The organism is uncultured Draconibacterium sp., from assembly GCF_913063105.1.
Taxonomy (GTDB): Bacteria; Bacteroidota; Bacteroidia; order Bacteroidales; family Prolixibacteraceae; genus Draconibacterium.
In genome coordinates this window covers 1-53,416 of record NZ_CAJXYQ010000024.1, presented here as the reverse complement: position 1 = coordinate 53,416, position 53,416 = coordinate 1, and the positions used below count along the sequence as shown (strand labels likewise).

Below are 53,416 nucleotides of genomic sequence, written 5' to 3'. Positions count from 1 at the left end.
ATATTTATCAATTAAACATATTAATATTTTGCCGAATCCTCAAATTTAGAGATGTCCAGTTTTTCGGGGGGACGTCATTTTAAAACAGGAATTTATGCTTGAAGATTACCGGGTAAAATTGCAGGTGATGAAAGACTTAGTGAAAAACAGCATTGAAATTTACAATACAAAACGACCTCATTGGTCTTGTCAAATGCTTACTCCAGATCAAATGCATAGACAAAATACTGTTAAAATTAAAAGCTATAAAAGAACAAACCGTTTCAAAACTAGTTTTGAAACGGTTTGTGAATCTATTAAATTAGCCCAATAATCTGTAACGCTTATTTAGGACTAGTAAACTTCAAATTCTTATTCTTTCTTTTTTTCAGTTATTGGCACAAAATCACCATGGTACGAAATGTGTTGCCGGTTGGTACTGTTAACACTTAGCGAAGCCGATCCGGTTGAACCTATTTGAAAGGTATAAGTCACGCGGTCGTTTTTATTCTTGGCTGAGAACTTAACAACAAATCCACCTTTTTTCCCGTCTTCAACACTGTAGTCCTCAATCGGTGCCTTAAAAATCATCGGCGATTCTGTTGACCCGTAATCGGCAGAATAGGCGCGGCCAAAATAGGGGAGATAGGAATCCACTTCATTGTCTTTTAAAACCACATTATACGATGTAGTGAGGCTTCTGCTTTTGCCACTTGAAGGAAGCATTTGCGAGGCGTTAAATTGCCAGGCCTTATCCTCTATAAGCTTTTTAGTTTGCTCCGTTAGCTTCGCTTCGCGTTCTGCTTTTCGTTCTTTACGACTTAGTTTTTTATCCTGCGCAGAAACGGCAATTACCGAAAAAATTAAAAACCCAATAAAAATTGCTTTTTTCATTTTATTAAATTATTTGTTTTGAAAGAAATAATACAAAACCCGCATAAATACAAAACAGCTATTATGCTCATTTCTTTAATTAGTGTTATTGCTTAACAATTTACAAAAATAATTTGGCAGGCAACACCTCGCAGATAAGAATTTTTGTTTGCAGAACATGGGATTTGATTGTGAAAATATTTTGTTTTACTGCCCCAAAATTTCGTGCAATTTGGTTTTGCACCAGCAGGAATTTAATAAACAGTTGTTATCAAAAACAAAAGTTCCTTTCTTTGCATTCCTTTCTGTTAGTTGAAGAGCAAGCAGTAAGAAAAGATTTGAAAAACAAAACTGTTGTGATTTTATGCATAAGATTAGTATTGGTAAAGAGCTGGCCGAGAAAATTCCACAATTAACGTTGTCGTGTATTGAATGCGATATCGACTACCAAGCTAAAAACAACTCACTTTGGCTACACATTGAAAAAAAAATTAAAGATCTGAATCGAAGCCTAAAGGTGGAGGAGATTAGTAAACTTCCGGCGATAGCTGCCTCGCGAAGGGCCTATAAATTATGCGGAAAAGATCCCGCTCGCTACCGTTTGTCGGCAGAGGCACTTTTACGAAGGGTGTTAAAGCGCGGCGAGATTTACCAGGTAAACAACGTGGTTGATCAGCTAAACCTCGTTTCCATATCTACCGGTTTTTCAATTGGTGGTTATGATACCAATGCTATTGATGGTGCCATTACCTTTGGTATTGGGGAACCGAATGAACCCTACGAAGGTATTGGAAAAGGCAAGCTTAATATTGAATTTATGCCGGTTTTTAGAGATGAAAAAGGTGCCTTTGGTACGCCAACAAGCGACTCGGTAAGAACCTGTGTTACCCCGGATACCAAACGATTTTTAATGATAATAATTGCCTACGAAACCACAAACGTGCTCGGAAAAGCGACAGAAATGGCAATAGAGTTATTGACCAACTATGCTGGTGCAACAAATTTTGAGCTGCACGAAATAAGCACAACAAAGCAGAAATAGAAAGTATAACAGAACAATAAATAAAACCAATTCAAGTGAAAGGAATAAGTATATTTTTATTAAAATTAATGGGGTGGAAAACAGTTGGTGAAAAAGCTCCTGACAACAAATGTATAATTATTGGGGCGCCACATACCAGTGCATGGGATTTTGTTATTTCGTGGTTATTCTACACCTCGAAGGGTGCAGTGGCCAACGTTTTAATTAAAAAAGAATTTTTCTTTTGGCCCTTGGGTTATTTTATAAAAAAAATGGGCGGTTTACCCATCGACCGTTCAAAAGGTGCCAATGTTATACGACAAACCATAAATCTAATTAATACGAACGAGTATGTACACCTGGCATTAACTCCTGAAGGAACAAGGAGTTTAAATAAAAGGTGGAAAGCCGGATTTCATATAATAGCTAAAGAAACAGGAATACCCGTGTACCTGGGATATTTTGATTGGGGCCGAAAAGAAATTTCGATTGGTGAGAAATTTGAACTCTCGGATGATGCCCGGCAAGATATTAGAAGAATGAAGGATTTTTACCGGGAGAAAGGAATTAAAGGTAAATTTCCTGAACTATTTTCAACTGAATATTAGTACCATTTATACAAGGCAATGCTGAATATCCGGAAGATGCTTGCTTTCAGCTTTGCTTTTTATTCAAAAGCCGAGATACTCAGTTTTACTTGTAATGATTCGAATCGATCAGACTTAAAACCGGCGAAAATACCAATGTTTGTGGCAAAAAACAAGCTGTTTAAACTGTAACCTGCTTCCCAGTAATTAGTAAAATCAGAGCTTGATACATAGTTCAGATGGAGGCTTTCACTCCAGGTTCGTTTGTTAAAAACCGACAAGTACCGAAGTAGAAGGTACTCTGTTCTAAATTCGCTCATTACATTAAGGTAGCTATTGTTGCTGCTGAGTACATAATCGTTAAGCAATTGAAACCGATGGGTAAAAGGTTTTAGCATCACAGGTATTTCTGCAGAACTAAAATGTTTGTATTGCGAAAAATGCAGCTGTTTGGCATGGAAATAATGGCCGGCATTTAGCTGCCAGTCGAGTCCGGAGCTGGGCGATAAATTAGCCTGGTGGCGAACTGAAAAATCGATTCGGCTGAAATCTGCATCAGATTCAAGAATATCGCGAATACCTTGTTGGTAGGAAAGTTTGAATTCATAAAAATCATCGATAAACAGAAAGGGTGATTCCTCAAGCCACGGTTTTCGTTGTGATTTACGATAAGCTAAACCAAAACCATAGTTAAAGCTTTTTTGCTCTGCCAGGGCCGGGCTGTTGGCAGGCATGTTGCCAGGCAGGTTGGGCGAAAACGATTTATTATCAGACAAAGGGAATGTTGTATTGTTTTCAAGCGGATTAAAGTGATGATAGTCAACAGAGCCAAATAATCTAAAATTCTTTTTGAAGCGTTGCGATAGCGCCAGCCTAACAAAAGCATCTTCATAAAATTTCATATAGTTCTCGGCAAAAAACCACGAACTTAAAGCATTAACAGCGGGTGAAATCCCCGGCAAACTGCCTTTAAAATCTTTACTTTCTTTACCCGCAAATATGCTGAGTTGGTTGCCCGGTGCCACAAAATTAACCAATTGCGCAGTAAAGCTGCCAAACAAAGCTTTTCGGTTAAAAGCGTAGCCAAGTTTTGGTGTAAGGTAAATACGTTTTGTAGAATCCACCAAAAAACGAATTCGAAATTCCTGACGATATTTATAGCCATCCACTGCATTAAAATCGAAATTTACAGGAGACAATAATCCATCGTAACTCACCCGAATAGTCGAGTCTGTGGCCAGGTCGTATGCCCCGGCCAGAATTTTGCCTATGTTTTTCTTCGCGGTCTGGCTGTTGCTGCTGGTATCATTCTTTTCCGGTTGCTCCAAAAGTTTTAACGAGTCAGCCATTCGGTAACTTTCAATTTCAGCCTGTGTAAGTGGGATGCTTCTGATAGTGTCCCAGGCAATATTGTTTATTAATGAATCTTTATCCTCAGCAATTTGGTAGCTTCCGTGTTCTGTAGCAACAATGGTAGAGTCCTTGTATTGTTCCTTTAATATTTTTCGATTTAACCGGGCTGCTTTTTTTACATCGGCATTGCTTAATTCTTCTTTGTTTGTTATGCTTTCTAGTTCATTCGCCAGTTCTTTTTCTTTCGCGCCAACCTGTCGGGTATTAAGTTGCTCCTGTTCTTTAGAAAGAACTTCCGTTTTCGTAATGCTGTTCTCAATGTTATTATTTACAATTGAATCGTATTTTACCGATGCTCCGTAATAAAAATTTCCTTTTAAACCCAGCATCCCAAAATCGCCGCTGATGTTATGCGAAACAGGCATCCAGTTTTCATTTCCAAGATTTTCGAACTGTTGTTTTATACGGTAATTAAAAAACTCAAAACTCGAGCTAAAGTCGAGGTTGTAAATACACCACAGCTTGTCAACAATGTAAATAAAACCTTCTACAAGTTCATCGCTTTTACGCTTGGGAGTTACTCCAATTTTAAAAACATCAAAATTGCCAACTGTAATAAAGCCCTCGTACTGAAAGTTATAATGTTTGAGTGCAAGTGCCGATAATGGAGAAACTACCTGGTTGGGACGTTCATCGTAAAAACTGGCTGTCATTAATCCCATTACCGGAGGTTCGTCAAAACCGGTTAACGAGCTTTTTTTACTAATAACCTGTTGTTTGTACTGGTTGGGGTATTCAAAGGTGATTTTATTGTGCGACTCAATTACATAGGTCACATTTTCTTTAAAATAGTCTTTAAACTTTTTACCATCTTCAAGTTCTTGTTTTTTTATGAGGTTAGGAATATTGTTAAAAGCGAAATTGCTTTTTATGTATAAATCAGCACTGTAATGTTTTATTATTCCCCTGTAATACGGAGCTATGGCAATGGCCTTCCGCATTATAAAATAAGCAGGATCTTCTTCTCCCGGAAAAACTTTAATCTCTTGTAGCTCAAAACGCTGAACTTTTAAAGCTATGGGCAAAAACAAGCTGTCGGTGTTTAAAACAACCCGTTTTTCCTGCTTCTCATAGCCCATTGAACGAATCGTAAGGTTATAAGTGCCCAGCTGAAGGTTAAAAGAGAAATCACCATTAATATTTGATGTGGTTCCCTGGCGAGTTTCAGCAATATAAATGGTAGCATAAGGAACTGCCTGGTTATTTTCATCGCGAATTTTTCCGGTAAGCAACTGAGCATTAAGCTGTAAACTGTTCACCACAAATAGTAAAATAAACGCAATAGAACACAAGGTTTGGCAGTGCAGGGTTATTCTATTGTTTGTACGCATGGCTTATTCTGTTTTCTATTGCAAGAAAAGGAAAAAATCAATCCTTCGGAAAGATTTATTGTTAAAAAGCAATGGCTAATGCATTACAATCCCAATTGCTCGCTTACCGATTGCATTGCAGTAAGAGCCAGTTCAGCAAACTCATTCAGAGGAATTCCAAGTTTATCACATTCCATAATATTTTCTCTTTTTACCGATGCAGCAAATGCTTTCTGTTTCATTCTTTTTGTTACCGATTTCGTTTTAACACTTGCCAGTTTTTTATCCGGATAAACCAAAGTAGTTGCAGTAATTAAGCCGGTAATGGTCTCTCCGGCTGCCAAAGCATGTTGTAGTTTGGTGTGTCGTTCTTTATCCGTTGCCTGTTCGTTATGCATAACAATGGCATCTAGCATTTCATCGCTGATTTTTCCTCGTAGCAGGTTTTCCGCATAAGGTCCGTGTGTTTTTGGGTTGGCGTTGGTTATTTCTACATCAATATCATGTAACAGACCTGTAATTCCCCATTCTTCAATATTTTCATTTAAATGTTGAGCCAGGGCACGTAAAACAGCTTCCGATGCCAAACTGTGCTTTATCATGTTTTCTGCCTTAACATGTTGTTGAAGTAAGTTAAATGCTTCGTCGCGCGTAATCATATTCGTTTGGTTTTTAATCGTTGCATTAAAAATAGTGATAAATTTGCGAGATATTTTTAATCGAAACAACTAAACTATTTCTGATGATAGAGATTGAACGAAAATTTCTAATAGACACCAGTATATGGAAACCTACGTACGGAGGTGTGAAAATTATTCAAGGTTATTTGTCGACGGATAAAGAAAGGGTAGTGCGGGTTCGGATTAAAGGAGAAAGTGCCTGGTTAACTATAAAAGGCAAGTCTGAAGGCATTTCCCGAATTGAAATGGAATATGAAATCCCTATTCAGGATGCTGAGGTTTTGCTCGGTTTGTGTAAGGATTATCCCGTAAGTAAAATTAGGTACGTTGAAAAGATTAAAGGGAAAACATGGGAAATAGATGTTTTTGAAGGAAGTAACCAGGGATTGGTTTTGGCAGAAGTGGAATTGTTAGCTGAAAATGAGGAGTTTGAATTGCCACCATGGGTAACAAAAGAGGTAAGTGCCGATTATCGTTATTTTAATGCATGGTTGTCAGCTCATCCATATTCCGAGTGGTAAGAAACCAAAATTTTGTGCATCAAGATATTAAAAGCCAACTGTTAATTGTTAGGCAATTTAAAGTACAAGCAGATATAACAATGGTATTATTTTTGCGTTCTATTCGAAAGCTAAAAAACAAGTTTATGTTCTCAGGAAAAGGGAAATTCATTTTATTCATACTATTTTTTATTGGATCTTCAAATCTAAGCTGGGCACAGGACAATCCCGGAAAAGATGAACTGTTGCTACACAATATTAAAATGCTGCGGAGTTATTTTCTTGAAGATAAAAACTGGCATATTGTGAAATCCGAAGTAGGCACTGATGTGGAAGCGCTCTTACATTTCGTAGAAGATCAGCCCATTAACGCAATTATAAAAAACCTGAATGATACCCAGCGTGTTGATGGTTATTATGTAACACGTTTGCCAGAGAATGTTGACGATAGCCTGAGTGTGCCTGGATATATATCGAACGATGCCTTAAACCAGGAAATTAAGATTATTAAATCGGTTTATGAAGCCAGTGTTAAACCCGAAGAAATTAGTGTTCCGGCCGATGTTATTATTGCAGCTGAACAAGAAATAGTGCAAATACCTGAAGGAAAAGGGATGAAACTTTTCGCTGATTCAGTGTATACTTTCCCCGATTCGCTTGATATACCGGAAGTAATACCTGATTCGGTGTTAAATTCGACGGATTTATTTAATAAGCTGGTAAAAACCGATAGTTTGCGCCGAGTTTATGTGGAGCAAAAACGATTGTTTTATAACGATTCGGTAAAAGCCGATCATATTAACAAGGTTGTAAGCAATTACAGAATTCAGAAATATAAAGAAGACCTGCAGTACCGTATAAAAACATACACCGACGAAGTACGCCTGAATAATTACCACGTATTAAAAGAATATAATGATAGTGTTGTGGCCCAGGTAAACGATTCGATAAAAGCAGTATTAAATGTACTAATGGATTATGCCGACTTTATCGATACAACCCAACTGACACTAACAAATTTGAAAGGTGAAAAAGAGCAGTTGCTTTTGCAAAACGGTACTGAACGGTATTCGAGAATTTGGCTTAAAAATCAGCAGAACGATTCGTTGGCGGTAATGATAAAAAATACCGACAAACGAACCGTACAGATGCTGATTGATGATGGTGTAACTTTTTCGCGATTTAAAGAAAAACAAACCAAAGATTTTGATTTTGAGAGCTTAAAACCGAACTATAACAAATTTACAACGGTTGGGAAAAGCTACGAACTTGAAACCCCCTGGAATATTGGCGGCGATGGGAATATTGGTTTAACACAAACATATACTGACAATTGGAAAAAGGGAGGAAAAAGTTCTCTTTCGACCCTGATGGTTTTAAAAGGCTTTGCCAACTATTCGCGAAAAGACGGTAAAGTGAAATGGGAAAATTCAGCAGAGTTTAGAAACGGTTGGATTAAACCGGGTGGCGAAGATTCGGAATTGCAAAAGAATGATGATAAATTTGAAATTACATCGCGTTACGGAGTAAGTGCCTTTAAAAAATGGTATTACAGTGCCGAGCTTAACTTTAATACTCAGCTGTTTAGGGGCTACGATTATCCAAAATCTGATAACCCCGATCCACTTTCAGCCTTTATGGCGCCATCAAAAACCTACGTAAAACTGGGGTTAGATTATAAACCGCATAAAAGGTTGTCGGTATTTTTATCGCCGCTAACCCTAAAAAATATTTATGTGCGCGATACTTCCCTGATTGATCCTGTAGATTATGGTATTAACGAAGGACGAAAAGCATTTTGGGAACCGGGGTTAAATGCAGAAATTAGTTATAAAACCACTATTGCCGAAAACATTTCGTATGAAACAAAATACAAGATGTTTATAAACTATAAAGATCCTTTGCAAAAATTCGACCTGAACTGGGAAAACAATTTCAAAATGCAGCTTAATTCATATATCGATTTACGTCTGATGTTTCATTTTATATACGACGACGATGTTACTTTCCCGGTATATGATAACGATGGCAACCCAACAGGTGAAAAAGAGCCTAAACTACAGGTAAAAGAGTTTTTTACCATTGGATTTTCATACAAAATAAACAAGAAGGTAATGCGCACCCACCGCATTCGGTAAAAAATTGGAGCGAAGTTGAGGCCGTTTTTCTTACTTGTAAAAAGAAAAACCTATTTTTGATAAAAAACATTTTACAGATGAAACAACTTAAACGCTATTACACAATAAAAGCCGACCCGAAGGACGTATACAATGCCCTCACAAACCAAAAAATGCTTGAAATATGGACCGGCGAAACAGCTCTTATGTCGCTCGAACCAAATAGCGATTTTTCGCTTTGGGGAGGAAGTATTTCGGGCAAGAATATTGAATTTGAACCCAATAAAAAAATTGTTCAGCACTGGTATTTTGGTGAAGAAGAGGATTCGGTTGTAACCATAAAATTGCACGAACATAAGAAAGGAACAAGTGTTGAGTTGCATCAGACGAATATTCCGGAAGAAGCATTTGACAACATTTCGGAAGGTTGGGATGAAGATTATTTTGGTGCATTAAACGAATTGTTTATTTAAAATCGGAGTAATGGGGAGGGGCTGGTTGGCTTGTTTAGCAATTATATTCTATTTATACGAACACAAATTAGCCGCTTTTGCTGATGTTTTCAAGCTGTGAAAAATCACGAATGATTACTTTTTTACCATCAAGAGTAAGCAGCTTTTCCTTTTCAAACTCTTTTAAAAATTTAATAGCGCTTTCGGTTGAAATCGCGGCAAAATCGGCAATGTCTTGCCGGGTAAGAAAATCGAAAATGTTTTGTTGCAAAAAATCTGGCTGGCACAAATAAATTAGTGCAGATGCCAATTTTCCGCGCATTTGCTTATACGAAAGATTTCTAATTATCTCCAGTAAATGTTTTTCGGTTCGGTAATTCTGCGAAGTTATATTCAGTGCAAATTCAGGATTGTTTAAAAGAATTCTTTGAAAGCTTTCTTTCTCAATCATGCATATTTTTGAATTTGTAATTGCCTGGGCAGAATAGGTATGCACCGGTTCGCCAAACACTGATGAGAATGCCAAAAATTCGCCTTTTGATACAACGCTGATGTTGATGTTCTTATCAATTCCGGTTTGCAGAAAAACCTTTGCCAAACCCTCAACAACATAAAGCACATAGGGCGCAAAAGCTCCCTGTTTAAATATGGTTTCTCCTTTTAAATATTCAACGCGGGTTTTGTAGGCATCAGTGTTGATTATATTTTTAAATTCTTCGCTCAAATTATCTTTTACTAAAATGTATTTCAAATTTACATAAGAATTATAAAAATTCAATCTTTATGCCCGTTTTCATCATTAAATACTATTAAATCATTGCTAAAAAACTGTCAAAATTCAGACCGAATCTTGGCATAGTTAAACCGTAAAAATTTGTTGTTTTTCGTATTCCCGAATAACTTTGAAGTATTGATTTTAAAGTGATTTAGATTGAGATTAATTGAAGAGAAAGGGGAATAAATTTCAGGGTAACAATATTTTTTGTTACTCTGTTTTTTTCAATAAAAAAGATGAGAAACATTGCAATACCAATCGCGAACAACGAAATAACGCCGCAGCTGTGTCGGTGTTCGCACATGCTTGTTTGCAATATTGAAAATTCTCCGCAAGACTTTAAAATTGTTGAAGCGCCGGATTTTAATAATAAGGAAAAAATGCTGGTTTGGGTAAAACAAACAAAAATAACCGACCTGATTATTCACCGGACAACCAGGGATTTGGTTCATTTTTTTGCATCAATAAAATTGAACCTTTTTATTGGAGTGCCTCTTCAAAAACCAACTGAAATAATTGAGGCTTACCGCTGCGGGAAGCTGGAATCTGATAAAAATATTATTAAACAAATAACAGAATAAATAGTACAAAAATGAAATTATTAAGAACAGGTTTACCTGAAATTGAATCGGCAAGTGAGCTGGAAAAAGTATTGGCAGAGAATGAAAACGTAATGGTATGCTGTGGACGTATGGGACCCATGTGTTTTCCGGTTTATAATATTATGGAACGTTTGGAGCGCGAACGAAGTAATGTAAAATTTATGGTTATGGCTTTTGATAACCCTGAAGCTGCTCCAATTAGAAATGCCCCTGAATGCGCAGGTTTTATGGGTTTACCTTTCACCATGTATTATAAAAAAGGACAAGTGGCGAAAGCTACAACAAGTATTCAAACCATGGAACAGGTTACCGAAATACTTGATGAGCAATTTGGAAAGTAAAACAGCACAATTTGTACAAAAACAATAATAAAGTAATGGCAACAAACGAAATAAAAGTTAGCTGGAAAGAGAACATGGCTTTTGAGGCCGAAGTAAACGGGCACAAACTTATGCTTGATGCGACCGAAGAAGTTGGAGGAGAGAACCGGGGACCCCGACCTAAGCCGTTAATGCTCACCGCCTTGGCCGGATGCACTGGCATGGATGTAATATCCATTTTACGAAAAATGCGTGTTGAAGTGGACGATTTTAATGTTATTGTAAGTGGCGATTTAACAGACGAACATCCAAAGCAATACTTTAAAATGAATGTTATTTATGAATTTAAAGGTAGTGACCTTCCATTGGAGAAACTGAAAAAAGCCGTTAGTTTGTCGGAAGAAAGGTATTGTGGGGTAAGTGCTATGTATAAAAAAGTAATTGAGCTTACTTCTGAAATTAAAATTTTGGATTAAAAACTATGTCTACAACGTTAATTGTAATTGTTGCTGTTGTTGCTGTATTGATTGGATTAATTACGGTAAATTATTTCCGTATGAAAAATGCCAAACCGGTGGCCAACAGCAAAAGAATTAAAGTACTAAACAACAAAAATTTTAAAGCCGCTACAAAAAGGGGAGTGGTGCTGGTTGATTTTTGGGCCCCCTGGTGTGGCCCATGTAAAATAGTTGCTCCAACTTTAAATGATATCGCTGATAGCCAAACCAATTTTATGGTAGCAAAGATTAATGTTGATCACAATCAGCAACTGGCACAAAAATTTAAGGTACGCAATATTCCAACCATGTTGATTTTGAAAGATGGAAAAGAAGCCGGCAGAATTGTTGGGGTTAAAACAAAACGTGCAATCCTAAAGCAGGTTGAGACGGTGATGGCTGGTTAGTTCTTGTGGGAGATTTAAGTATTTTTCTTAGGTTTTTGCCGAAGTTGCTTAGCACGTTTCAGTATTTCAGACTAAATCTTCCAACTTTTTAAACGCCTTGTTTAGGCCACAGAATTTACCCGGCTATCTATAATTCTTCTACTTTTGAAATAGAGTTAGAACACAAAATCAAAATCATATAGAGTCGCTTTCAATGACTGTATTTACAAGCCTGATTTTTTCAGGCTTTTTTTATGCCGCTTTTCAATATTATTTACTTTCCGATACAGAAATTCTTAAAAATGTGCCCCAAAACTTCTTCTGTGCCAACTTCTCCGGTAATTTCTGATAAGTAGTGCAAACACTCCCGAATGTCTTGCGCCAAAAAGTCACCGGTAATTTGCATATCGAGCCCGTTTAGTACGCGCAAGATTGCTTCATGGGCATTTTTTAGTATTTCGTAGTGGCGGGCATTGGTAACAATAACATCTTGCTGGTCGGCTGCCTCAATGTTTATTGAATGAATCATAAAGTCAATTAATTCATCCATATTTTCTTTTTGCCTGGCAGCAATAAACACCATTTTTTCGTTGTCGGTTAATTCTAAAACCTCCAGTTGTTGAATGGTTTCAGGCAATCCGTTATCTATTTTGTTGGCAACAATAATTAGTGTTTGACTTGGCTCAATACGTTTTCTAATTTTCTGAATCCGGCTTTCAACAAGCAAATAAGGATTGTGGGTGTCAACCACCAACAAAACAACGGAAGCTTGTTCAAGCTTGCTGTAGCTTCGTTCAATGCCAAGTGTTTCAATATGATCAGTGGTTTCGCGAATACCTGCAGTGTCGAAAAAACGAAATGCAGTTCCGTGAATATTTACCACGTCTTCAATTACATCTCGGGTAGTACCATGAATATCGGAAACAATCGCTTTGTCTTCGTTTAAAAGCGCATTTAGCAGCGTAGATTTACCCACATTGGTTTCACCAACAATGGCCACCGGAATACCATTTTTTATGGCATTTCCCAACTGAAACGAATCTTTTAGTTTTTTTAATAAGCTTTCAATTCTTTCTGTAAGGTTACGCAATTCGGTTCGGTCGGCAAATTCCACATCTTCTTCACTAAAATCCAATTCCAGTTCCACCATCGCAGTAAAATGCAAAAGTTGGTCGCGCAAAGCACCAATTTCTTTCGAAAAACCACCACGCATCTGGTTAATGGCCAGTTTGTGTGCAGCGGCACTCGACGAAGCAATTAAATCGGCAACAGCTTCTGCTTGCGATAAATCCATTTTACCGTTTAAAAAAGCGCGTTGCGTAAACTCTCCAGGCAATGCTAATCTGGCACCGTTTTCAACAAGCACTTCCAGTATTTTTTGTTGAATATAAGTTGAGCCGTGACAAGAAATTTCAACAATATCTTCGCCGGTAAACGAGTGAGGTGCTTTAAATAAGGCAACAACAACCTCGTCAATAATTTCGTTTTTATAAATAATTTTGCCAAAGTGTATCGAATTGGCAGACTGGTTGCTAAGTTTTTTTCCTTCTACCGGACTTTGAAAGACCTTGTCGGCAATAGAAATCGCCTCATTTCCCGACAGTCGAATTACTGCAATGGCTCCAACGCCGGGAGAGGTTGATATAGCGCAAATTGTTGATTGATCATGCATCTGAAATAATTTGTGTGGACAAAGATAATTCATTAATTTAATTCCATCTAAAAACATAAAATGGAACTTTTGATAAAAGAAGCAGCCCGTATTATTAAAGAATCGAAATCAACAATCGCTTTTACTGGAGCCGGAATTTCTGTTGAAAGTGGAATTCCACCCTTCAGAGGCGAGCATGGTTTATGGAATAAATATAACCCTGAGGTGCTGGATTTGGGTTATTTTCTGACTAATGCAGAAGAATGCTGGATTTATATTCGAGAGATATTTTATGATTTTTTTGCAGAAGCAAAACCAAATGAAGCGCATCTTACGCTTGCAAAAATGGAATCATCAGGTATTATGAATGCGGTTGTTACTCAAAACATCGATAACCTTCACTATCAGGCCGGAAGTAAAACCGTTTATGAATTTCATGGTAATTCGAAAAAGCTAAAATGTTTGAAGTGTGGCAAAGTTTACCACGCTGCCGAAATTGATTTTACACAAATTCCTCCTACCTGTGTGAACGATGGGGAAGTGTTAAAACCTGATTTTATTTTCTTTGGCGAAGGCATTCCTTCCGAAGCTTATTCCAGCTCCTTCGCTGCTGCCGAAAAAGCAGAAGTATGCCTAATTATTGGCTCAACCGGAGAAGTAACACCGGCATCATACGTCCCGCGTACCGCCAAACAGGCCGGGGCAACAATAATTGAAATCAATCCCGAAGAAACTATTTTTACATCAGCTATCACCGATATACATTTAAAAGGGAAAGCATCCGAAATTTTAACACTGCTTGGCAAGCAACTCTTTTGAACTTTTCAACCAAATGTTTGAAGTTTATTATTTCGGAGCCCATACTTTTACTTAATAACTATTTATACCGCGTTGGTTTTTCTTATAATTTCAAGAAAATTTATATTTGCGCAACAAAAATAAACTTGGTAGCTACAGTTTTAGTCAATTTAAAATCTTTTTACCTGCTAAAACCTACCTAAATTAAAATCATAAAAGAATGAAATTACTTGAAGGAAAAACAGCCATTGTAACAGGAGCTTCTCGTGGCATTGGTAAAGCCATAGCCGTAAAATATGCCCAGGAAGGGTGCGACGTAGCTTTTACCGACCTTTTTGAAGACGACAACATGAAAGCCACGGAAGAAGAATTGAAGTCGTATGGTGTAAAAGCCAAAGGATATGCTTCTGATGCAAGTAATTTTGAAGATACCGACCGCGTTGTTAGCGAAATTGTAAAAGAATTTGGACGTATTGATGTGCTGGTAAATAATGCCGGCATAACAAAAGATACGCTACTTATGCGAATGACTGAAGACCAGTGGGATGCAGTTATTAATGTAAACCTAAAATCGGTATTTAACTTTACAAAAGCTGCGCAACGTACCATGTTAAAACAACGTTCGGGCTCAATTATCAACCTAAGTTCTGTTGTTGGTGTAAGTGGCAATGCCGGTCAGGCAAATTACTCTGCTTCAAAAGCCGGTATTAACGGTTTTACCAAATCGGTTGCTCGCGAGCTAGGGTCAAGAGGAATTCGCTCGAATGCCATTGCCCCGGGATTCATTATTACCGAAATGACCGGCAAAATTCCGGAAGATGCACGTAAAGCCTGGGAAGCTTCAATCCCTTTAAAAAGGGGCGGGACACCGGAAGAAGTTGCGGGAGTTGCCACGTTCCTGGCATCTGATTTATCGTCGTATGTAAGCGGACAGGTGATAACTGTTTGTGGTGCAATGAACACTTAAAAATATTAATATTCAGAAAAAAGCTGTCTGCAAAGGCAGCTTTTTTTGTTTATTTGTGTTAATGAAACACAAAGCCTTATTTGTTGGTTTAACCACCATCGATATTCAATATTTTATTAAAGAACTGCCGGAGTCGAATACAAAACTAAAAACAACAGCTCCTGAAATACTGGTGGGAGGACCGGCAACCAATGCAGCCGTTGCTTTTGCTTATCTTAACAAATCCGCAATATTGGCCAGTCCAACCGGCTACAATGCCTTTGAAAAACTGGTGCACAACGATTTTAAATCTGTTGGTATTACCCATTTTGATTTGGCCAATAAACAATTGTTTAGTCCGGTTTATGCCACAGTATTAACTTCTGAAAATGGCGACCGGACAATTATTACACATAATCCTAATGATACGGAAAGTGTAGTTTCTGCCAACGAACTAATTGAAAAAGTAAATCCGGAGATTTTACTTATTGATGGCTTTTACCCCGAATTTAGCAGTATGTGCGCCCGTATTTGTGCGCAAAAAGGCATACCTGTTGTAGCCGACTGCGGAAGCTGGAAACCTCAATTCTTTGATTTGCTTGATTCTGTTGAAATTGCCATTTGCTCGGCCGATTTCATGCCTCCGGAATGTAATACTAAAAGCGACCTGTTTAATTTTATGAAAAATAAAGGCGTACAAAAAATAGCAATTTCAAATGGGGGAGAACAACTTGTTTTTCAGAATGGTACGGAAGGAGCGATAAATATTAATCCAATACAGGTGAAAGATACCCTTGGTGCAGGAGACTTCCTACACGGGGCTTTTTGTTACTACTACCTTTTATACAATGATTTTACCATTGCATTAAAAAAAGCATCGGGTTTGGCAACATTTACCTGTAGCTTTTATGGAACTCGTGAATGGTTAAAATTTAAACATGATGCATAATTAATTGAAAATTATCCGTAAATTGAAAATATTGGCTTAAATAAAAGTAAGTATGTTAAACAAGTCTATTGCGTACCAGTTAAGCATTTATATCTCGCTCGCAGTAATAGGTGTATTCATTGCATTTATCGGAATATTCTTTCTTTTTAATCAAACCCTAATTAAAGAAAGTGTTCAGAACAAAGCCATAACGCAAAGCTCAGAAGTAACAGCCAGTGTAAGGCGGCATGTAGTTACCACGGTTGAAATTTCTCAAAATATTTCAAACCAGGTTATTTTTTACGGACAAATGGGATATGCTGATAATTTTATTCATAGCATAGTCAGAAAATATCCATTTATTAATGCCATTAATGTATCTGTTGATTCAACAGTTGCCAATATTAACGAGCGTTTTCTTCATATATTAAACGAGAAAGATTCAGTATTTACATTTAAAGGAAAAAAGAATACTACCTTATGCCCAAAGGAAGAGTTATACTTCGGGCAATTACGACAACAAGAAACTGAAGGATGGTCGGAGCCCTACCTGTGCGAAAGGAATAATATTGTTGTTGCAGCTTATTGTGCACCAATTTTTGTTGAAAATAATGGAACTAAAAAGCGTGTTGGCGAAGTCATTTGCGAACTTTCTCTCGATGAGTTAAACAAGCAGGTAAATGAAATTAAAATAGGAAAAGGAGGTTTCGCATTTTTATTGTCGAAAAGTGGAATCTATATTACACATCCCGTAAAAGAGTGGGTATTAAATAAAAGTATTTTTGATTTATCAGAGAAAGTTTACAAAGGGAACTTAACAAGTACCCAAAGCGTTTTAAACGATCAGAAACCCGGAACATTAATTGCTTATCCTGAATTATTTAATTACGAAAAGGCCTTGGTTTATTACATCCCGATTGAACAAAACGGCTGGGTTTTAGTTTCGGTTTTGCCTTACAAAGAACTATTTGAACCACTCTATCTTCCGGTTCTGCAAATGCTGTTTTTTTCGGTTTTAGGTATCCTGATAATTTATTTAACCGTAACCTACATAATTAACCGTCAGATTCGGCCGCTTAGTGCGGTTACAAAACAACTGAAACGATTTAGTAATTTAACCGGACCTTATACTGATGTTCCTGAGAACGAGGTTTTACAAGTTTCGGAGAGTTTGAACTACATGCGAGCCTGGTACGAGAAATATGAGCAAACACAATCGGTTGAGAAGAAAAAACAAGAACGACGTCGTGAGGATTTACAACAAGCCTCTGAGATTCAACAAAGTTTTATAAAAACCAACTATCCAGCTTTCCCAGGAAGAAAAGACATTGATTTATTTTCAACATATATTCCGGCCCGGGGGGTAAGCGGAGACTTATTTGATTATTTTTTTTTAGACAAAGACCATTTGGTATTAACCATGGGTGATGTTTCGGGAAAAGGAGTGCCGGCGGCTTTTTTTATGAGTATAGCACAAACAACCATAAAAACCAATGCTCTGCTGCCTCAAGCAAATGTTATTGTTGAAAACTCAAACAAGGAATTGTGCACCAGCAACCAGCACCAGTTCTTTTTAACCCTGTTTTTAGGAGTACTAAATATAAAAACAGGGATTATGGAATACTGTAATGCCGCACATACCCCTGGTTATATTTTAAAACAAAACGGAGATTTGATAACCCTGGATCAATCTCATGGGTTGCCGTTGGGTTTATACCCCGACAAATCGTATGGAGTCGCCGAAATTCTAATGGATAAAAATGATACCTTGATTTTATATTCTGATGGAGTAACGGAACTGTTAAATGAAGAACAGAAACAGTATGGAAAAGAAAAGCTGGAGGAAAACCTTCAATCCTTAGCGGGGAAGTCACCTAAAGAAATGGTTGAACGGCTGGAGAAAAGCCTGCACGTATATATGGGTAGTGCAAAACAAACTGATGATATTACCATGCTCATTTTTAATTACAAGGCATAAAAAAAGAAGGTGAAAACCTTCTTTTTTATTATCAATTATTTAGTTGAGTGCCTTTTTCTTCGACAAAATTCTCATTTGCAATTTGTCGTTTTTCTTATCAAAACCTACTGATATTGTATCTCCTTCAGTAATCGATGCTTTAATTATAATCTCGGCCATTTCGTCTTCCAGGTATTTCTGAATAGCTCTTTTAAGAGGTCGTGCACCAAATTGAGGATCGTATCCTTTTTCAGCAATAAAATCTTTTGCTGCCGGCGATATTTTTAATTTATAATTTAGTGCTTCAACGCGCTTGTATAAATCTTCAATCTCAATATCAATAATACTGTGGATGTGTTTCTTTTCCAGTTGGTTAAACATTACCACATCATCAATTCTGTTTAAGAATTCTGGTGCAAAAGCCTTTTTTAGTGCTTTTTGAATAATATATTTGGCATGTTCGTTTTCTTCTTCGGGTGTTTTAGCCGTAGAAAAACCAACTCCTCTGCCAAAGTCTTTTAACTGACGCGAACCAATGTTAGAAGTCATAATAACAATGGTATTTCTAAAATCAACATTTCTGCCTAAACTGTCAGTTAGCCGTCCTTCGTCCATTAACTGCAGTAAAATGTTGAATACATCGGGGTGTGCTTTTTCAATTTCATCCAATAATACAACCGAGTAAGGTTTTCTTCTTACTTTTTCTGTTAATTGCCCGCCTTCTTCGTAGCCAACATATCCCGGAGGCGCTCCAACCAAACGCGACACTGCAAATTTCTCCATGTATTCGCTCATATCTATTCGAATCAACGAATCGAGGTTGTCGAACAAATATTTTGTTAACACTTTGGCAAGTTGGGTTTTTCCAACACCCGTTGGTCCAAGAAAGATAAAAGTTCCAATTGGTCGGTTCGGATCTTTTAGTCCGGCCCGGTTACGCTGTATGGCTTTAACAATCTTTGCTATCGCTTCTTCCTGGCCAACAACTTTTCCTTTAAGGTCGGTACCCATGTTCATTAAACGCTTGCCTTCTGCCTGGGCAATTCGTTGAACGGGAATGCCAGACATCATTGCTACAACTTCGGCAACTTTGTGTTCGTCAACAGTTTCACGATGGTTTAGCAGATCTTTTTCCCATTGTTCCTTTGCATCTTCCAGCAAGGTGAGCAGATTTTTTTCCTTATCCCGGTAGTTTGCAGCCAATTCAAAATTTTGGCTTTTTACTGCCGTAATTTTCTCTTCCTTTGTTTTTTCTATCTTCTCCTCCAGCTTTACAATATTGTCCGGAACATTAATATTTGAAATATGAACACGGGAACCAGCTTCATCAAGAGCATCGATAGCTTTGTCTGGTAAATACCTGTCGGTAATATACCGGGCAGTTAGTTTAACACAGCTTTCAATTGCTTCCGGTGTAAAAGTTACGTTATGATGTTCTTCATATCGTTCCTTAATATTGTGCAAAATTTCAATGGTTTCGTCAATAGAAGTTGGGTCAACCATAACTTTCTGAAAACGACGTTCCAAAGCGCCGTCTTTCTCTATCTGCTGACGGTACTCATCCAGGGTAGTTGCACCAATGCATTGAATATCGCCTCTGGCCAAGGCAGGTTTTAACATGTTGGCAGCATCAAGCGAACCTGTAGCTCCACCAGCTCCAACAATAGTATGAATTTCGTCGATAAAGAGAATGACATTATTAACTTTTGAAAGCTCGTTTAATATGGCTTTCATTCGTTCTTCAAATTGTCCGCGGTATTTTGTGCCTGCCACGATTGAAGCAATGTCGAGGCTTACTACACGTTTATCAAAAAGAATACGCGATACTTTCTTGCTAACAATGCGCAATGCAAGTCCTTCAGCTATTGCTGATTTTCCAACACCGGGTTCGCCGATTAAGATTGGATTATTCTTTTTTCTTCTACTTAGAATCTGAGCCAGGCGTTCAATTTCTTTTTCTCTTCCTACAATCGGATCAAGACTATTCTCTTCTGCCAGTTTGGTAATATCAATTCCAAAATTATCGAGCACAGGTGTATCTGATTTTGCACCGGCTCCTTTTTTTGCTCCCTGACTGCCCGATGGTCCTTTACCAAAACCTTCTGCCGGTTCATCATCTTCGCTCTCCGGAAAATCAGATTTTGCCTCTGGTTGTTTGTAGTCTTGCAGTTGCGATTTAACCATGTAGTAATTGATGCCCATTTCAACCAGTAACTGGGTAACAAGGCTATCATTATCTTTTAAAATGGCCAACAGTAAATGTCCGCTATTTGCCGTTGCACTTTTAAACGAACGGGCTTCAAGATAAATCAGTTTCAAGGTTTTCTCCGTTGATTTAAGCATAATTAAATCTGCTTTCTGATTAATATCTTTATCCGTGCGAACTTTGTTTTCGATCAGTTTTTTAACTTCTACCAGGTCAATCCCGAGGTTCTCCAGAATGTCTGTAGCGGTACCTTCTCCTTCTCTTAAAATTCCTAAAAAGAGGTGTTCCTGGCCAATGTAATCATTTCCTAAACGAATGGCCTCTTCCCGGCTGTACCCAATAATGTCTTTTATTCTTGGTGAAAATTGTGAATCCATATATACATTTCCTTTTTACTCGTTTCAACAAATACTATTCCTAAAAGGTTGAAACACTAAATTAAATAAAAATAGCAGCGAGGATATACAGAAATGACAGAAGTTATCAAATGTAACGAAAACATCATGAATTTTTGACAGTTGAATTGTTAATATCTTCTTATCAAAAGATTGTAAAACGCTAACAAATATGCGCTTTACAAGAATGATTTTACTATTTTTGTGGGTCTTTTTTAGTGATAATTTATTTTGAAAGGAGATATAATGACAGAAGGTGAAAAGATTATCAGAATAAACATTGAGGAGCAGATGAAATCTGCCTATATTGATTATTCAATGTCGGTAATTGTTTCGCGTGCACTACCTGATGTACGCGATGGATTTAAACCGGTACACCGCCGGGTTTTGTTTGGTATGCACGAATTAGGAATTTTGTCTAATCGTCCATATAAAAAATCAGCCAGGATAGTTGGAGAGGTACTGGGTAAGTATCACCCCCATGGCGATTCATCAGTTTATTTTACAATGGTGCGTATGGCACAGGATTGGTCGTTGCGTTATCCAATGGTCGACGGACAGGGAAACTTTGGGTCTGTTGATGGTGACAGTCCGGCAGCAATGCGTTACACCGAGGCCAGAATGTCGAAAATTTCGGAAGAAACACTCGCAGATCTAGATAAGAATACTGTTGATTTTCAGCCCAACTTCGATGAGTCTTTAAGTGAACCCACCGTATTACCAACAAAAATTCCGCAGTTGCTCATTAATGGTGCATCAGGAATTGCAGTAGGAATGGCTACAAATATGCCGCCTCATAATTTAAGTGACACAATTGACGCTACCATCGCTTATATCGACAACAACGATATTGAAATGGAAGAGTTGATTGAAATCATTAAAGCTCCTGATTTTCCAACAGGAGGTATAATTTATGGTTATCAGGGAGTTAAAGATGCCTACGAGACAGGTAAAGGACGTGTTGTTATAAGAGGTAAAGCGCATATCGAAAATGAAGGCGGTCGTGAGAAGATTGTTGTAACCGAAATTCCATACATGGTTAACCGTGCAGAAATGATTCAAAAAACTGCCGATCTGGTTAACGAAAAAAAGATTGAGGGAATTTCAAACGTAAACGATGAGTCAGACCGCGAAGGAATGCGTGTAGTGTACGATTTAAAACGCGATGCCATGAGCAATGTAGTTTTAAATAAGTTGTACAAATATACCCAACTTCAAACCTCTTTTAGTGTAAACAACATCGCATTAGTACATGGTCGTCCGAAAATATTGAACCTGAAAGACCTGATCAAGCACTTTGTTGAGCACAGACACGAGGTGGTAACACGTCGAACTCAGTACGAGTTGGAGCAAGCTGAGAAGCGTGCACACATACTTGAAGGTTTAATTATTGCAAGTGATAACATTGATGAAGTTATTGCAATTATTCGCGCATCTTCTACTCCTGAAGAAGCACGTAATAAACTGATTGAGCGCTTCGAACTTAGCGATATTCAGGCACGTGCCATTGTGGAAATGCGCTTGCGCCAGCTAACCGGACTGGAACAAGACAAGCTTCGTAAAGAATACGATGAAATAATGGCTCAGATTGAACACCTGAAAGCAATTCTTGAAAGCTTTGAAATGCGAATGAATATTGTTAAACAGGAATTGCAGGAAATTAAGGATAAATATGGTGATGAGCGCAGAACAGAGGTAGTTCCTAATGCCGAAGAATTCAATCCTGAGGATTTTTATGCCGATGAAGAAATGGTTATCACGATTTCTCATCTCGGTTATATAAAACGTACCCCATTAGCAGAGTTCCGTACACAGGGAAGGGGAGGAGTAGGATCAAAAGGTAGTACCACCCGCGATGAAGACTTCCTCGAACACATCATTATTGCATCAATGCATAATACATTGTTATTATTTACTGAAAAAGGTAAATGTTTCTGGTTAAAAGTGTACGAAATACCGGAAGGAACACGCGCATCAAAAGGCAGGGCAATTCAGAATATACTTAATATTGAATCTGATGATAAGGTGTTGGCTTTTATTAAAGTTCGAACATTGGCAGATCTGGAATTTATCAATAATAACTATATCATACTTGCCACCAAAAAAGGAATCATCAAAAAAACAACTCTTGAAGCTTATTCCCGTCCGCGACAAAATGGTGTTAATGCCATTACAATTAAAGAAGGTGACCAGTTACTTGAAGCTCGACTTACAAATGGTAGCAGCGAAGTCATGCTCGCTGTGCGGTCAGGAAAGGCTATTCGTTTCAACGAAAGTATTGTTCGTGCAATTGGAAGAACAGCTTCCGGAGTACGAGGAATTACTCTTGGCCACGAGAATGATGAAGTAATTGGTATGGTTTGTGTAATGGATGAGAATGAAGATATCCTGGTAGTTGCTGAAAAAGGATATGGAAAACGCTCTAAAATTGATGATTACCGTGTTACCAATCGGGGAGGAAAAGGTGTAAAAACAATGAATGTAACTGAAAAAACAGGAGAATTGGTTGCCATCAAGAGTGTTTCGGACGATAATGATCTAATGATCATTACTCAAAAAGGAATTACCATACGCCTGGCAGTTAATACCATTTCTGTTCTCGGAAGAGCAACTCAAGGAGTGCGTGTAATTAATTTGAGAGAAGAAGACAGAATTGCTTCAGTAGCCCGAATAGCAGTGGAAGAGGAAACTGCCGAGGATCTTACTGAAGGTGATGCTGAAGATATTGATACTGAAGAAAATAACTTAGAACAAGAATAAATTAAATATTATTATTCACGTTATTTTGATAAAATTTGAAAACATATATTTTTGTGGCCGTAAATACGCTTTATAGTTAAGTTATAAACGATATATTAAAATTTTAAATAAGTATAAAATGAAAAAAACTATTATTCTATTAGTCCTGGTAATTAGCGCTTCTGTGGTATTTGCACAGAAAGGAAAAGTTACCAGTGCTCAGAATTTGAAAGACACCGGAAAGTTGGATAAGGCTTTAGAAGCCATTGAAGAAGCCGTAGATGCTTCAAATGAGAAAGCTGAAAAATCAATTCCTTGGCCAAAAACATGGGAAGTAAGAGGAGAGATCTATCAGGCAGTTTTTGCGAGTCAGGATGCTAAAATTAAAGCATTAAGCAACGATCCGCTATCTGTGGCTTTAGAATCATACAAAAAAGCATTGGAACTTGACGAAAAAGACAAATTCAGCAAAAGTGTAAAAATAAAATTAACACTGTTAACCAACGATTTAACCAATCAGGCTGTTGAAGCTTTTAATGACAATGATTATGAACTGGCATTAAAATCATTTGAGCAGATATTGGATATTCAGGAAATTCCTGTTGTAAAAGAAGATAATCCGAATGCTGTTGACACTGTGATTTTGTTTAACTCAGGACTAGCGGCTTTTAATGCAAAAAATTTCGAAAAAGCTGTACAGTATTATGGTGAAGCTGCAAAACACGGATATAACGGAGCCAGAACGTATGCCTTGATTTCTGAATCATACATACAAATGCAGGATACAGTAAATGCTTTAAAGGCGGTTCAGGAAGGTTTTGAGAAATACCCTGAAGACAATGGTGTTTTGACAAACATGATTGATCTTTACATGAAAATGGGACAAAATGAAGAAGCATTGAAATATTTGGAAATGGCGATTCAACAGGATCCGAACAATGTTACTTATTATTTTGCTAAAGGCGCCTTGTACGAAAAATTTGGTGAAGAAGAGAACGCTGTAGAAGCGTACAAAAAAGCAACTGAGGTTGATCCAACTTTCTTTAATTCATACTATAACTTAGGTGCACTTTATTACAACAAAGGTGTAAAACAGATTGAAGTTGCAAATGCAGTGCCAGCTAACGAAAATGAAAAATACGAAGCTGAATTAAAGAAAGCAGACGTATGGTTTGAAAAGTCGTTGCCATTTATGGAAAAATGTCGTGAACTAAATCCTGATGACGAGATGACTCTTGAATCATTGAAGAATTTGTATTACCGAATGAAAAACATGGATAAGTACAATGAAATTCTTGAAAAGTTAGGACAATAATTAATACTAAAGGAGGGCTCGCTCTCCTTTTTTTACACGAACTCAAATAAACATAATATCAATTATAGGACAAATTGCATATGTTTGATATTTTGGAATTCTAGGGTTAATACGGCTAGCTTTGCTAGTTTGCATAAAATCAGTTGTCGCGGCTGTAAGTCCGATAACCGCAAAGATTTTATGTAAAAGTTTATACAGTGTTCCTTTGAATGGTTTTTCCTATAATTCAATATTATGTCTGCGCTCATTCTTCGCTTACTGCTGCTCAGGTGAATAGCACAACACCTGCCGATGCTTTAGAATGTGCTTCCTGAAATACCTTACAGAAAGTAAAAAAATATGCGATTCTCAGGAAGTTTAATTTATATAATAAATGCCATTAAAAAAGCCGACAAATTGCCGGCTTTATAATTACTTCTATTATAATAATTATTCATCCACTTCATCAATTACACGAATCTTTTCTTTTAGATGTTCAATTTTTTGCTTCGTTATTTCAATTTTCTTTTTCACATCTTCAATCAATGATTCTGCGTTTTTCGATTTTGCAAAGAATCCAATATTATTATCCAGCAAGATTAGGTCGTTTTCAAGTTGTTTCATTTTATTCATATACTTGTCACGTTCCATTCTCATTTTGTTCTGTCCGCGCGAAGATTCAGAGAAAGAAGACATCTTATTCCTGAATTTAAGTAGATTACGTTTTTCATCATCAATCTTTAAATCATCAAATAATTTATTAATTGCATCTCTGAAAGCTACCTTTATATCATCTTTCTTTTTAAATGGCACATGTCCTATTTCACTCCATCTGCGCTGAAAGGCTTTTAATGAATCAAGGTTCTTATCGGTTTCCTCAACAGGTTTAAAGTTCTTTACTTCCTCGATAAGGTCTTCTTTAAGTTTCAGATTATCAATTTGTTCTTTATCGGCATCCGAAAAATGATCCGACTTTTTGTCAAAGAAATAATCACATGCTGCTCTAAAACGTTTCCATAATACGTCAGAATGTTTACGAGGAACCGGTCCAATTTCCTTCCATTTTTTCTGTATATTAATAAAGTCTTGAGTGGTTTTTTTCCAGTCAGTACTGTCTTTTAACGATTCTGCCTGTACACATAAATCTGTTTTTAGTTGCAGGTTGTTTTGCTGGTTTTCTTTGTTTTTAGCGTAAAAAGCACGTTTTGCATTAAAAAACGAATCACATGCTGTACGGAAACGTTCGTAAATTTTGTTATTATCCTTACGGGGAGCAAAACCAATTGTGCGCCAAACTTTTTGAAGTTCAATTAGTTCTTTCGACTTTTCATCCCATTCTTTATGGTTGCCGATTTCTTGTTGAACAATCTCTTCTACTTTTTCGCATAAAGCTGTTTTCGCTTCCAGATTTTTCTTTTGTTCTACTTTACGGTTTTCAAAAAACTCCTGGTGTTTTTTATTTATTTTGGTAGTTGCAGTTTTAAAACGCTCCCATATATCATCTTTTTGCTCTCTGGGCACAGGGCCTATTTCACGCCACTGCTCATGGTATTTTTGCAGGGTGTTAAAAGCTTTTAATATCGACGATTCTTCTAAAAGAAGCTCCTCTGCCCGTTCACAAAGTTTTATTTTGGCTTCCAGGTTTTTCTTTAAATCAAGGTCGCGTAATTCACGGTTAATTTTAATATAGTCGTAAAAGTTCTCAACATGAAAATGATAGGTATCCCATAAGTCTTTCATTTTTGATTGCGGAACGAGGCCAATTTCACGCCATTCACGCTGAAGATCACGGAATTCATTAAAAGTTTTGTTTATCGACTCTTCGTTATTGATCAGGCCTTTTATCTTTTCAATAACTTCATATTTCTTTTCAAGATTTTCTTCTTTCTCTACCTCTAACTTTTTATTATGCTCAATACGAATGTAGCGGTATTTTTTTAGTAAATCTTTAATATCAGGTTCGTAAGGGTCTTCCTCGGCTTTAAAATCTTCTTCAGCCCCACCCGCTTCTACAAACTTTTTACGAGCCTCTTCCAGGTTTTCATTTAGGTTCTTATAAAATACTGCTTTAATGGCTTCAACATCTTCTCTAATGTCAAATTCGCTATCTCCTTCCAGAAGGTCGCGCAGCGCATTTACCAATTCTATTTGAGAGAAATTTGAGTAATCAACCTGTTCGCGTTCGACCTTTTTTTCCTCCTTGCTGTCTTCTTTTTTCTCTTCTTCAGAAGTCGGTTCTTGCTGTTCTTCAACTTTTTCGGTAGTAGTCTCAGTTGATTCCCTGGCATCCGATTCCTCTTCCACCTTCTCTTGACTTACAACCTGACTTTTTTCCTGAACAGGAGCTTCTTTTTCCACTTTTTCTTCACTAACGGGAGATTCCTGTGTTACTTGTGTTACCTCTTGTTTTTCTGCAGCAGCAGCCGTAAGTTCTTCTACCGAACTTACTTCTTTTTGCTCTTCAGTACCTTCGTTGTTTGTGGTGCTTTCACTTTCCACATTTTCAGTCGCTTCTGAGCTCGGTTGAACATCAGAATTTTCAAGTTCAGAATTTTCCGTACGCTTTAACTCTTCTGAGTTTTTTAGATCTTTAGGTTCCATTTACAGTATTTTTTACATCGTTTTTTAACGATTTGTATAATATCATTCACCTACGAAAATAGGGAAAACCATATTAATACTCAATTATTAAGACAAAATAATGATGTCAGATTTTCTTTCTGATTGGCTATCACTATTTTATGTAGTAATTTAACCATAAACTGCAGCTTGTTTTTACTCATTTACAAGTGCTTAACTAATTTATTGCCAGAGAACTCAAATATGTTGTTTAAGTATGTTTCAAAACATTGTAAAAATCTAGATATCAAGACATAAGGCATTTTAATTGTGACTTGATTGTAGTACATTACATCTTCTTAATAAACAAACGACTACAAAATAATTCTTGATGGGATAACTATTTTATTCTTAAGCAACCGAAATTCCTGCCGAAGCCAGATGGCAGAAGCAATACTAAGAAGCTACAATAATGAATTACAAATTTTTTCAGCCGGATTAGAACCTGTTGATCATGTAAGCCAGGTGGCCATTGAAATAATGGCTGAGGTTGGAATTAATCTCGAACAGAGTATTCCGCATAGTTTTACCGAATATGCCAACATGAATTTTGATTACCTGATAACGGTTGGAGAAGGCACTAATGAGGAATTAAAAATTCCGAAAGTGAAGTATAAACGAAAAATGCACCTGGGATTTCGGAGTCCGTATAAAGGCGCAAAATCTCAGGAAGAGATTAAAACCAGGTGCCGCGAAGTTCGGGATGAACTGTTATCGGAAATGGATTATTTTTATCGACGAATACTAAAAAAAGCGGCAACAATTAAATAATCGTTGCCGCTTGCTGATTATCCTTTCTGTACTATTTTTTCAACTTCATCCGGGCTAATCGGCACCCGTTCACCAATAATCTCGGCACCTGTTTCTGTTACCAAAATATCATCTTCCAAGCGGATACCGCCAAAGTCCCGGTATTCATTAACTTTTTCAAAGTTTATAAAATCTCTGTTTATTCCCTCTGCTTTCCATTTATCAATTAAAGCCGGAATAAAATAACAACCCGGTTCATTGGTTACAACAAAACCTGGTTTAAGCCTTTTTCCTAAGCGAAGGTAGGCAGTTCCGAACTGATCAACTGGTTGAATTTCATCATCGTACCCCACGTAAATTTGCCCAAGGTCTTCCATGTCGTGTACATCCAATCCCATCATGTGTCCCAAACCATGTGGGAAAAACATGGCGTGTGCCCCGGCTGCTACTGCCTCCTTAACGTCTCCTTTCATCAGTCCAAGGTCCTTTAAACCTGTAGCAATCACCTCTGCTGCGGCCAAATGAATCGATAAATATGTTACACCAGGTTTGGTAAGTTCTGTTGCTTTGTTGTTGGCCGCAAGTACAATCTCGTATATTTCGCGTTGTTTTGTTGTGAATTTTCCACCAACCGGAGTCGTACGCGTAAAATCAGAAGCATAATGAAGCAACGATTCGGCACCGGCATCGCACAACATCAGTTTTCCCTCTTGGAGCAGTTGCGAATGATCGTGGTTGTGTAAAGTTTCTCCATTTTGTGATAGGATTATCGGGAAAGAGGTCATTCCCCCACCAGCCAATGAAATACCTTCAATGGTACCCGCAATTTTTTGTTCCCAGGTACCCGGCTGTGCCATCCTCATTGCGGCAACATGCATGGCATAGCCTGTTGCACAAGCTTTTTCTATTTCTTTTACTTCCTGGTCTTCTTTTATTTCCCGAATAGAAATAACGGCTTTTATAAGCTCGAGCGAGGCCTTACTTTGTATAACCAGCGAAGATATGCCGGTGAGTTTTTCTAGCAATATTTTATTTTCGCCACGATAAGGAGGTAGAAAATGAATTGTTCTGCCTTCGTCTTGCACTTGCTTAACAAGATCAAAAAGCTTGGCAAAGGGCGCGGTGTTGCTGATGCCTACCTTGGCTCCGTTTTCTTTCAACGAAACCTGTGGCCCCATCCAAATAATGTCTTCTATATCCACATCATTGCCAAAAATATAGTCTTCCCCACTATCAAAATCAATAACTCCAGCCAAGCCTGGAAAATCAAGACCAAAAAAGTACAGGAAAGAACTGTCCTGGCGGTAATGATAGGTATTATCCTTATAATTCATTGGAGATTCGGTGTTACCCAACAATAGAGCAATCCCTTTTAAACTCTTGTTTTTAAGCTGTTTTCTACGGTTAACGAAAGTGTTCTTATCAAACATATAATGCATTTTTTTTAATTCTTACGAAGATAGTATTTCTGTAATTTATTTAGAATGATTAAAAATTTAATAGTAGTTAAAAATAGTTTTTCAAGAACATATTCTAACTGACACTTGTCATTATTCCAATACTACGATGCGTAATCACCACAAAAACAACACATTAAAAAGATTAGTATGTGTAAATAGAAATTATTTTTGAAGGTTGGTAGGCTTTATCGTCTATAAATTATTCATATTCAGCATAACCTGTTTACCATAATCAGCGTAACCCATAATAAACTACTATAATGGGAAATTCATTAATGAACTATTTAAACAGCCGGATGAAAGAAGAGAATTCGCTGCAATCGTCTCATACTGGTCAGGCAGGTCCGGTAATTACCATTTCGCGTGAAGTGGGCTGCAATGGCCTGGTATTGGCAAGAATGATTGCAGAACGCCTGAATAAAAAGTTAAGCAGATGCTCGTGGAATGTACTTAGCAAAGAAATTTTTTATGAGAGTGCCAAAGAACTGGATCTTGATCCGGAGAAAGTACGAAGAACTTTTAAGAAAACCGACAGGTATATATTTGAGGAGATACTGAATGCTTTTAAAGACAAACGCTACAAAAGCGAAGATCGAATCATAAAATCAGTTAAAGAGGTTGTTCGCACATTGGCTGTTGATGGTTATTGTATAATAGTAGGGCGAGCAAGCCATATTATTGCCAGCGACATTAAAAATGCCTTACACCTACGCTTAACGGCTCCTCTCGGCTACCGGATTAATACTATTATGACAAATAATAAGTTGAACAGAAACGAGGCCATTACATTTATTGAAAAAGTGGAGAAAGAACGTGCCGCATTTAGAAAAGCACTAAAAGAGAGTAGTTTACGTGAAGAATTTTTCGATCTTACCATCAACCGAGGATCGTTTTCGAACGAGCAGGCGGTTGAACTGGTTGAGTTTGCAATAGAACAAAAGGGTATTTTAATCGACTATAAACCCAAAATAGAGTTTTATTAGTGATTAGTTTTATTTCCCATATAAACGGGCAAGAGATTTAAAATTCCTTGCCCGTTTTTTCATTTTTTACCCTGTAATTTTATCAGGAAGTCCTTTTACATTTACTGGCTTCTTGTCATCGGTTTTCGGTTCAAACATATCATTTGGTTGCAATCCGCATTCCTGAATCATTTCTAGACAATATTCCAACTGCCCCAGATTTTTAGTTACATTATTGGTACCAAAAGCAAACTTTATTCCCGCTGCTTTGGCCATTTTAATCATTTCGGCACCCGGGGTTTTGTACCGGGCATTAATTTCAAGGGCTACATTATTATCAGCAAGTACTTTTACAACGCGCTGCATTCGTTCTTTGGTCCATAAATCGGTATATTCCGGCATTAACTCAGCAGGTAAAACCGTTGGATTTACATAGATATCAACTGGTTCCTGGGAAAATATAGCTTCTATTTTTTCCACCAGGTCATCCATAAACTGTTGTTTATTATCTACCCACACTTCTTCGGGTATCCAAATTCGGTTTCTCCTTCCTTTTCGGTCGGTAAATGTCATGGCGTCGGTAAATACATAATCGAATTTTGCAATTGCTTCCGGCGAAAACAAAGTAATCCATTCCCGGCCTTCTGCCTGCATTCCTTTATAGGTGGGGCTCCCTTTTACGTCATCCATATAGGCATACAGCGATTCATCATTGGTTACAGGGAAATGGAGTCCACAGTTGGGGGCTACGCCATAATTTATCCCCAGGCGTTGCGAATTGGCTACCACTTCATCAATGGTTAATCCTCCTTTTAAATGCACATGATAATCAACCAGCGGAAAACCAGCACGCATGAGTTTGGTTACAATGGTATCCCAACGTTTATCTTCTACTTCCACTTTTTTATCATCGGCAAGCGGCTTAATTCTTAAGTTTTTATAATAGGTTGTACTTCCTGCATCGTGCGATTGCAAGGCAATAGTGCCACTTCCAAGCACCATCTCTTCTGCCCCCTCCCATCGCCATGCTTTATCAGGCTCGGCATATTCATTTACTTTTACATCGTTTATAAAAACCTGCACGAAATTCTCAACAACGCTAATTCGAATGTTAAACCACTCGTTGTCGCTTACAAAAGGATAATAAATGTTTCGAACGCCTGCTATGCTGCCTGTCATTCTGCGTTCGGGATGCTTGGTTGAAGGGCCTCTATGCGAATTATTTATTTGTACTTCATAGCCTTTTGTGGGATATCCTTTAGCCGTGTAGGCCGTATGGATGTAAATGCCCGAGTTAGCTTGCGGTAAAGTTTTAACCTCGGCTTCAAATTCGAAATTTTTGAAATGGTGTAAATAATACAAGTGAGATCGCTCTCCGGCGCATTTTATAACACCATCTTCAACCGAAAAACTTTCAGAATTCTCTTCAGCTGCTTTCCAACCTTCAAGTGTTTGGCCGTTAAACATACTGTGCCACTCTCCCACCGGCAAATCGTTTTTACAGCTGTTAATTAATACAGTAGCAAAAAGCATTAAGGGAAAAATTAATTTTCTCATTTTTATTGGTTTAGATTCAAATTGGTTTTAAAAGTAACTAAAATATGGTTTAACAATAATTAAAATGCGAAGTACCCATTTTTAAACTGAAAACGTAAAGGCATTGCTTTTCTCACTTACTCATTTGCCAGAGGAATAAAACGTGCTGATAAATCGGGGTCCGCCATATTCTTATCCAGCGGAAACATTGGGCGTTTAATTCGTTTATACCCCAAACGTTCCAGGTTTTGGTCAACCCCACCAGGGGTTAAGGCCATTAGCCAATCGGCACGCATGTTATATAACTCGGGTACCAGGTAGCCAATTTTAACCACCACAATGTCTGTTTCGCGCGGGTATAAACCTAAATCGGTAAAATCTGTTTCATGATGATACGGTTTACGTTTTTTGGTAACAATAACATCAATACTACCGGTACGAATCACAACTTCTGTTTCGGCATGCCTGTCGCCATGTTTGATAGCCTCTACCCTTCCGCTAAGCTTTACGGGGGGTGCATACCTGTTATCAACCACAGCTCCCACCATTCCGCTTACCTTTGCACCAATGCCGGCTTCAATTGCTTTGGTTACCAGGTCGGGGCCGGGTATTGAAGCATAAATTACTGAAGGACCATTCTCCTTTCTAAATGCTTCCCGTTTCAAAATTTCGTTTAATGTCCAGCTTACATCGCCGGCGCCACCTGCTGTTGGGTTGTCGCCCATGTCGCTAATTATAAATGGTTTGTCGTTAAATGCAATGGCTTTATCCAAACATTCGTCAAGCGTGGCCACCGGAGCTACAAATTCGAATTCGTTTCGCACATTCCAGAAACACTCTGCCAGTTCTTCTGCTGCCTGCGCTACGGCTTCTTTATCGTCGCCATAGGCCATTGTTACAGCATGGTTTCGTGGCTCGTCGGCCCATGCGTAGCCCACCCAAATGGCTGCATCAATTACGCCTTCGCGTTCAGCTGCAGGTGCAACCTTGGCGTAAAGGCTTTTCCCGGGCTCTATGCGAGTGCTTGTTTTTTCACCGGGCAGCAATATCGGAACCGGAACCCAGGCTTTAAATTTTGGTTTGCCTTTACCGCTCTCCAAACGATCGAGCAAATTGGTTAAGGCACGTTTTTTCGATTCAACAGCATCTTCGTGCGGTGCCATTCGGTAACAGGTAATCATATCGCTGTAATGTGCCAGCCGCTCGCTTACATTGCCATGTAAATCCATTGATGTTGAAATAAGTACATCGTTTCCAATTACTTCCCTGACTCTTTGAATCAGATCTCCCTCCGGGTCGTCGAGTCCTACCACACTCATTGCGCCGTGAATATCAAAAAACAATCCGTCGTAAGGCAAATTTTCCTTTAACCGGTTCAACGTTTCACCAACCAGTGTTTCGTACGCATCGCGGGTAACAATGCCTCCGGGCAATGCATGTCCACGTAAAGCCGGAAACCACTGGGCACGAGCACGTGTAGCTGCCGTATCGTCCATAAATGGGTAATAGGTAAAAATCTCGTCTCCGCGACGCGCCTGAAACGCTTCAATACCCGACTGTGCAGGCGAAAAAGTACTCGACTCAATGGCCAAACCACAAATGGCCACACGCGGAAGTTTGTTTTCTTTTTTTGTTTTGCAACCTAAGGTGAAGATTAAAGTTGCTGTTAGCAGGCCGAAAAGTATTCGTTTCATAGCTTTCTGAAATTTGAATTAACCGTTTACAATAAACACAAATTTATACAGAAACGCAGAATTGGAAATGAGATTGTTCAGAAATATTTCTCTCGAAATACCAGGCTGAAAAAATACCAAGATAAATAATATCGGATATCGTATTTAATACGTCAAATTATCTATTTTTATTCCCGTTATTTTTACACGAAATGAATACAGGCCATCACCTAAAAAAATTTGTTCAGGACACCCTTAATCTGAAAAAAATATTGATGTTTCTGTACATCTTCTCCGAACTTTAAAATCTACCATTTCTTTTCCCCCACTTTTCGTATGTAGTTTAAATCTTAGTGAGTTTTTGATTTATTTTTTTGATGAAAACCTATTACAACTGGCTAAATTCGCTGGTTAACAACAATAAGTCTGCCTATAAGGAGTGGACAAACTTAAGCTGGTTAAACTCTTACACCGCTCAGGAAGCGCAAGAGAAAAAGATGGCCCTGCTTAACAGAACTGAAAATATTTTATTTAAAAATACCAAACCCTTCCACAAACAAATATCTGATGGCTGTAAGCTCTGTGGGCTCGGCTTGTGGAGCTGTTTGTTTATAACCGGAAAATGTAATGCAAATTGTTTTTATTGCCCGGCACCACAAGAAGAAGACCATTTACCAACCACCCAAAATCTGAAATTTGCAAGTGCTGCCGAATACGCTGAATACCTTAATTATTTTCAGTTTAAAGGCGTAAGTTTTAGTGGCGGCGAACCGCTTCTGCAATTCGAACGCACCTATGAATATTTAAAACAAGTTCGCAAAAAATGTAAACCGGAAACCTATATTTGGATGTACACCAACGGCATTTTAGCCGAATCACAAAAATTCAGGAAACTGGCAGCTGCCGGAATAAATGAGGTGCGTTTTGATATTGGAGCTACAGCATTCAGACTGGATAAAATTGCAGCAGCAAAAGGAATTGTACCAGTAATTAGTATTGAGATTCCGGCCGTACCGGAAGAATTGGAGCGTTTAAAGAAACTTTTGCCCGAAATGGTAAAAGCAGGTGTATCAAACCTCAACCTTCACCAATTACGACTTACACCTCACAACGTAAAACACTTATCAAAACGTAATTATACATTAATTCATGCAGAACAGCCTGTAGTGCTGGAATCAGAACTGGCAGCTTTGGAATTGATTGCCTATGCACATGAACACTCCATTGATATCGGTATTAATTACTGCTCATTTCATTTTAAAAACAGATTTCAAAAAGCAGGATTTAGGAAACAGCTTGCATCGGCTTTGGCCGGCGAAGGCGATGTTATTACACCTAATGGGTATATTCGGCGAACAGAAGATTCGAGTATGAAATATGAAACCATTCGCATCTTTAACGACAAGCCTAATACTATCAATGTTAACCTGTTACAGCTAAAACATAAGTCCTATTACTACATTCGACAAACTGTTCTGAACTCTGAAGTACTACATGAAGAAATGAAACTTGCGGTTAATCAATTAATTAAGACTGAGCCGGAAAATCTTCCCGACGACCCCTTACTTTTTAGCATTTGGCAGCAGGAGTATATTGAAGAAGGACTACGAGAGTACTAAGGATAATAATTTCCTATCGTTTTTAAGAAGCAAAGCAAAGGTTAGATTATAAAATTGATTTAGAAATGATTGCCCTGATTTGCCTGATTCTTTTTAGGCTAATAATAAAATTCATTCGGTTAAAAACGTCCAAATTGACAAATGCTTATTCCCCTAATTTATCTTGCGGGTTATGTGCTTTAAAAACCAGAGCTGTAATAAGTAACAGTATCCCCACCAGTACATATATACCAAGGCTGTATGTTCCGAACTGCGAAAACGATAAACTAAACAAAATGGGTCCCAATGCACTACCAAATACAATAAGCGCCATTACAAAACCGGTAATTTGTCCTAAATGTTCGCGACCATAAAAGCGGGGCCAGGTAACAGCCATAAGTACATTAAAAATACCACTTACAATTCCGTTTCCAATAATAAAAGTATAGTAGAAAATATCGCTGCTAATTTTAGCCAATGAAAACAGAGCTATAATTTCGGCCAATAACATCAGCCACAGCAGGTATTGAAGTTTTATACGGTCGCTAATCCATCCGCCCACCAATGCAAAAGATACCGAAATAAGGGAAACCGGAATAAAAACAGCCAATGCCTTCTCGCGGCTAATTCCGGCCTCGGTAAACAGCGAAACCAAATGAAATGTAAAGCCGGTTACATAAAGCGAATATATTGAAAGCGGAATAGCAAACAACCAAAAGGTTATATTGCTGCGGGCTTCATTTAATGAAAACTGTTTAAATGGTTTTATAATTACATTGTGCTCTTTATTGGCATGCTTTTCTCCATCGGCAACCATATTGATATCTTCCGGATTATCGCGAAAAAACAGAAAAACAAATGCAGTAAAAAACAGGCCGATGAATGCTGCCATAAGCAACCAGGCATGGCGCCACGAGGTTTCTTGAATCAGCATGTCGAAAGTGAGTGGTGCAGTGGCAAAGCCCAGCGATACAAATACCGATGAAATGCCGTTTACGAGGCCCCTGCGGGCAATAAACCATTTCATTAGCATGTTGCGCGAAACCATGGTTAACACGCCCTGCCCCGAAAAACGAAGCATAAAAAAGAAAATAATTAAAACAGCAATAGCCACACCGGCATAAGCACTCGAATTAGGAGCAGTAAGTAATTTTATTATCCGGTCCGACTGGCTCATCAGAACCAAAACCATTGCCAATACCAGAGCAGTGGCCATGCCCACCCATCGTGCACCGTATTTATCGTATAATTTTCCGGCGTAGGTAAGTACCAGCGAGCTGGCAATGGTGCCAAACATGTAAGCCGTGCTAAGCTGGTCGCGGCTGATACCAATATTTTCCAACAAATAATCGGTAAATGTTGAAACCCCCATGGTTTGCCCCGGAGCACTTACTAAAATGCCAATGGTAGCAACAACTAAAATTACCCAGCCATAAAAAAACGGAACTTTTTGAGTATCAAAAGGGAATTTATTGTATTTCTGCTTGAGTTTCATTATCACAAAACTAACTATTGTTTTGTGGTTGTCTGGTGTTTTCGGACTGTATGCATTAATAATAATGTTTTATTATTGAATTGATGAAACCCCGCACGAGACATAAAAAATGAAGCGATTCATACTCCTTTCTGGCAAACCACCTCAAGCTTAATCCCGTCCGGATCTTTAAAAAATACGGCATAATAATTTTGATGATATTCAGGGTATAATTGTGGAGGCGCAACAATATTTGCATTGAAAGCGAGAAGTTGGTGATATATAAAATCAACATCTGCTCGTTTTTCGGCTTTAAATGCCAGGTGGTGTAATGCTCCGGGCCGGCGCCGGTGTACTTGTTCGTTTTTTAGCGATTCGCGCGGAGAAGTAAGTGCAATGGCAAAGTTGGGATGCGTATATTCTACAACTTGTTTATCGTGGCTGGCAATAAAGGCTTGAGCTTTGTTTTTCAGATTAAAACCTACCAGGGGTAAAAAATAGTCGTAAAATGTTATGGCTTCATTCAGGTCTTTTACCGTAATTTCAATGTGGTCGATTACAGGCTGCATAGTTTTTATTTCAAAGATCGGAATTTAGCAGAATATGGAAGCAATAAAAAGCAAAAAAGGCTGCCGTAAACTAGCAGCCCTATTGTTGAATAAAATGATATTATTTTCTTTCCCGGTGCACTTCATGATTGTGTTCATGGCCATGCTCGTGTATATGTTCTATAAGTTCATCGTATTGTTTAATTGTAATTTTTTCCGCTTTGTAGCCTTTTTTCTTTATGGCTGCAGCCAGTTTTTCATCGGTGTTTTTACCTTCTTTGTATTCCACTAAAATGGTGTTTGAAGCGTGGTCAACTTTCAGGTCTTTCACCCCTTTTTCAAATTTCAGGTATTCGGTAACCGTTTTTTCGCACTGCAAACAATCCATGTCACTTTTAAAACAAACAATGCTGTTTCCTTTCTTCTGTGCCAGGGTTTCCGAGGCGTTAAGTCCGGAAAACAAAGCAATAACCAATAGTAAAATAAGTTTTTTCATTTCTATAATTTTTATTGTTAGTGTACGCTCTTACTCATAGTTTAACTTAAAACGTAATCCAAGGTAAATTTTTCGTCCCATGGTAGGGCCCCAAATATTGGTAGCACTAAATTCAGAACCATACGGATCGTCGGCACCACGTATCGGATTGTCTTGCGTAAAATCAGTCAGGTTCTCAACCCCCAGGTAGATATTCCAATACCTAAAATACTTGGTTACCTGTGCATTCATAATGGTATAAGGCGAAAATTCGGCAAAATTAGTTTCCATATCAACCCTGTCCATCCACTCTTCGTATACGTAAGGAATTCGCCCGCCACCGTTAAACTGAATGGTATAATCAAACATCCATTTCTTTAAGTTGGTGGTGTAATTCAGATTAATCAAACCTTTGTAATCGCTGCTTAAGGGGGCCTTTTTTAATTGGCCGCCTATGGTTTCTTTTATTTCGTTTATCCGGTAGGCAAGTAACAAATCCAGCCGCTCAATGGGTTGCCATCTTACATCTAACTGCAGGCTATTGGCGTAGGCTTTTTCTGTTGATGGCAGTAATAGAATGTATTCAGATGACGATTCGCGATCGAGTACCAGCTTGCTCTGAAAATCAGTCCGAAAGAATTCTGCATTTATATTCAGGTCACGTCCAAGAAGCTTATAGTTTTGAATAAATGCAAAACCATAATTCCAGGCTTCTTCCTGCATGGCATCGGCAGTCCAGGTAATGGGGCGCGAATTGGCCAACATGTAAATGTTTTCGGAAAGTACATTGGCCGTACGGTAACCTTTTCCGGCGCTGGTACGAATGGTAAAATGCTCAGCAAATCGATAACGAAAATGCATGCGCGGTGTAACAAAGCTTCCAAATATGTTATGCCAGTCGGCCCTGATACCTGCCATTAAAGTAAGATTCTCGTTGGGTTTAAATGTGTATTCAGTAAACAGACCCGGAACCTTTTCTGTGCGCTCAATTTGCCGGTTATACAGTTTTTCGCTAAAATCATCGTAAATAAAACTTACACCGCTGTTTAATACATGAAATGCATTTTTATCCAAATCGCGGGTGTAAACCAAATTTCCATAAAACCTTGTTTCGTTGGCATTGTACGTTGTTAATCCGTAATACGATTCGGTTTCGTGCAAAGCAAAATTGCTTAGAATTGCCAGTGCCGAGTGCGAATCTTTTGAAACTATTCCGGATTTAAAAAAGGCATCAAATCGATTGTTTTTAATGTTCACGCCATAAGGGTTGTCAACAGATGGCGTCATATCCCGGTCGGCACCAACCTGCCCGCCCAGACGATCTTCAGCAAGTACTGTAATACCTGCCTGCGCCATTGCACCATTGTGATTGTTGTATTTCCAACGGTTAGCCAGCTCAAATGTGCGCGACAAAGGCGAATCGAGAAAACCATCATGGTTATGGTCGTTTTCTTTTGAAAGGTTGCTGGCATGCACCAATATTCCTGTTGTTACGGTATCGCCTTTAACTTTAATGTTAGTGTTGCCGTTAAACTCTGAACGGCCTTCGTAATTTCTAAACACATTTAGAAACAGTTTTTCTTCGCTATCCGGTTTTTTCAGTTCAGCATTAATCTGTCCGGCAATTGATTCGTAACCATTTAAAACCGAAGCTGCCCCTTTTGAAACCTGGATAGACTCGAGCCATGGGCCAGGAATATAAGTTAATCCGAAAGTAGTAGCCAGTCCGCGAAGGTTGGGCATATTTTCAACCTGTAGCTGCGAGTAGGTGCCATCTAAACCCAACAACTTAATTTGTTTAGCCCCAGTTATGGCATCGCTGTAGCTTACATCAACCGATGGGTTTGTTTCAAAACTTTCGGCCAGGTTACAGCAAGCTGCCTTATGGAGTTCGGCATTGCTAATGTTTTCTGTTTGTATTGGATTAATCACGGACAGATAAGTACCTCTGTTTTTTTTGATTACTGTAACTTCTTCAATCTCCAGATTGGGCTGAAGTACCACCGCAATCGGTTCTTCGCCATGCACGTGAACTGTTTGTGGCTTGTACCCCACAAAACTAAACACCAGCATATGTTGTCCGTTTTTTCTATTCAATTTAAAGCTCCCGTCAGCTTTTGAGGCAGTACCTTCACTGCTTCCCTCCCAAACAATATTAACACCGGGCAAAGGCTCTTGCCCACTTTCGTCGTTACTAAATACAACGCCACTTACTGTTTGTGCATTAGTAAACGCGGGAAGTATAAAAAATAATAGTAAAATATATTTCTTCATTTTGCTTAAGATTTAATGATCCTAAAAAGTAGTTATGGAAATGGCAACTTCTGCCATTTCGGATTTACCCAAAGTATAAAAGGGTAAAAAACAGTTCTTAGAAAAGAACTTTACTTAAGCAAGCGAAGGGATTTTAAGCCGGTGTATTTCGATTAAAAAATCGAATGAAGAAGTAATTAAAGGCGGAGGATCTGAGTAGAATTTTTGATTTTCTGGCTGATTATCAATGCTAATCAGCTTTTCAAAAAGGCTTGTACTTGCGATTTCCAGCTCAATGGGTTGTGTTGATACAAATTTAACTTCTTCATCTATGGCTTTGTCTTTTAGTTTAATGAAGAAGGATTCCGGTGAATCGCATCCGCATGAGTCGGCATGGCCATCGCAACTGTGACATTCGTGACACTCATTTCCCGAACAAGCAATTTCGTTATTTAAATTATCGTGTTTGTGATGATTATGGAACTCGGTTTCGCAGGTAGCAGGTTTTATAATTATGCTGGTGTATTCTTTGCCGGAGCACGAACAGTGGCTTTTATACAAGTTAAAGCCTGAAGCTGATAAAAGAAATATCGCTCCCAAAAGTAAACTTGCTATTTTTTTTAGCCCTTGCATGGTACAAATATAACGCAGAAAATAAATTAATGGTTGTTAATAACTTGTTAAACCGGTGATAACTCCGAATTTCAAGAAGCAAAAAAAAGGCCGGGCAGATTATCTACCCGGCCATATATCTAAAACTTTTTGCTACAATCCTAACACCTCTGCTCCTTGCTCAAAAACTATGTCTCGCGGAATTCCGGCCTCTCCTATCCTATCCAGGTCTTTTTGCAATGCTTCCCGGATAAAGCCTTTTTCTTCCAGCATTTTTTTGGCAGTTTCATAATCGCCATCGCCCTGAATTTTCAGAATCATTTCAGAAAGATTTAACATGGCTGCTTTCATTTTATCGTAATCAACACGGTAGGTTCCATTAGTTTCGTCGCGGGTAAAAGCACCTGTTTCCTGGAAGTAATAGAAACGCATCATATTGGCTTTTCCATGAGCACTGGCAGCTCCAAAGCGTACGGATCGGAAGATGCCAGCCATAAAAGTAACAAAGTTATCCATCATGTCTTTTTCTCCGAGTTCGCCCATTTCATTAAGCTGGTACACACACCATAATCCTAATATGTCTGCTTTACTTTCCTCAATAGATGTGTAAGCATCTTTAAGGGATTCGCGAACGGTTGTGCTTTGGTCAACTGTATTTCCGAGTCCCAGGCCATGTGCCACTTCATGAAACATGGTATTTTCAAAAAATGCATCGAATTTTACATGCTGACGTTGGTTTTCGGCAATAAGTACGTCGGCAATCGGAACCAGTATTTTATCAAATTTTGCCTGCATCGAGTTTTTCAGTTGCAGCTTTCGGCTTCCTTTTGTTTCGCGAACCACTTCGTCGTTGGGTAAATTTATGGCAATGGTTTTACTACCGGCATTGCAATCTCCGGCATAATAAATAGCGTCATAAACATTCATGTCTGAATCCATACCCGGAGTTTCGTTTTTGTAGGCTTGTTCGCAAGGCAATGCTTTTTGAAGGCCAGGTAGCAGCGATGCATATTTTTCCAGCTTCTTACTCCATGCTTTGTCTTTAATTAAAATAAACGATTCGTGCGCTGCTTTATAGCCGTATAGTTGGTCTTCGTAATTTTCAATGGGCCCAACAATAAATTCGATGGTATTGTTTTTCATTTCCATCCAGGCCACATCGCTGTTGAAATACTCATCGGTAAGTAATGCTTTAGCCCGTTCTTCAAGGTATTTTTTTAATCCGGGTTCTTCTGCCAATTCTGCGGCCTGCATTAATAATTCTGCAGCTTTTTTAATTTCTTTTTCAAATGCGATGTGGTAGGGAATGGATTGCAGACTGCCATCTTCGCCCCTACGGATCAAAGTGTACAAGCTTGTTTTGCTTGAATTGTCCCATGCTTCAAATTCTTCTTTGGTCATATCTGCCGGATAAAAATTTGCACCAGCAGGTTTGTCTCCATAGTCGGCTAGAAATGATTTATTGGCATTTAAGCGTTCCCATGGGCCGTAGTTTATTTGTATAAACTTTCGGGTAGCTTCATCCCAGTTTTTATTGCAAAGTTCCTCCTTGTTGCCAAACGCCTGCTGCCAGTAAATTGCTTCCATTAACTGTGCGGCTTCAAAAAGCATGGGCAACATTTGTTTTTCTTTTTCGCTTAAAACACTTAAATCAGTGGTTAATTTAAATGTCGCAAACTCATCGGCCTTTTGTTTTATTTCAGTGTTTACATTCATTTGTTGTTCCTGTGTTTTGTTTTTTGTATTGGTTGAACAGCCAAAAGCAAAGGCTGCTGCCACCAGTAAAAGAAGTGCTTTTTTCATTTTATTTAAATTGATGGTTTTTTAAGGTATAAGCTGTAACGCACATGATATTGGTTATTTGCCAATTTGCTCAAATAGCTCATGCTTATTTCATTTAAATTTGTTTTTATTTCAGCTCAAAGCTAAAAAAAGAACCAGCGATATAAAATAGCTTTTAGCAGCTTTTGCTCATAATCCATCATTTTTTCGAATGGTTTTGAACAAAATTCGATATGAAAAGTTAAAAATGCTGACATTGAAAGGTAAAAACAAACGATAGCGAATAATTTAAACAGACTGAATTAACTTTGCAGGCAAATTTTTAACTGTTTGTTTTTGTTTAAATGGATAGCATAGTAAGCATGCAAACAAATAATCATTGTAGTGTTTGTTAACAGAAAAACGAGCACGTTTCATAAAAACTAATTATGGGTAACAATTTATTACAAGGAAAAAAGGGAATTATTTTTGGGGCTTTAAATCCCGATTCAATTGCCTGGAAAGTGGCAGTGAGAGCCCACGAAGAAGGCGCCACACTTACATTATCAAATACTCCGGTTGCGATTCGCATGGGCGAAACAAATCAATTGGGAGAGCAATTAAACGCTGAGGTTATTGGAGCTGATGCTACCAATGTAGATGATTTAAAAAATTTGTTTAACAAATCTATGGAAGTATTGGGTGGAAAAATTGATTTTGTACTCCACTCAATCGGGATGTCGCCAAATGTTCGAAAGGGCCGGCATTATTCTGATTTGGATTATAACTACCTGGATAAAACACTTGATGTTTCGGCAGTTTCTTTTCACAAAGTGCTTCAGGTGGCACGAAAACTTGATGCAATAAACGAATGGGGATCAGTATTGGCATTGTCGTATGTTGCGGCACAGCGTACATTTTTTGGGTATAATGATATGGCCGATGCCAAAGCATTGCTTGAATCGATTGCCCGCAGTTTTGGATATATCTATGGCCGCGAACGTCGTGTTCGGGTAAATACAATCTCGCAATCGCCTACTATTACCACTGCTGGTAACGGCGTTAAAGGTTTCGATCGATTAATGGACTTCTCGGAGCGTATGTCGCCACTTGGTAATGCTACCGGTGATGAATGTGCCGATTATTGTATTACGATGTTCTCTGACCTTACCAAAAAAGTTACCATGCAAAACCTTTTTCACGATGGTGGTTTCTCGAATATGGGGATGAGCTTAAGAGCACTTGAACAATACGAAAAAGGACTTGGAAGACGTTGCGAATGTGATGACGAAAAGCCAAGTGCTGAAGAGCACAGGTACGATTAAAGTATTTGATGTTTTGAACTAAAAAAGCCGCATTGAGAATAACTCAATGCGGCTTTTTATTTTTACGGTAAGCTTACTTTTTCTTAGGTGTTTGCACACCACGTTGTTTTGCCATTTCTTCCAATCGTTTTTGGAAATTCGAAGGCTTTTTAGCCGGTTTCTTTTTATTGGCTTGCAACTGTGCTCTAATTTTGTCTTCATCAACAAACGACCGAATAAGGTACGTTTGCCCAATGGTAATAAGGTTGGCCAGGAAGTAATAATAACTCAAGCCTGACGGATAGCTGTTGAGTAAGAAAAAGAACATCACAGGCATCATGTACATCATGGTTTTCATTCCGGGCATTCCCTGGGTTGATGTAGCCGATTGACTTAATTTGGTAGAAATGATGGTTGTAATTGTCATTAAAATGGTAAACAAACTCAAGTGGTTACCCATGAAATTCCCGATTAACGGAATGGTGAAATCCCAGCTTAAAATTGAATCGTAAGTAGATAAATCTTTTGCCCACAGGAAACTTTCACCTCTTAACTCTATGGATGTTGGAAAGAAAAAGAACATGGCAAACAAAATGGGCATTTGCAATACCATGGGTAAACATCCACCCATTGGGTTTACTCCTGCTTTTCGGTATAAAGCCATGGTAGCCTGCTGCTTTTCCATAGCTTTTTCCTGCCCGGGGAATTTGGCATTTATTTCGTCAACCTCGGGTTTTAATGCACGCATTTTAGCCTGAGACATATATGATTTGTAGGTGAATGGAAACAGAACCACCTTAATCATTAGGGTAAGCAGCAATATTATAATACCAAAGTTATCGATAGAGCGACGCAGCCAGTTAAAAACCGGAATAATTACATACCTGTTAACCGGACGAACAATGGCATAACCTAAATCAATCTGGCGTTCCATATCGTGGCCATATTGTTTTAGCGTTTGATAGTGGTTTGGCCCGAAATAGAACTGCATGCCTATATTTTCATTCTGGGTACCGTTAAACGGCACGGCAATATCGGCCCTGAAATTACCAAGATATTCAGTGTTATCTTCGTATTTAAACTTTTCCTGACGAACCTGGGCGTTTGGAAAAGATTCGTTGGCAATTAGTGTAGAGCTAAAAAATAGCTGTTTAAATCCAATCCATTTTACACGTGTGGTAAGGTCTTCCTCGTCTGATTTGTTTTTATCCAGATTATCAGTTTCGTCCTCAAAAAACTTGTAGGTAATATAGGTGTAACGGTCTTCGCCAAAACGCGAGTAATGTTCCTGGCGCGGTACATCAAAGGCCCATGTGAAATTCAGGTATGATTGATTTCGTGAGATGTAATTGTCCATTCCTTGCATATTTACATCAAAATCAACTATAAATGAGTTGTATGCCAAGGTATAAACGTACTCTATAAAATTACCCGGAGCCACTTCCAAACGGAATGTTACCGACTCTTCACCTCCCGGATTTTCTTTATTGAATTTCTGTCGTCCTTCATCGCCTTTTGGTACGTCAGGTCCATTTACAACAATGTCTCGTGTTCCGCCAACCTGTTCAAAAAACAGCTCATCGGTAGTAATGCTGCGGTTTTGAGCAAAAAAGTTTAAGCCAAACAATGTTTCGTCGCCTTCAAATAATATAAGTGGCAGCGAGTCGTGGGTTTGGTAATCTTTTAGCTCTACCGAATAAATTCGGCCACCTTTATTCGAAAAGGTAATTTTTACCTGGTTATTTTCAAGTGTACTAAATTCTTCGTTTCCAATAGTTGCAGAACCAAATGCCCCCAACTGTTGCATTTTTTCCTGCATTATTTGATTTTGAACAGCAGTATCAGCCTGCAAGGCTGCGTTTTGCATAGTTTGCTGTTCGTTCTGCAATTTCTGCAGTTCCAGTGCTTTCTGGGCTTCAACCTGAGCAATTGAATCGCGTCGTTGCTTTGCTGCTTCAACCTCTTCCTTTGATGGCTGGTTAATCAATGAGAAAACAACCAGTATGGCAAAGATCAATACGATTCCAATAATCGACTTTTTATCCATTTTTTATTTAGGTAATGAGTTCTTAATAAAATCAATAAACAACGGATGGGGATTAAGCACGGTACTGCGGTATTCCGGGTGGAATTGTACACCAACAAACCATTTGTGCTCTGGTATTTCAACAATTTCAACCAGGTCGGTATCCGGATTTATTCCGGTTGGTACCATACCTGCATCAATATATTGCTGACGATAGGTTTCGTTAAATTCGTAGCGATGACGGTGTCTTTCAAAAACGGTAAGTTTATTATATGCCTTACTTACGTTTGAGTCTTCATCAATAATTCTACACTCGTATGCTCCCAAACGCATCGTACCACCATAATTGGTAATGCCCTTTTGTTGTTCCATTAAATCAATTACAGGATGCGGTGTTTTCGGATTCATTTCAGATGAATCGGCGCTTTCCAGCTGAATAACATTTCGGGCAAATTCGATAACAGCAACCTGCATACCTAAACAAATACCCAAAAATGTAACATTATTTTCCCGTGCATATTTTGCGGCCAGAATTTTCCCTTTCATTCCCCGGTGGCCAAATCCCGGAGCTACAATTATTCCATTCAATCCTTTTAACTGTTCTTCAACGGTCTCCGGGCTTATCTCTTCAGAATGAATCCAGTTAATTTTTACCTTGCAACTGTTTTCAGCTCCGGCATGTACAAGCGCCTCTGCAATTGATTTGTAGGCATCATGAAGCTCCACATATTTTCCAACCAATCCTATTTCAACAGTTTGGGTTGGATTTTTATGGCGCAACAAAAAGTCATTCCATGCCGAAAGGTCGATGTCTTCATTGATGGTAAGTCCAAGCTTTTTAAGTACTGTTATATCGAGCTTCTCTTCCAACATTTTTAATGGTACATCGTAAATCGTAGGCACATTTACCGATTGAATAACAGAATCGAGTCCAACATTGCAGAAAAGTGCTACTTTTTTACGAACCGACAGCTCAATATCGTGCTCGGTCCTTAGCACCAGGATATCAGGCTGAACTCCTGTTTCGAGCAACATTTTAACCGAGTGCTGGGTTGGTTTGGTTTTTAATTCGCCCGTAGCAGAAAGGTAAGGAACAAGTGTTAAATGAATGACAAGCGATTTGCTTCCAAGTTCCCATTTTAACTGACGAACGGCTTCAATATATGGTAACGATTCAATATCGCCAACCGTACCACCAATTTCAGTAATTACAATGTCGTATTTACCTTTTGAGCCCAGTATTTTTATTCGGCGCTTTATTTCATCGGTAATATGCGGTATAATCTGAACTGTTTTTCCCAGGTAGTCGCCGCGGCGCTCTTTATCAATTACTGACTGGTAGATTCTTCCGGTAGTGACATTGTTGGCTTGCGAGGTTGCTGTATTCAGGAATCGCTCGTAGTGTCCGAGATCAAGATCTGTTTCAGCTCCGTCTTCAGTTACAAAACACTCACCATGTTCATACGGATTAAGCGTTCCGGGATCAACATTGATATATGGATCCAATTTTTGAATGGTTACATTATAACCCCGCGATTGTAATAGCTTAGCAAGCGACGAGGCTAAAATACCTTTTCCCAACGACGAAGTAACTCCACCGGTAACAAATATGTATCTAGTTTCAGGCACGGTAAATATCTTTTTATAATTCGAAGCCACAAAATTAATCAATTAATACGAACGGAAAACTAATGCCAAGGCAATTTAAAGGATAATGTAAATACTTAATAACAATCGTATTTTAAAAACTATTTTCCTACTTAACAATAATTAAAGCATTGAGGTGTCCGTATTTTTATATAAGCAAGGTAACCAATGTAAATAATAGATTTATAAATAATAGTGTAGTCCCAATAAAGTTAGTTTACATTTGTGTAGAAAAGTATTGTTTCTTAATACACATATGTACACCCCAAATATCAAGTATTATTAATCAATACATTTACAATGCATTAAGATGTTTACATATATAAAAAAGGCTTTTGATAAAAACATCAAAAGCCTTTGTGCAAATAGAAAAACCTTATAGCAAGTGTTCTTCTTATCTTTTTATTAACTAAATTCCTTTTTCAATTGTTCTACCCAGCCTTCAACGCGTTTTTTGGTTAAACGAGCCTGGTTTTCCTGATCAATCGGCAATCCAACGAAAACGTTGCCCCGTTGTGCTTTAGACGATTCGTAGGTATATCCTTCTATGGATGTTTGCCCAACCAGTGTTGCACCGCAATCTTCAAGAATCTCGGCCAGCAAACCAATTGCATCACAAAAGTTTTCTGCATAACCTTTTTGATCGCCAAGACCAAAAATGGCAAACTTTTTATTTGAAAGATCCATTTCTTCCAGATCCGGAACAAATTCATCCCAGTAATTAGGTAACTCGCCATCAAACCAGGTTGGAGCACTTAAGATAAAGTTGTCGAACTTTTCCAGCACCTCTTTTTTTAATTCTTCAGCATTAACTGCTTCAAGCTCTTTTTCTCCAAAAGCAGCGATAATTTTTTCTGCTACTTTTTTTGATTTTTGAGTATGGTAACTATATATAATTGCTGTTTTGCTCATTTTTTTTCGTTTTAATATTCAATTAATTCTTTAGCAGCGGTATAAATACCTTCAGTATTGGGTAAAATTGCCTTTTCAAGAATTCGGTTAAAGCCTACCGGTGTAAATGGCGACCCAACCCGTTTAATAGGAGCGTCAAGGTATTCAAAAGCTTTTTCGTTAATGAGTGCACTTAGCTCTCCTCCAAAACCACCAAAAACTTTATCTTCATGTACTACCAAAACTTTATTGGTTTTCTTAATTGAATTCAGAATTGTTTCTTCATCCAATGGGATCAACGATCGTAAGTCGACAACCTCGATATTGGCTATACCTTCAGACGCCAGTTTTTCGGCTGCTTCAAGACTTAAATGTGTTGTATTTCCATAGGTCAAAAGAGTTAAATCACTTCCTTCTCTCCGAACTCTTGCTTTTCCGAACGGAACCTCAAAATCGTCGGGTACAACGGTGGCAGCTTTCGGATCCTGGTAAAGCGCTTTGGGTTCCATAAACATTGTTAAACCTTCTGAGCGCATCGAGGTACGCAGCAATCCGGCTGCATCATCTGCAAATGACGGATAAACAATACGTACACCCGGAATTGCAGCCAGTGAACCTTCAATATTTTGAGAATGATACATGCCACCACCGATGTAACCTCCGGATGCCAGGCGAATGGTTATATTTGGCGAAAATTTACCGTTCGATCGCCACAAGTCGTGACTGGTATCAACATACTGTTCCATAGCCGGCCAGAAATAATCGGCAAATTCGGCACCTTCAACTACAACACGAATTTTTTTATCATATCGCGACATGCCGTTGGCTGTTCCCAGAATAAAGTCTTCAGCAATTGGACCGTTAAAAACACGCTTTTCTCCAAACTCGGCCTGCATTCCTTTCGATACGTTAAAAATTCCACCTTTATCTTTATTGGCCATATCCTGCCCCCAAATAAATGTATCGGGATTATGGCGAAACTCGGCTTTTAAGGTCTCATTTAAAGCCGTAATGAATTTTGTTTTCTCCCCTTCTTCGTTATGCAATCCTTCAGGGTATTTTTCAGAAACCATGGGTTCTGAAAATACATGATCGTAAATTGAAGCCGGATCAGGGTCAGGAGCAGCCATAGCCGCTTTATGTGCAGCTTTAATTTCTGCTTTTACTTCAGCATCAATTTTATCCAGTTCTTCTTCAGTAAACCTATCGTAACGAAGCAATAATCTTCTGTATTTTGCTAATGGATCGTAATCAACCACATAATTTCTTTCGGCCTCCGACCGATATAACAAGTGGTCATCTGAATTTGAATGCGATCCCATACGCACACAGTTGGCCTGCAATAAAACGGGTTTACTTTCTTCTATCGCATAACGTTTGGCTTCAGCCATTGCATTCATCGAATCAAAAACGTCTTTTCCGTTACAATGAATGATGCGTAAATTTTTAAAACCCGAAAAGTTATTGGCTACTTTACGTTGTGCAGTCTGATCCTTTTTAGGTACCGATATACCATAACCATTATCCTGCACCACAAATATTACCGGCAATTCTTCTTTATCGGCACCGGTAATGGCTTCGTAAACATAACCTTCACTAACTGATGATTCGCCCTGGCTACTAATCGAAACCGCTTTTTCGCCGTAATATTTAATAGCGCGGCCGGTTCCAACAGCATGCAAGGTATGGTTTCCTGTTGCCGATGAAACACTGTGCATATTCCACTCGGGTTTTGCCAGGTGATTCGACATGTGACGCCCTCCACTTGATGGGTCGGTTGCCTTAGAAATACCGTTTAATATGATTTCTTCCGATGTCATTCCGCCTGCAAGGGCAGTCAGCATATCGCGGTAGTACATATATAAATGGTCTTTGTTCTTTTCAAAATTTTGTCCGATAGCCAACTGAATTCCATCGTGTCCGGCATACGGTGCATGATACGACCAGCCAATTGCCTGTTTTAGGTAGTTGGGTGCTTTTTCGTCAATGGCGCGGCCAATTTTCATTAGCCGGTACCAACTCTCTAAGGTCTCCTTCGGAGTTTTCTTAATAGTATATTGTTTTGGTATTTTTAAATCTTTCATGATAAATTAAATTGCGCGGTTTGTATCAAATTGTTCCAGGTAATCAGCAATGCGACGCAGGAAAGCTCCTCCCAATGCACCATCAACAATACGATGATCGTATGATAAAGACAAATACATTTTATGGCGAATTGCTATTACATCGCCACTTGGTGTTTCCAGAACAGCTGGTTTTTTCTCAATAATTCCTGTTGCCAGAATAGCAACTTGCGGTTGGTTAATAATTGGTGTTCCAATAATATTTCCGAATGAACCAAAATTGGTGATTGTAAATGTACCTCCCTGAATTTCGGCAGGATCAAGCTTATTATTACGAGCAGCATCAGCCAATCGGTTTAATTCTTTCGTTAAACCCACCAGGTTTCGCTGTTCGGCATTTTTAATAACCGGAACAATCAGGTTTCCATCGGGTTTAGCTACAGCAATTCCAACGTTTATATCTTTTTTCAGAATGATTTTATCGCCATCAACCGAAGAATTAACCATTGGGAATTCAGCCAGTGCTGCAGCAACAGCTTCAGTAAAAATAGGCATGAATGTTATTTTGTCGCCGTATTTTTTCTGGAATGCCTCTTTGTTTTTATTTCTCCACAATACCAACTCCGTTACGTCTGCTTCAACAACCGAAGTAACATGAGGCGAAACTTGTTTTGACATCACCATGTGATCGGCAATCAGTTTTCTAACGCGATCCATTTCAACAACCGTATCACCTGCTCCTACTGAAACCGGAGGTGCCGATTTTTTCTCCAAAACAGGAGCTGCTGGTGCAGCTGGTTTGCTTTCCTTCATAGCAGCAGGCTGTGCTGCAGAGCTGTCTCTGCTTTCCAGATAAGCCATGATGTCTTTCTTTTGAACACGGCCTCCAACACCAGAGCCTTCAATGCTTTCCAACTCATCAAACGATACATTTTCTTCTTTAGCAATAGTTTTTACTAAAGGCGAATAGAATCGGTTGGATAGTTTTCTACTGTCGTCAACAGAAGCGTCTGTTATATCAGCTTTTACAGGTGTATCTTCTGTTTTTGCAGCTACTTCTTTGCTTTCAGTCTCTGTTTCTGATGCTTCAACCTCACCATCAAGACTAACTACCGCTAAAACTTCTCCAACAGCAACAAGGCTATCTTCCGGATAATTAATTTTAGTGATTACGCCATCCACTGGCGACGGGATTTCTGAGTCTACCTTATCAGTAGCTACCTCAAAGAGCATATCATCTTCTTCGATGGTATCACCCTCTTTTACGAACCATTTTGTTATCGTGCCTTCCTGGATGCTTTCACCCAGCTTAGGCATTACAATATTAAAACTTGCCATAATATAATACTTTAATCTATGTTTTGCTATTTGCACTTAATACAACAGAACAAAAATTGAAATGTTCAGATTGCAATTTTATTTTTGTGCAAAAATAGAGTTAAATGAATCTTAAGCATTAAAATGACGAGAAATAATACTAAATAGTATTTATCTGAGATAGATTTTATCGAATGACAAAAGTAATATACAGAAGTACACAATAGTGAATATACACTACTCTTGTAAAGCCCCTATTAATTCGGTGGCCGATAGCATATTATGGCGTTTCAAATAATCTTCAATGCCTTCTACAATCTTCACCGGAATCATCGGGTCTTTAAATATTGCCGTACCAACCTGTACTATTGATGCTCCTGCCAGCATAAATTCAATGGCATCAGCAGCAGTCATAATACCGCCAATTCCAACAACAGGAATTTTAACAGCTCTGGCAACCTGCCAAACCATGCGCAATGCAATAGGTTTTATTGCCGGGCCTGATAATCCGCCGGTAATAGTAGATAACAACGGTTGTCTTTTTTCTGCATCAATGGCCATTCCTAAAAAGGTATTAACCAACGAAACAGCATCAGCACCCTGCCCTTCCACTGCTTTTGCAATTTCTGCAATATCAGTAACATTTGGTGATAATTTTACAATAAGGGTCTTATCATAAACCTTCCTTACTTCGCGGGTAACCATTTCTGCCCCCGGACAACTCACTCCAAATGCCATTCCACCCTCCTTAACATTAGGACATGAAATATTGAGTTCGATGGCGTTTATTTTGTCCAGTTCATTAACTTTCTCTGTTAGAGCAATATAATCTTCAACAGTTGACCCGTTTACATTTATAACCAACTGTGTATCATAGTCAACAATTTCAGGATATATGTTTTCAATAAAGTAATCTATTCCTTTATTTTGTAAACCAACCGCATTTAACATGCCCGACGGCGTTTCGGCCATTCGCGGATAATTGTTACCATCGCGGTTTTTAAGCGTTGTACCTTTCAGAAAATAACCTCCAAGTAGACCAGGTTCAAAGAATTCGGCCGTTTCGCGCGCAAATCCACAAGTTCCCGATGCCAGTGTTACCGGATTTTTAAATTCTATATCGTGTAATTTTACCTTTAAATCTACCATTTCAAATCATTAATGTTAAACACCGGACCATCAGTACATACACATTGGTTGCCTTTGCTGGTTGGCTCTATGCAACACAAACATACACCAAATCCGCAGGCCATAAGGTTCTCAAGCGAAACTTCGCAAAATACATTTGTAGCCTTTGCTTCTTTTGCAACGGCCCGCATCATACCATCCGGACCGCATGCATATATTTTACTATATGATTTTAAGTTGCCGGTAAATATTGAATGCTGCGTTACAAAACCTTTTTCTCCAAGCGAACCGTCTTCTGATGCATAATGTAAATTCGCATACTTTTTATAGTTATTTAAATTAATATGGTCTTCTTTTGACCGTGCCCCAAGTAAAATATCAACATTCTCTACAGGCAATCCTGATTCTTTAGCTAAAAAAAGCATTGGCGCCACTCCACTACCTCCACCAATTAACAGAATCTTATCGTTTACTGCCGGATAGGTAAAAGTTTTTCCCAATGGATAAACAATACTGAGCCTACTCCCAACTGCTATTTCTGTAAGTTTACGCGATCCCCGCCCCAAAATTTTAACGATCATTGAGATAATGTTATTCTCGTAATCCACTTCAAATACTGAAAATGGCCGGCGAAGAAAGATCTCTTCGGCTTCCTTTATTTCGATATTGACAAATTGTCCAGGTTTTATTTCGGGCAGTTTTGTGTCCGATTGTACTTTGATAAGAAAGTTTGTAGCGTTTAGCGCCCTATTTTCGACTACATTGAGATCTTTAACAAACTTTTTTGGCATGTATTCTGATTTTGCCGCAAAGATAATAGAATAATCGTTGGATATTGCCTTAAGAGTTTATACAAAAAGAAAAGACCGTTGAATAACGGCCTTCTATGTAAT

At 38.4% G+C, this 53,416-nt stretch carries 43 protein-coding genes; 20 read left to right on the top strand and 23 right to left on the bottom strand.

Translation table 11 applies throughout. The annotated features are described in order from the left end of the window. The first annotated feature begins 76 nt into the window (after nucleotides 1-76). Entirely contained in the window at nucleotides 77-313 is a 237-nt protein-coding gene (locus tag QZ574_RS17810; RefSeq protein ID WP_363314498.1) for an IS3 family transposase, read from the top strand. Nucleotides 314-351: 38 nt separating this feature from the next. On the opposite strand, the gene QZ574_RS17805 is transcribed toward QZ574_RS17810, so the two are convergent. Beyond that, the gene (locus tag QZ574_RS17805; protein WP_297092046.1) at nucleotides 352-873 is read right to left on the bottom strand and encodes a DUF4251 domain-containing protein; all 522 of its coding nucleotides are present in this window, start codon (nucleotides 871-873) and stop codon (nucleotides 352-354) included. 343 nt (nucleotides 874-1,216) lie between these two features. Here QZ574_RS17805 and QZ574_RS17800 point away from each other — a divergent pair, with 343 nt between their 5' ends. Both QZ574_RS17800 and QZ574_RS17795 read left to right on the top strand, forming a co-directional pair. Continuing rightward, on the top strand, nucleotides 1,217-1,894 hold the full coding sequence (locus QZ574_RS17800) for a phenylalanine--tRNA ligase beta subunit-related protein (RefSeq protein ID WP_297092044.1): 678 nt from the start codon (nucleotides 1,217-1,219) through the stop codon (nucleotides 1,892-1,894). Between the two features lie 35 nt (nucleotides 1,895-1,929). Continuing rightward, nucleotides 1,930-2,481, top strand: coding sequence for a 1-acyl-sn-glycerol-3-phosphate acyltransferase (locus tag QZ574_RS17795; protein WP_297092042.1), 552 nt, complete (start codon nucleotides 1,930-1,932; stop codon nucleotides 2,479-2,481). A gap of 59 nt (nucleotides 2,482-2,540) precedes the next feature. Here QZ574_RS17795 and QZ574_RS17790 read toward each other — a convergent pair whose 3' ends face one another. Both QZ574_RS17790 and QZ574_RS17785 read right to left on the bottom strand, forming a co-directional pair. Next, nucleotides 2,541-5,204, bottom strand: coding sequence for a DUF5686 and carboxypeptidase regulatory-like domain-containing protein (locus QZ574_RS17790; RefSeq protein WP_297092040.1), 2,664 nt, complete (start codon nucleotides 5,202-5,204; stop codon nucleotides 2,541-2,543). 83 nt (nucleotides 5,205-5,287) lie between these two features. Continuing rightward, nucleotides 5,288-5,842, bottom strand: a complete 555-nt coding sequence (locus tag QZ574_RS17785) for an HD domain-containing protein (RefSeq protein WP_297092038.1) — start codon at nucleotides 5,840-5,842, stop codon at nucleotides 5,288-5,290. Between the two features lie 83 nt (nucleotides 5,843-5,925). Between QZ574_RS17785 and QZ574_RS17780 the strand changes: the two genes are divergently transcribed. From QZ574_RS17780 to QZ574_RS17770, 3 genes are all read left to right on the top strand, one after another. Continuing rightward, nucleotides 5,926-6,384: a CYTH domain-containing protein gene (locus tag QZ574_RS17780; RefSeq protein WP_297092037.1), complete on the top strand. Its 459-nt coding sequence runs from the start codon at nucleotides 5,926-5,928 to the stop codon at nucleotides 6,382-6,384. A 125-nt stretch (nucleotides 6,385-6,509) separates the two neighbouring features. Continuing rightward, a complete protein-coding gene (locus QZ574_RS17775) occupies nucleotides 6,510-8,501 on the top strand; it encodes a DUF3078 domain-containing protein (RefSeq protein WP_297092036.1) in 1,992 nt (663 codons plus the stop codon). 77 nt (nucleotides 8,502-8,578) lie between these two features. Then, entirely contained in the window at nucleotides 8,579-8,953 is a 375-nt protein-coding gene (locus QZ574_RS17770) for an SRPBCC domain-containing protein (protein WP_297092034.1), read from the top strand. A 67-nt stretch (nucleotides 8,954-9,020) separates the two neighbouring features. Here QZ574_RS17770 and QZ574_RS17765 read toward each other — a convergent pair whose 3' ends face one another. Then, entirely contained in the window at nucleotides 9,021-9,683 is a 663-nt protein-coding gene (locus tag QZ574_RS17765; RefSeq protein WP_297092032.1) for a Crp/Fnr family transcriptional regulator, read from the bottom strand. Nucleotides 9,684-9,943: 260 nt separating this feature from the next. Here QZ574_RS17765 and QZ574_RS17760 point away from each other — a divergent pair, with 260 nt between their 5' ends. Genes QZ574_RS17760 through trxA form a run of 4 tightly spaced genes read left to right on the top strand, consistent with a single transcriptional unit; the run spans nucleotide 9,944 to nucleotide 11,533 of the window. Beyond that, on the top strand, nucleotides 9,944-10,288 hold the full coding sequence (locus QZ574_RS17760) for a hypothetical protein (protein ID WP_297092030.1): 345 nt from the start codon (nucleotides 9,944-9,946) through the stop codon (nucleotides 10,286-10,288). An 11-nt stretch (nucleotides 10,289-10,299) separates the two neighbouring features. Further along, nucleotides 10,300-10,650, top strand: coding sequence for a thioredoxin (locus tag QZ574_RS17755; protein WP_297092028.1), 351 nt, complete (start codon nucleotides 10,300-10,302; stop codon nucleotides 10,648-10,650). Between the two features lie 35 nt (nucleotides 10,651-10,685). Then, a complete protein-coding gene (locus tag QZ574_RS17750) occupies nucleotides 10,686-11,105 on the top strand; it encodes an OsmC family protein (protein WP_297092026.1) in 420 nt (139 codons plus the stop codon). 5 nt (nucleotides 11,106-11,110) lie between these two features. Further along, on the top strand, nucleotides 11,111-11,533 hold the full coding sequence (trxA, locus tag QZ574_RS17745; protein ID WP_297092024.1) for a thioredoxin: 423 nt from the start codon (nucleotides 11,111-11,113) through the stop codon (nucleotides 11,531-11,533). A gap of 253 nt (nucleotides 11,534-11,786) precedes the next feature. Here trxA and mnmE read toward each other — a convergent pair whose 3' ends face one another. Continuing rightward, nucleotides 11,787-13,184 carry a tRNA uridine-5-carboxymethylaminomethyl(34) synthesis GTPase MnmE gene (mnmE, locus tag QZ574_RS17740; RefSeq protein ID WP_297092022.1) on the bottom strand — a complete coding sequence of 466 codons (1,398 nt, stop codon included), beginning with the start codon at nucleotides 13,182-13,184 and terminating at the stop codon, nucleotides 11,787-11,789. A 60-nt stretch (nucleotides 13,185-13,244) separates the two neighbouring features. On the opposite strand from mnmE, the gene QZ574_RS17735 reads away from it, so the two are divergent. The 4 genes from QZ574_RS17735 (at nucleotide 13,245) to QZ574_RS17720 (ending at nucleotide 17,813) form a co-directional block, all read left to right on the top strand. Next, nucleotides 13,245-13,982, top strand: coding sequence for an NAD-dependent protein deacylase (locus QZ574_RS17735; RefSeq protein WP_297092020.1), 738 nt, complete (start codon nucleotides 13,245-13,247; stop codon nucleotides 13,980-13,982). Between the two features lie 199 nt (nucleotides 13,983-14,181). Further along, nucleotides 14,182-14,928: a 3-oxoacyl-[acyl-carrier-protein] reductase gene (fabG, locus tag QZ574_RS17730; RefSeq protein WP_297092018.1), complete on the top strand. Its 747-nt coding sequence runs from the start codon at nucleotides 14,182-14,184 to the stop codon at nucleotides 14,926-14,928. Nucleotides 14,929-14,989: 61 nt separating this feature from the next. Continuing rightward, complete coding sequence (locus QZ574_RS17725) at nucleotides 14,990-15,856, top strand: PfkB family carbohydrate kinase (RefSeq protein ID WP_297092017.1); 867 nt, start codon at nucleotides 14,990-14,992, stop codon at nucleotides 15,854-15,856. A gap of 52 nt (nucleotides 15,857-15,908) precedes the next feature. After that, entirely contained in the window at nucleotides 15,909-17,813 is a 1,905-nt protein-coding gene (locus QZ574_RS17720; protein ID WP_297092016.1) for a SpoIIE family protein phosphatase, read from the top strand. Between the two features lie 39 nt (nucleotides 17,814-17,852). Here QZ574_RS17720 and QZ574_RS17715 read toward each other — a convergent pair whose 3' ends face one another. Continuing rightward, on the bottom strand, nucleotides 17,853-20,375 hold the full coding sequence (locus QZ574_RS17715; RefSeq protein ID WP_297092014.1) for an ATP-dependent Clp protease ATP-binding subunit: 2,523 nt from the start codon (nucleotides 20,373-20,375) through the stop codon (nucleotides 17,853-17,855). Nucleotides 20,376-20,639: 264 nt separating this feature from the next. Here QZ574_RS17715 and gyrA point away from each other — a divergent pair, with 264 nt between their 5' ends. Together gyrA and QZ574_RS17705 are read left to right on the top strand one after the other, a co-directional pair. After that, nucleotides 20,640-23,153 (top strand): DNA gyrase subunit A, encoded by a 2,514-nt coding sequence (gene gyrA, locus QZ574_RS17710; RefSeq protein WP_297092012.1) that lies wholly within the window; start codon nucleotides 20,640-20,642, stop codon nucleotides 23,151-23,153. A gap of 118 nt (nucleotides 23,154-23,271) precedes the next feature. Continuing rightward, nucleotides 23,272-24,447 (top strand): tetratricopeptide repeat protein, encoded by a 1,176-nt coding sequence (locus tag QZ574_RS17705; RefSeq protein WP_297092010.1) that lies wholly within the window; start codon nucleotides 23,272-23,274, stop codon nucleotides 24,445-24,447. A 429-nt stretch (nucleotides 24,448-24,876) separates the two neighbouring features. Here the strand turns inward: QZ574_RS17705 and QZ574_RS17700 are convergent, their stop codons facing one another. Continuing rightward, nucleotides 24,877-27,027 (bottom strand): DUF349 domain-containing protein, encoded by a 2,151-nt coding sequence (locus QZ574_RS17700; protein ID WP_297092008.1) that lies wholly within the window; start codon nucleotides 27,025-27,027, stop codon nucleotides 24,877-24,879. A 339-nt stretch (nucleotides 27,028-27,366) separates the two neighbouring features. On the opposite strand from QZ574_RS17700, the gene QZ574_RS17695 reads away from it, so the two are divergent. Continuing rightward, nucleotides 27,367-27,816: a hypothetical protein gene (locus QZ574_RS17695; RefSeq protein ID WP_363314496.1), complete on the top strand. Its 450-nt coding sequence runs from the start codon at nucleotides 27,367-27,369 to the stop codon at nucleotides 27,814-27,816. A gap of 17 nt (nucleotides 27,817-27,833) precedes the next feature. Here the strand turns inward: QZ574_RS17695 and QZ574_RS17690 are convergent, their stop codons facing one another. Next, nucleotides 27,834-29,225 carry an aminopeptidase P family protein gene (locus QZ574_RS17690; protein ID WP_297092005.1) on the bottom strand — a complete coding sequence of 464 codons (1,392 nt, stop codon included), beginning with the start codon at nucleotides 29,223-29,225 and terminating at the stop codon, nucleotides 27,834-27,836. A gap of 290 nt (nucleotides 29,226-29,515) precedes the next feature. On the opposite strand from QZ574_RS17690, the gene QZ574_RS17685 reads away from it, so the two are divergent. Beyond that, nucleotides 29,516-30,238, top strand: a complete 723-nt coding sequence (locus tag QZ574_RS17685) for a cytidylate kinase-like family protein (RefSeq protein ID WP_297092003.1) — start codon at nucleotides 29,516-29,518, stop codon at nucleotides 30,236-30,238. A gap of 66 nt (nucleotides 30,239-30,304) precedes the next feature. Here the strand turns inward: QZ574_RS17685 and QZ574_RS17680 are convergent, their stop codons facing one another. After that, complete coding sequence (locus QZ574_RS17680; protein ID WP_297092001.1) at nucleotides 30,305-31,774, bottom strand: DUF1080 domain-containing protein; 1,470 nt, start codon at nucleotides 31,772-31,774, stop codon at nucleotides 30,305-30,307. 116 nt (nucleotides 31,775-31,890) lie between these two features. Continuing rightward, nucleotides 31,891-33,447 (bottom strand): M81 family metallopeptidase, encoded by a 1,557-nt coding sequence (locus QZ574_RS17675; protein WP_297091999.1) that lies wholly within the window; start codon nucleotides 33,445-33,447, stop codon nucleotides 31,891-31,893. A gap of 356 nt (nucleotides 33,448-33,803) precedes the next feature. Between QZ574_RS17675 and QZ574_RS17670 the strand changes: the two genes are divergently transcribed. After that, nucleotides 33,804-35,045, top strand: a complete 1,242-nt coding sequence (locus QZ574_RS17670) for a radical SAM protein (protein WP_297091997.1) — start codon at nucleotides 33,804-33,806, stop codon at nucleotides 35,043-35,045. A gap of 145 nt (nucleotides 35,046-35,190) precedes the next feature. On the opposite strand, the gene QZ574_RS17665 is transcribed toward QZ574_RS17670, so the two are convergent. From QZ574_RS17665 to QZ574_RS17640, 6 genes are all read right to left on the bottom strand, one after another. After that, nucleotides 35,191-36,519, bottom strand: coding sequence for an MFS transporter (locus tag QZ574_RS17665; protein WP_297091995.1), 1,329 nt, complete (start codon nucleotides 36,517-36,519; stop codon nucleotides 35,191-35,193). 119 nt (nucleotides 36,520-36,638) lie between these two features. Further along, nucleotides 36,639-37,067, bottom strand: coding sequence for a VOC family protein (locus QZ574_RS17660; RefSeq protein WP_297091993.1), 429 nt, complete (start codon nucleotides 37,065-37,067; stop codon nucleotides 36,639-36,641). A 100-nt stretch (nucleotides 37,068-37,167) separates the two neighbouring features. Beyond that, complete coding sequence (locus QZ574_RS17655; RefSeq protein ID WP_297091991.1) at nucleotides 37,168-37,542, bottom strand: heavy-metal-associated domain-containing protein; 375 nt, start codon at nucleotides 37,540-37,542, stop codon at nucleotides 37,168-37,170. Nucleotides 37,543-37,572: 30 nt separating this feature from the next. After that, the gene (locus QZ574_RS17650; RefSeq protein ID WP_297091989.1) at nucleotides 37,573-39,795 is read right to left on the bottom strand and encodes a TonB-dependent receptor; all 2,223 of its coding nucleotides are present in this window, start codon (nucleotides 39,793-39,795) and stop codon (nucleotides 37,573-37,575) included. 114 nt (nucleotides 39,796-39,909) lie between these two features. Then, nucleotides 39,910-40,407 (bottom strand): hypothetical protein, encoded by a 498-nt coding sequence (locus tag QZ574_RS17645; protein WP_297091987.1) that lies wholly within the window; start codon nucleotides 40,405-40,407, stop codon nucleotides 39,910-39,912. A 132-nt stretch (nucleotides 40,408-40,539) separates the two neighbouring features. Then, on the bottom strand, nucleotides 40,540-42,189 hold the full coding sequence (locus QZ574_RS17640) for a Zn-dependent hydrolase (RefSeq protein WP_297091985.1): 1,650 nt from the start codon (nucleotides 42,187-42,189) through the stop codon (nucleotides 40,540-40,542). Nucleotides 42,190-42,596: 407 nt separating this feature from the next. Between QZ574_RS17640 and QZ574_RS17635 the strand changes: the two genes are divergently transcribed. After that, nucleotides 42,597-43,472, top strand: a complete 876-nt coding sequence (locus QZ574_RS17635; protein WP_297091983.1) for an SDR family oxidoreductase — start codon at nucleotides 42,597-42,599, stop codon at nucleotides 43,470-43,472. A gap of 73 nt (nucleotides 43,473-43,545) precedes the next feature. On the opposite strand, the gene yidC is transcribed toward QZ574_RS17635, so the two are convergent. From yidC to QZ574_RS17600, 7 genes are all read right to left on the bottom strand, one after another. Beyond that, nucleotides 43,546-45,498: a membrane protein insertase YidC gene (yidC, locus tag QZ574_RS17630; RefSeq protein WP_297091981.1), complete on the bottom strand. Its 1,953-nt coding sequence runs from the start codon at nucleotides 45,496-45,498 to the stop codon at nucleotides 43,546-43,548. A 3-nt stretch (nucleotides 45,499-45,501) separates the two neighbouring features. Further along, nucleotides 45,502-47,106: a CTP synthase gene (locus tag QZ574_RS17625; protein ID WP_297091980.1), complete on the bottom strand. Its 1,605-nt coding sequence runs from the start codon at nucleotides 47,104-47,106 to the stop codon at nucleotides 45,502-45,504. A 423-nt stretch (nucleotides 47,107-47,529) separates the two neighbouring features. Beyond that, a complete protein-coding gene (locus QZ574_RS17620) occupies nucleotides 47,530-48,036 on the bottom strand; it encodes a flavodoxin (protein WP_297091978.1) in 507 nt (168 codons plus the stop codon). Nucleotides 48,037-48,047: 11 nt separating this feature from the next. Further along, nucleotides 48,048-50,099 (bottom strand): alpha-ketoacid dehydrogenase subunit alpha/beta, encoded by a 2,052-nt coding sequence (locus QZ574_RS17615; protein ID WP_297091976.1) that lies wholly within the window; start codon nucleotides 50,097-50,099, stop codon nucleotides 48,048-48,050. A 6-nt stretch (nucleotides 50,100-50,105) separates the two neighbouring features. Beyond that, nucleotides 50,106-51,416 (bottom strand): dihydrolipoamide acetyltransferase family protein, encoded by a 1,311-nt coding sequence (locus QZ574_RS17610; protein WP_297091974.1) that lies wholly within the window; start codon nucleotides 51,414-51,416, stop codon nucleotides 50,106-50,108. A 216-nt stretch (nucleotides 51,417-51,632) separates the two neighbouring features. Next, nucleotides 51,633-52,544 carry a dihydroorotate dehydrogenase gene (locus tag QZ574_RS17605; RefSeq protein WP_297091972.1) on the bottom strand — a complete coding sequence of 304 codons (912 nt, stop codon included), beginning with the start codon at nucleotides 52,542-52,544 and terminating at the stop codon, nucleotides 51,633-51,635. Further along, complete coding sequence (locus tag QZ574_RS17600) at nucleotides 52,538-53,314, bottom strand: dihydroorotate dehydrogenase electron transfer subunit (protein ID WP_297091970.1); 777 nt, start codon at nucleotides 53,312-53,314, stop codon at nucleotides 52,538-52,540. The genes QZ574_RS17605 and QZ574_RS17600 overlap by 7 nt, the downstream gene beginning before the upstream one ends. Nucleotides 53,315-53,416 lie beyond the last annotated feature (102 nt).

Bases quoted from the DNA above. Each gene is read 5' to 3' on its own strand.
- QZ574_RS17615 (WP_297091976.1), bottom strand. From the start codon at position 50,099: ATGAAAGATTTAAAAATACCAAAACAATATACTATTAAGAAAACTCCG.
- QZ574_RS17665 (WP_297091995.1), bottom strand. From the start codon at position 36,519: ATGAAACTCAAGCAGAAATACAATAAATTCCCTTTTGATACTCAAAAA.
- QZ574_RS17760 (WP_297092030.1), top strand. From the start codon at position 9,944: ATGAGAAACATTGCAATACCAATCGCGAACAACGAAATAACGCCGCAG.
- fabG (WP_297092018.1), top strand. From the start codon at position 14,182: ATGAAATTACTTGAAGGAAAAACAGCCATTGTAACAGGAGCTTCTCGT.
- QZ574_RS17645 (WP_297091987.1), bottom strand. From the start codon at position 40,407: ATGCAAGGGCTAAAAAAAATAGCAAGTTTACTTTTGGGAGCGATATTT.
- QZ574_RS17715 (WP_297092014.1), bottom strand. From the start codon at position 20,375: ATGGATTCACAATTTTCACCAAGAATAAAAGACATTATTGGGTACAGC.
- QZ574_RS17775 (WP_297092036.1), top strand. From the start codon at position 6,510: ATGTTCTCAGGAAAAGGGAAATTCATTTTATTCATACTATTTTTTATT.
- QZ574_RS17705 (WP_297092010.1), top strand. From the start codon at position 23,272: ATGAAAAAAACTATTATTCTATTAGTCCTGGTAATTAGCGCTTCTGTG.
- QZ574_RS17750 (WP_297092026.1), top strand. From the start codon at position 10,686: ATGGCAACAAACGAAATAAAAGTTAGCTGGAAAGAGAACATGGCTTTT.
- QZ574_RS17725 (WP_297092017.1), top strand. From the start codon at position 14,990: ATGAAACACAAAGCCTTATTTGTTGGTTTAACCACCATCGATATTCAA.
- QZ574_RS17755 (WP_297092028.1), top strand. From the start codon at position 10,300: ATGAAATTATTAAGAACAGGTTTACCTGAAATTGAATCGGCAAGTGAG.
- QZ574_RS17785 (WP_297092038.1), bottom strand. From the start codon at position 5,842: ATGATTACGCGCGACGAAGCATTTAACTTACTTCAACAACATGTTAAG.
- QZ574_RS17660 (WP_297091993.1), bottom strand. From the start codon at position 37,067: ATGCAGCCTGTAATCGACCACATTGAAATTACGGTAAAAGACCTGAAT.
- QZ574_RS17690 (WP_297092005.1), bottom strand. From the start codon at position 29,225: ATGTTTGATAAGAACACTTTCGTTAACCGTAGAAAACAGCTTAAAAAC.
- QZ574_RS17670 (WP_297091997.1), top strand. From the start codon at position 33,804: ATGAAAACCTATTACAACTGGCTAAATTCGCTGGTTAACAACAATAAG.
- yidC (WP_297091981.1), bottom strand. From the start codon at position 45,498: ATGGATAAAAAGTCGATTATTGGAATCGTATTGATCTTTGCCATACTG.
- QZ574_RS17640 (WP_297091985.1), bottom strand. From the start codon at position 42,189: ATGAAAAAAGCACTTCTTTTACTGGTGGCAGCAGCCTTTGCTTTTGGC.
- QZ574_RS17605 (WP_297091972.1), bottom strand. From the start codon at position 52,544: ATGGTAGATTTAAAGGTAAAATTACACGATATAGAATTTAAAAATCCG.
- QZ574_RS17675 (WP_297091999.1), bottom strand. From the start codon at position 33,447: ATGAAACGAATACTTTTCGGCCTGCTAACAGCAACTTTAATCTTCACC.
- QZ574_RS17700 (WP_297092008.1), bottom strand. From the start codon at position 27,027: ATGGAACCTAAAGATCTAAAAAACTCAGAAGAGTTAAAGCGTACGGAA.
- QZ574_RS17620 (WP_297091978.1), bottom strand. From the start codon at position 48,036: ATGAGCAAAACAGCAATTATATATAGTTACCATACTCAAAAATCAAAA.
- QZ574_RS17685 (WP_297092003.1), top strand. From the start codon at position 29,516: ATGGGAAATTCATTAATGAACTATTTAAACAGCCGGATGAAAGAAGAG.
- QZ574_RS17610 (WP_297091974.1), bottom strand. From the start codon at position 51,416: ATGGCAAGTTTTAATATTGTAATGCCTAAGCTGGGTGAAAGCATCCAG.
- trxA (WP_297092024.1), top strand. From the start codon at position 11,111: ATGTCTACAACGTTAATTGTAATTGTTGCTGTTGTTGCTGTATTGATT.
- gyrA (WP_297092012.1), top strand. From the start codon at position 20,640: ATGACAGAAGGTGAAAAGATTATCAGAATAAACATTGAGGAGCAGATG.
- QZ574_RS17805 (WP_297092046.1), bottom strand. From the start codon at position 873: ATGAAAAAAGCAATTTTTATTGGGTTTTTAATTTTTTCGGTAATTGCC.
- QZ574_RS17600 (WP_297091970.1), bottom strand. From the start codon at position 53,314: ATGCCAAAAAAGTTTGTTAAAGATCTCAATGTAGTCGAAAATAGGGCG.
- QZ574_RS17790 (WP_297092040.1), bottom strand. From the start codon at position 5,204: ATGCGTACAAACAATAGAATAACCCTGCACTGCCAAACCTTGTGTTCT.
- QZ574_RS17800 (WP_297092044.1), top strand. From the start codon at position 1,217: ATGCATAAGATTAGTATTGGTAAAGAGCTGGCCGAGAAAATTCCACAA.
- QZ574_RS17655 (WP_297091991.1), bottom strand. From the start codon at position 37,542: ATGAAAAAACTTATTTTACTATTGGTTATTGCTTTGTTTTCCGGACTT.
- QZ574_RS17780 (WP_297092037.1), top strand. From the start codon at position 5,926: ATGATAGAGATTGAACGAAAATTTCTAATAGACACCAGTATATGGAAA.
- QZ574_RS17635 (WP_297091983.1), top strand. From the start codon at position 42,597: ATGGGTAACAATTTATTACAAGGAAAAAAGGGAATTATTTTTGGGGCT.
- QZ574_RS17680 (WP_297092001.1), bottom strand. From the start codon at position 31,774: ATGAGAAAATTAATTTTTCCCTTAATGCTTTTTGCTACTGTATTAATT.
- mnmE (WP_297092022.1), bottom strand. From the start codon at position 13,184: ATGCATGATCAATCAACAATTTGCGCTATATCAACCTCTCCCGGCGTT.
- QZ574_RS17650 (WP_297091989.1), bottom strand. From the start codon at position 39,795: ATGAAGAAATATATTTTACTATTATTTTTTATACTTCCCGCGTTTACT.
- QZ574_RS17720 (WP_297092016.1), top strand. From the start codon at position 15,909: ATGTTAAACAAGTCTATTGCGTACCAGTTAAGCATTTATATCTCGCTC.
- QZ574_RS17735 (WP_297092020.1), top strand. From the start codon at position 13,245: ATGGAACTTTTGATAAAAGAAGCAGCCCGTATTATTAAAGAATCGAAA.
- QZ574_RS17770 (WP_297092034.1), top strand. From the start codon at position 8,579: ATGAAACAACTTAAACGCTATTACACAATAAAAGCCGACCCGAAGGAC.